Origin of the sequence: Paractinoplanes tereljensis, from assembly GCF_016862435.1 — a bacterium.
In the GTDB taxonomy this organism is placed as follows: domain Bacteria; phylum Actinomycetota; class Actinomycetes; order Mycobacteriales; family Micromonosporaceae; genus Actinoplanes; species Actinoplanes tereljensis.
This window is the reverse complement of the sequence record NZ_BOMY01000033.1, coordinates 395,173-451,104: the sequence shown is the minus strand read 5'-3', so window position 1 is coordinate 451,104 and position 55,932 is coordinate 395,173. Positions and strand designations below refer to the sequence as shown.

At 70.6% G+C, this 55,932-nt stretch carries 52 protein-coding genes, 2 pseudogenes and 1 riboswitch (2 of these 55 cut by a window edge); of the genes and pseudogenes, 23 read left to right on the top strand and 31 right to left on the bottom strand.

Annotation, left to right across the window (positions count from 1 at the left end; all coding sequences use genetic code 11):
* The 4 genes in view from Ate02nite_RS24865 to Ate02nite_RS24850 are tightly spaced (each overlapping or abutting the next) and all read right to left on the bottom strand, a layout consistent with a single transcriptional unit that may run on beyond the window.
* Window positions 1-323 carry the start of an ABC transporter permease gene (locus tag Ate02nite_RS24865; RefSeq protein WP_239147658.1) on the bottom strand. It extends 448 nt beyond the left edge of the window, so the window shows 323 of its 771 coding nt (coding positions 1-323); it begins with the start codon at window positions 321-323; the stop codon falls past the left edge of the window.
* A complete protein-coding gene (locus Ate02nite_RS24860; RefSeq protein WP_239147657.1) occupies window positions 320-1,135 on the bottom strand; it encodes an ABC transporter ATP-binding protein in 816 nt (271 codons plus the stop codon). The genes Ate02nite_RS24865 and Ate02nite_RS24860 overlap by 4 nt, the downstream gene beginning before the upstream one ends.
* Window positions 1,125-1,577, bottom strand: coding sequence for a Clp protease N-terminal domain-containing protein (locus tag Ate02nite_RS24855; RefSeq protein WP_203809531.1), 453 nt, complete (start codon window positions 1,575-1,577; stop codon window positions 1,125-1,127). Before Ate02nite_RS24855 ends, Ate02nite_RS24860 begins: the two co-directional genes overlap by 11 nt.
* Window positions 1,574-1,801 carry a helix-turn-helix domain-containing protein gene (locus tag Ate02nite_RS24850; RefSeq protein WP_203809529.1) on the bottom strand — a complete coding sequence of 76 codons (228 nt, stop codon included), beginning with the start codon at window positions 1,799-1,801 and terminating at the stop codon, window positions 1,574-1,576. Before Ate02nite_RS24850 ends, Ate02nite_RS24855 begins: the two co-directional genes overlap by 4 nt.
* 65 nt (window positions 1,802-1,866) lie before the next feature.
* Between Ate02nite_RS24850 and Ate02nite_RS24845 the strand changes: the two genes are divergently transcribed.
* Window positions 1,867-2,592 (top strand): VOC family protein, encoded by a 726-nt coding sequence (locus Ate02nite_RS24845; RefSeq protein WP_203809527.1) that lies wholly within the window; start codon window positions 1,867-1,869, stop codon window positions 2,590-2,592.
* On the opposite strand, the gene Ate02nite_RS24840 is transcribed toward Ate02nite_RS24845, so the two are convergent.
* On the bottom strand, window positions 2,561-3,217 hold the full coding sequence (locus tag Ate02nite_RS24840; protein WP_203809525.1) for a class I SAM-dependent methyltransferase: 657 nt from the start codon (window positions 3,215-3,217) through the stop codon (window positions 2,561-2,563). The two genes, Ate02nite_RS24845 and Ate02nite_RS24840, sit on opposite strands and share 32 nt — an antisense overlap.
* A gap of 123 nt (window positions 3,218-3,340) precedes the next feature.
* On the opposite strand from Ate02nite_RS24840, the gene Ate02nite_RS24835 reads away from it, so the two are divergent.
* Window positions 3,341-4,051, top strand: a complete 711-nt coding sequence (locus tag Ate02nite_RS24835; RefSeq protein WP_203809523.1) for a hypothetical protein — start codon at window positions 3,341-3,343, stop codon at window positions 4,049-4,051.
* On the opposite strand, the gene Ate02nite_RS24830 is transcribed toward Ate02nite_RS24835, so the two are convergent.
* From Ate02nite_RS24830 to Ate02nite_RS24820, 3 genes are all read right to left on the bottom strand, one after another.
* Window positions 4,028-4,498, bottom strand: coding sequence for a hypothetical protein (locus Ate02nite_RS24830; RefSeq protein ID WP_203809521.1), 471 nt, complete (start codon window positions 4,496-4,498; stop codon window positions 4,028-4,030). The two genes, Ate02nite_RS24835 and Ate02nite_RS24830, sit on opposite strands and share 24 nt — an antisense overlap.
* 21 nt (window positions 4,499-4,519) lie before the next feature.
* Entirely contained in the window at window positions 4,520-5,320 is an 801-nt protein-coding gene (locus Ate02nite_RS24825; RefSeq protein ID WP_203809519.1) for a lysophospholipid acyltransferase family protein, read from the bottom strand.
* Between the two features lie 117 nt (window positions 5,321-5,437).
* Complete coding sequence (locus Ate02nite_RS24820) at window positions 5,438-5,893, bottom strand: helix-turn-helix domain-containing protein (protein ID WP_203809517.1); 456 nt, start codon at window positions 5,891-5,893, stop codon at window positions 5,438-5,440.
* A gap of 41 nt (window positions 5,894-5,934) precedes the next feature.
* On the opposite strand from Ate02nite_RS24820, the gene Ate02nite_RS24815 reads away from it, so the two are divergent.
* Complete coding sequence (locus Ate02nite_RS24815; protein WP_203809515.1) at window positions 5,935-7,365, top strand: MFS transporter; 1,431 nt, start codon at window positions 5,935-5,937, stop codon at window positions 7,363-7,365.
* Here the strand turns inward: Ate02nite_RS24815 and Ate02nite_RS24810 are convergent.
* The 5 genes from Ate02nite_RS24810 to Ate02nite_RS24790 all read right to left on the bottom strand — a co-directional run bounded on the left by Ate02nite_RS24810 (window position 7,322) and on the right by Ate02nite_RS24790 (window position 13,245).
* Complete coding sequence (locus Ate02nite_RS24810; RefSeq protein WP_203809513.1) at window positions 7,322-8,425, bottom strand: FAD-dependent oxidoreductase; 1,104 nt, start codon at window positions 8,423-8,425, stop codon at window positions 7,322-7,324. The two genes, Ate02nite_RS24815 and Ate02nite_RS24810, sit on opposite strands and share 44 nt — an antisense overlap.
* Window positions 8,422-9,057: a hypothetical protein gene (locus Ate02nite_RS24805; RefSeq protein ID WP_203809511.1), complete on the bottom strand. Its 636-nt coding sequence runs from the start codon at window positions 9,055-9,057 to the stop codon at window positions 8,422-8,424. Before Ate02nite_RS24805 ends, Ate02nite_RS24810 begins: the two co-directional genes overlap by 4 nt.
* Window positions 9,058-9,146: 89 nt before the next feature.
* Window positions 9,147-9,995, bottom strand: a complete 849-nt coding sequence (locus tag Ate02nite_RS24800; protein WP_203809509.1) for a phosphotransferase — start codon at window positions 9,993-9,995, stop codon at window positions 9,147-9,149.
* Window positions 9,996-10,135: 140 nt separating this feature from the next.
* Window positions 10,136-10,672 (bottom strand): LuxR family transcriptional regulator, encoded by a 537-nt coding sequence (locus tag Ate02nite_RS24795; protein ID WP_203809507.1) that lies wholly within the window; start codon window positions 10,670-10,672, stop codon window positions 10,136-10,138.
* A complete protein-coding gene (locus Ate02nite_RS24790) occupies window positions 10,669-13,245 on the bottom strand; it encodes a LuxR C-terminal-related transcriptional regulator (protein ID WP_203809505.1) in 2,577 nt (858 codons plus the stop codon). The genes Ate02nite_RS24795 and Ate02nite_RS24790 overlap by 4 nt, the downstream gene beginning before the upstream one ends.
* Before the next feature lie 202 nt (window positions 13,246-13,447).
* Here Ate02nite_RS24790 and Ate02nite_RS24785 point away from each other — a divergent pair, with 202 nt between their 5' ends.
* From Ate02nite_RS24785 to Ate02nite_RS24765, 5 genes are all read left to right on the top strand, one after another.
* Complete coding sequence (locus Ate02nite_RS24785; RefSeq protein WP_239147656.1) at window positions 13,448-14,920, top strand: dynamin family protein; 1,473 nt, start codon at window positions 13,448-13,450, stop codon at window positions 14,918-14,920.
* On the top strand, window positions 14,917-16,716 hold the full coding sequence (locus Ate02nite_RS24780; RefSeq protein ID WP_203809501.1) for a dynamin family protein: 1,800 nt from the start codon (window positions 14,917-14,919) through the stop codon (window positions 16,714-16,716). Before Ate02nite_RS24785 ends, Ate02nite_RS24780 begins: the two co-directional genes overlap by 4 nt.
* Window positions 16,713-17,222: a hypothetical protein gene (locus tag Ate02nite_RS24775; protein ID WP_203809499.1), complete on the top strand. Its 510-nt coding sequence runs from the start codon at window positions 16,713-16,715 to the stop codon at window positions 17,220-17,222. Before Ate02nite_RS24780 ends, Ate02nite_RS24775 begins: the two co-directional genes overlap by 4 nt.
* Window positions 17,223-17,299: 77 nt before the next feature.
* On the top strand, window positions 17,300-18,682 hold the full coding sequence (locus Ate02nite_RS24770; protein WP_203809497.1) for an MFS transporter: 1,383 nt from the start codon (window positions 17,300-17,302) through the stop codon (window positions 18,680-18,682).
* Entirely contained in the window at window positions 18,682-19,038 is a 357-nt protein-coding gene (locus tag Ate02nite_RS24765; RefSeq protein ID WP_203809495.1) for a GntR family transcriptional regulator, read from the top strand. Before Ate02nite_RS24770 ends, Ate02nite_RS24765 begins: the two co-directional genes overlap by 1 nt.
* On the opposite strand, the gene Ate02nite_RS24760 is transcribed toward Ate02nite_RS24765, so the two are convergent.
* Window positions 19,016-19,483, bottom strand: a complete 468-nt coding sequence (locus Ate02nite_RS24760; RefSeq protein ID WP_203809493.1) for a group II truncated hemoglobin — start codon at window positions 19,481-19,483, stop codon at window positions 19,016-19,018. The two genes, Ate02nite_RS24765 and Ate02nite_RS24760, sit on opposite strands and share 23 nt — an antisense overlap.
* A gap of 54 nt (window positions 19,484-19,537) precedes the next feature.
* On the opposite strand from Ate02nite_RS24760, the gene Ate02nite_RS24755 reads away from it, so the two are divergent.
* The gene (locus Ate02nite_RS24755) at window positions 19,538-19,864 is read left to right on the top strand and encodes a winged helix-turn-helix transcriptional regulator (protein ID WP_203809491.1); all 327 of its coding nucleotides are present in this window, start codon (window positions 19,538-19,540) and stop codon (window positions 19,862-19,864) included.
* A gap of 45 nt (window positions 19,865-19,909) precedes the next feature.
* On the opposite strand, the gene Ate02nite_RS49845 is transcribed toward Ate02nite_RS24755, so the two are convergent.
* Both Ate02nite_RS49845 and Ate02nite_RS24745 read right to left on the bottom strand, forming a co-directional pair.
* The gene (locus Ate02nite_RS49845; protein ID WP_354262531.1) at window positions 19,910-20,086 is read right to left on the bottom strand and encodes a hypothetical protein; all 177 of its coding nucleotides are present in this window, start codon (window positions 20,084-20,086) and stop codon (window positions 19,910-19,912) included.
* A gap of 431 nt (window positions 20,087-20,517) precedes the next feature.
* Entirely contained in the window at window positions 20,518-20,964 is a 447-nt protein-coding gene (locus Ate02nite_RS24745) for a MarR family winged helix-turn-helix transcriptional regulator (RefSeq protein WP_203809487.1), read from the bottom strand.
* Between the two features lie 180 nt (window positions 20,965-21,144).
* Between Ate02nite_RS24745 and Ate02nite_RS24740 the strand changes: the two genes are divergently transcribed.
* Both Ate02nite_RS24740 and istA read left to right on the top strand, forming a co-directional pair.
* Window positions 21,145-21,969, top strand: a complete 825-nt coding sequence (locus tag Ate02nite_RS24740) for a class I SAM-dependent methyltransferase (RefSeq protein ID WP_203809485.1) — start codon at window positions 21,145-21,147, stop codon at window positions 21,967-21,969.
* 292 nt (window positions 21,970-22,261) lie between these two features.
* Window positions 22,262-25,405, top strand: coding sequence for an IS21 family transposase (gene istA, locus Ate02nite_RS24735; protein ID WP_203809484.1), 3,144 nt, complete (start codon window positions 22,262-22,264; stop codon window positions 25,403-25,405).
* A gap of 120 nt (window positions 25,406-25,525) precedes the next feature.
* On the opposite strand, the gene Ate02nite_RS24730 is transcribed toward istA, so the two are convergent.
* A complete protein-coding gene (locus Ate02nite_RS24730) occupies window positions 25,526-26,557 on the bottom strand; it encodes a DUF4365 domain-containing protein (RefSeq protein WP_203809483.1) in 1,032 nt (343 codons plus the stop codon).
* A 342-nt stretch (window positions 26,558-26,899) separates the two neighbouring features.
* Here Ate02nite_RS24730 and Ate02nite_RS24725 point away from each other — a divergent pair, with 342 nt between their 5' ends.
* A complete protein-coding gene (locus Ate02nite_RS24725; protein WP_203809482.1) occupies window positions 26,900-27,400 on the top strand; it encodes a hypothetical protein in 501 nt (166 codons plus the stop codon).
* Between the two features lie 43 nt (window positions 27,401-27,443).
* Complete coding sequence (gene fxsT, locus Ate02nite_RS24720) at window positions 27,444-30,464, top strand: FxSxx-COOH system tetratricopeptide repeat protein (RefSeq protein WP_203809481.1); 3,021 nt, start codon at window positions 27,444-27,446, stop codon at window positions 30,462-30,464.
* Between the two features lie 225 nt (window positions 30,465-30,689).
* On the opposite strand, the gene Ate02nite_RS24715 is transcribed toward fxsT, so the two are convergent.
* On the bottom strand, window positions 30,690-32,315 hold the full coding sequence (locus Ate02nite_RS24715; RefSeq protein WP_203809479.1) for an acyltransferase family protein: 1,626 nt from the start codon (window positions 32,313-32,315) through the stop codon (window positions 30,690-30,692).
* 147 nt (window positions 32,316-32,462) lie between these two features.
* On the opposite strand from Ate02nite_RS24715, the gene Ate02nite_RS24710 reads away from it, so the two are divergent.
* Entirely contained in the window at window positions 32,463-32,939 is a 477-nt protein-coding gene (locus Ate02nite_RS24710) for an NUDIX hydrolase (RefSeq protein ID WP_203809477.1), read from the top strand.
* A gap of 79 nt (window positions 32,940-33,018) precedes the next feature.
* On the opposite strand, the gene Ate02nite_RS24705 is transcribed toward Ate02nite_RS24710, so the two are convergent.
* The 6 genes from Ate02nite_RS24705 to Ate02nite_RS24680 are packed head-to-tail and all read right to left on the bottom strand — an operon-like array spanning window position 33,019 to window position 38,287.
* Window positions 33,019-33,528 (bottom strand): NUDIX hydrolase, encoded by a 510-nt coding sequence (locus tag Ate02nite_RS24705; RefSeq protein ID WP_203809475.1) that lies wholly within the window; start codon window positions 33,526-33,528, stop codon window positions 33,019-33,021.
* Window positions 33,528-34,019, bottom strand: a complete 492-nt coding sequence (locus tag Ate02nite_RS24700) for a GNAT family N-acetyltransferase (protein WP_203809473.1) — start codon at window positions 34,017-34,019, stop codon at window positions 33,528-33,530. The genes Ate02nite_RS24705 and Ate02nite_RS24700 overlap by 1 nt, the downstream gene beginning before the upstream one ends.
* Window positions 34,013-34,927 (bottom strand): DUF3626 domain-containing protein, encoded by a 915-nt coding sequence (locus tag Ate02nite_RS24695; RefSeq protein WP_203809471.1) that lies wholly within the window; start codon window positions 34,925-34,927, stop codon window positions 34,013-34,015. The genes Ate02nite_RS24700 and Ate02nite_RS24695 overlap by 7 nt, the downstream gene beginning before the upstream one ends.
* Entirely contained in the window at window positions 34,924-35,760 is an 837-nt protein-coding gene (locus tag Ate02nite_RS24690) for an undecaprenyl-diphosphate phosphatase (RefSeq protein ID WP_203809469.1), read from the bottom strand. The genes Ate02nite_RS24695 and Ate02nite_RS24690 overlap by 4 nt, the downstream gene beginning before the upstream one ends.
* Window positions 35,761-35,814: 54 nt before the next feature.
* Window positions 35,815-36,756 carry a tyrosine-type recombinase/integrase gene (locus tag Ate02nite_RS24685; protein WP_203809467.1) on the bottom strand — a complete coding sequence of 314 codons (942 nt, stop codon included), beginning with the start codon at window positions 36,754-36,756 and terminating at the stop codon, window positions 35,815-35,817.
* 4 nt (window positions 36,757-36,760) lie between these two features.
* On the bottom strand, window positions 36,761-38,287 hold the full coding sequence (locus tag Ate02nite_RS24680) for an ABC-F family ATP-binding cassette domain-containing protein (protein WP_275422960.1): 1,527 nt from the start codon (window positions 38,285-38,287) through the stop codon (window positions 36,761-36,763).
* Between the two features lie 525 nt (window positions 38,288-38,812).
* On the opposite strand from Ate02nite_RS24680, the gene Ate02nite_RS24675 reads away from it, so the two are divergent.
* The 3 genes from Ate02nite_RS24675 (at window position 38,813) to Ate02nite_RS24665 (ending at window position 43,871) form a co-directional block, all read left to right on the top strand.
* Window positions 38,813-40,678 carry an IucA/IucC family protein gene (locus Ate02nite_RS24675; RefSeq protein ID WP_239147654.1) on the top strand — a complete coding sequence of 622 codons (1,866 nt, stop codon included), beginning with the start codon at window positions 38,813-38,815 and terminating at the stop codon, window positions 40,676-40,678.
* Window positions 40,675-42,165, top strand: coding sequence for an IucA/IucC family protein (locus tag Ate02nite_RS24670; protein WP_203809463.1), 1,491 nt, complete (start codon window positions 40,675-40,677; stop codon window positions 42,163-42,165). The genes Ate02nite_RS24675 and Ate02nite_RS24670 overlap by 4 nt, the downstream gene beginning before the upstream one ends.
* Window positions 42,166-42,590: 425 nt before the next feature.
* Window positions 42,591-43,871, top strand: coding sequence for an alanine racemase (locus Ate02nite_RS24665; protein ID WP_203809461.1), 1,281 nt, complete (start codon window positions 42,591-42,593; stop codon window positions 43,869-43,871).
* Window positions 43,872-43,895: 24 nt separating this feature from the next.
* On the opposite strand, the gene Ate02nite_RS24660 is transcribed toward Ate02nite_RS24665, so the two are convergent.
* Entirely contained in the window at window positions 43,896-44,882 is a 987-nt protein-coding gene (locus Ate02nite_RS24660; protein WP_239147653.1) for an aldo/keto reductase, read from the bottom strand.
* 102 nt (window positions 44,883-44,984) lie between these two features.
* On the opposite strand from Ate02nite_RS24660, the gene Ate02nite_RS24655 reads away from it, so the two are divergent.
* The 3 genes and pseudogenes from Ate02nite_RS24655 to Ate02nite_RS50035 form a co-directional block, all read left to right on the top strand.
* A complete protein-coding gene (locus Ate02nite_RS24655) occupies window positions 44,985-45,845 on the top strand; it encodes a helix-turn-helix transcriptional regulator (RefSeq protein ID WP_203809459.1) in 861 nt (286 codons plus the stop codon).
* 131 nt (window positions 45,846-45,976) lie between these two features.
* Window positions 45,977-46,303, top strand: a pseudogene (locus Ate02nite_RS24650) (ArsR/SmtB family transcription factor); the annotation flags it as partial.
* Window positions 46,304-46,582: 279 nt separating this feature from the next.
* A pseudogene (locus tag Ate02nite_RS50035) lies at window positions 46,583-47,047 on the top strand (transcriptional regulator); the annotation flags it as partial.
* Here the strand turns inward: Ate02nite_RS50035 and Ate02nite_RS24645 are convergent.
* The 3 genes from Ate02nite_RS24645 to Ate02nite_RS24635 are packed head-to-tail and all read right to left on the bottom strand — an operon-like array spanning window position 46,977 to window position 48,755.
* Window positions 46,977-47,477, bottom strand: coding sequence for a peptide deformylase (locus Ate02nite_RS24645; protein ID WP_203809457.1), 501 nt, complete (start codon window positions 47,475-47,477; stop codon window positions 46,977-46,979). The pseudogene Ate02nite_RS50035 and the gene Ate02nite_RS24645 overlap by 71 nt on opposite strands.
* A 25-nt stretch (window positions 47,478-47,502) precedes the next feature.
* On the bottom strand, window positions 47,503-47,997 hold the full coding sequence (locus Ate02nite_RS24640) for a SigE family RNA polymerase sigma factor (RefSeq protein ID WP_239147652.1): 495 nt from the start codon (window positions 47,995-47,997) through the stop codon (window positions 47,503-47,505).
* Complete coding sequence (locus tag Ate02nite_RS24635; RefSeq protein ID WP_203809455.1) at window positions 47,997-48,755, bottom strand: hypothetical protein; 759 nt, start codon at window positions 48,753-48,755, stop codon at window positions 47,997-47,999. The genes Ate02nite_RS24640 and Ate02nite_RS24635 overlap by 1 nt, the downstream gene beginning before the upstream one ends.
* Window positions 48,756-48,789: 34 nt before the next feature.
* On the opposite strand from Ate02nite_RS24635, the gene Ate02nite_RS24630 reads away from it, so the two are divergent.
* Entirely contained in the window at window positions 48,790-48,951 is a 162-nt protein-coding gene (locus Ate02nite_RS24630; RefSeq protein WP_203809454.1) for a hypothetical protein, read from the top strand.
* Here the strand turns inward: Ate02nite_RS24630 and Ate02nite_RS24625 are convergent.
* Window positions 48,924-50,249 (bottom strand): chorismate-binding protein, encoded by a 1,326-nt coding sequence (locus Ate02nite_RS24625; protein WP_203809452.1) that lies wholly within the window; start codon window positions 50,247-50,249, stop codon window positions 48,924-48,926. The two genes, Ate02nite_RS24630 and Ate02nite_RS24625, sit on opposite strands and share 28 nt — an antisense overlap.
* A gap of 124 nt (window positions 50,250-50,373) precedes the next feature.
* Between Ate02nite_RS24625 and Ate02nite_RS24620 the strand changes: the two genes are divergently transcribed.
* Window positions 50,374-50,574 carry a DUF5999 family protein gene (locus tag Ate02nite_RS24620; RefSeq protein ID WP_203809450.1) on the top strand — a complete coding sequence of 67 codons (201 nt, stop codon included), beginning with the start codon at window positions 50,374-50,376 and terminating at the stop codon, window positions 50,572-50,574.
* 162 nt (window positions 50,575-50,736) lie between these two features.
* Here Ate02nite_RS24620 and Ate02nite_RS24615 read toward each other — a convergent pair whose 3' ends face one another.
* On the bottom strand, window positions 50,737-52,332 hold the full coding sequence (locus Ate02nite_RS24615) for a methyl-accepting chemotaxis protein (RefSeq protein WP_239147651.1): 1,596 nt from the start codon (window positions 52,330-52,332) through the stop codon (window positions 50,737-50,739).
* A gap of 88 nt (window positions 52,333-52,420) precedes the next feature.
* Window positions 52,421-55,225, bottom strand: a complete 2,805-nt coding sequence (gene gcvP, locus Ate02nite_RS24610) for an aminomethyl-transferring glycine dehydrogenase (protein WP_203809448.1) — start codon at window positions 55,223-55,225, stop codon at window positions 52,421-52,423.
* 74 nt (window positions 55,226-55,299) lie between these two features.
* Window positions 55,300-55,390, bottom strand: a riboswitch (glycine riboswitch).
* 51 nt (window positions 55,391-55,441) lie between these two features.
* On the opposite strand from gcvP, the gene mgrA reads away from it, so the two are divergent.
* A protein-coding gene (gene mgrA / locus Ate02nite_RS24605) for an L-glyceraldehyde 3-phosphate reductase (protein ID WP_203809446.1) crosses the window boundary here: on the top strand, window positions 55,442-55,932 show its 5' end (the start). It continues 505 nt past the right edge of the window; 491 of the gene's 996 nt are visible here — the first part of the coding sequence; it begins with the start codon at window positions 55,442-55,444; its stop codon lies off the right edge, out of view.

Sequence of the window (55,932 nt, the reverse complement as noted above, 5' to 3'; positions counted from 1 at the left end):
CCGCCGGTGACCGAGATGAGTTTGCCGGTGAGGTAGCTGAGCATGCCGTTCGGGATGGCGCGGGCGCGGAGCAGGGTGCCGTCGTCGCGGTCGGCGACCAGGTGCTGGCTCATGCTGACCATGGCCATGGCGGTGTTCATGCCGAGGATGCTGGGCAGCAACGCGGGGCCGAAGGGGCGGTCGCGCAGGAACCACAGGGCGATGAGCATGAGGGCCGGCCAGAGCAGGTGGTTGAACAGGTCGCCGCCGTTGGTGACGGACTGGCGCAGTTCGATGTGGCCGCGGCTGCGGCCGGCGCGCAGGGCCAGCCGGGCGGTGCTCATCGGGTGAGGGCCAGGTAGGTGTCCTCGAGCGAGGCGTGGTGGATGTCGACGTCGTGCAGGTGGTCGCCGTGGTCGCGGTAGAGGTCGTGGATGAGCCGGGCGGGGTGGTCGGTGGGTTGGGTGTGCCGGGTGCCGTGCAGGGTCCAGCGGACTTCGTCGTGGCCGGTGAGTTCGGTGGGGGTGCCGTCGGCGAGGAGCCGGCCGTGGTCGAGGACGAGAAGGCGGGTGGCGAGTTTCTGGGCTTCGTCGAGGTCGTGGGTGGTGAGTAGGACGGTGGTGTCGGCCAGGCCGCGGATGAGGTGGTGGAAGTCGTGGCGGGCGGCGGGGTCGAGGCCGGCGGTGGGTTCGTCGAGGAACAGGACGCGGGGGTGGCCGATGATGCCGAGGGCGAGGTCGAGTCGTCGTCGTTGACCGCCGGAGAGCGTACGGATGGGCTGGTTGGTTTGGTTGTCGAGGCCGACGGCCGTGAGGAGGTCGTCGGGGTTCCAGCCGGTGGTGTAGTGGGCGCGGATCTGGGTGAGGAGTTCGCGGGGGCGCCATTTGCCGTGGTCGCGCCAGGTTTGCCGGACGACGCCGAGGTGCGCTCGCCAGTGTTCGTCGGCGTGGGCGGGGTCGGTGCCCAGGACGGTGACGTGGCCGGCGGTGCGGGTGCGGAAGCCTTCGAGGATTTCGATGGTGGTGGTTTTGCCGGCGCCGTTGGGGCCGAGCAGGGCGAGGATGTCGCCGCGGTGGGCGGTGAAGGTGATGTCGTGCAGGGCGTCGGTGTGGCCGTAACGCATGTGCAGGCCGGTGACCTGGATGTCAGTGGTCATCGGTGGTTTCCCGGCGGGCGGCGTCGGTGAGGGCGGTGCGGTCGATGCCGGCGTGGTCGAGGGCTCGGGGGACGGTGCCGAGTGGGGCTTGCAGGATGCCCAGGAGCAGGTGGGCGGGGGTGGTGTCGCGTTTGCGGTGGGCGGTGGCCAGGCCGCGTTCGAGGGCGGATCTGGCGGTGGCGCCGAGTTGTGGGCTGCCGGATGGCGGTGGGGTGGCGGGTGGGAGGGCGCCGTCGAGGCGTACGCCTGCGGTGTTGAGGCTGTTCTTGAATTCTTGATCTAGAGCGGTGCGGAGGGTCGGGTGGTCGAGGCCGGCGGCGGTGAGGGTGGGTGAGCCGGTGCGGGCGATGGCCAGGAGCAGGTGGTGGGCTTCGATGGTGGTGGTGCCGTCGGCGCGGGCTTCGTCGGCGGCCTGGGTGATGATCTGGTCGAGGGTGGTCATCCGGTGCGCCTCCTGAGGGCGACGCCGGCGGCGATGAGCCGCTTGGCGTGTTTTTTGTAGACGGCCTGGCGGGTGATGCCGAGGGCTTCGGCGACCTGGGGCCAGCTCCAGCCGGTGCGCATGGCTTCTTCGACGGCGGCGTCTTCGAGCCGGTCGGCGAGGTGGCGTAGGGCGCCGACGGCGGCGAGGCGGTCGGCGACCTCTCCGGTGGCGGGTATCTCCATGTAAGCAACCGTAGTTGCTTATCTTCGTTTTAGTCAACCGGAGTTGCTTAGGTTAGGGTCGTGGGATGCGCGTGCGGTGGGTTACCGGGTTCCTTGACTCTCCCGGCCGGGAAGTGGAAGCGTTCTGGTCAGCGGTAACGGGAACGACGTTGTCCGAGCGGCGCGGCGGCGGCACGTTCGCGACACTGCTGCCGGTCGAGGGAGACGCTTTCCTGCGGGTGCAGGTGATCGGGTCGCCCTACCCGGGATCGCATGTGGATCTGCATGTGGCCGACGTGCCGGTGGCAGCCGGCGAGGCCGAGGGGCTCGGGGCATCGGTCGTGTTCAGTGAGCCCGGTCTGGTGGTGCTGCGCTCCCCCGCCGGGGTGCCGTTCTGCCTGGTGCAGTGGGACGGGGAGACACGCCGCCCGGGGTCGCAGCGGTGGCCGGGCGGGCAGAGCAGCATCGTGGACCAGCTGTCCCTGGACGTTCCGGCGGGCGAATACGACGCCGAGTACGAGTTCTGGGCGGCGCTGACCGGCTGGGAGCGCCGCAAGTCGGATCTGCCGGAGTTCGCGTTCCTGCAGGGCGACCCGGGGCTGCCGCTGCGGTTGCTGCTGCAGCGGATCGGGGCGGGGCCGGTGGGCGTACACCTGGATTTCGCCTGTGACGGGGTTGATGCCGAGGTGACGCGGCATGTGGAGCTCGGCGCGACGGTGGTGCGGCGGGTCCCCGGGGACTGGACGACGTTGCGGGACCCGGCCGGGCGGGAGTATTGCGTTACGGCGCGGGCTCCCCGTGGGCGTGGATGACGGCGCCGTGGGTGGTGATCCCGGCGCTCAGGTGCCAGCCGGGTAGGGCTTCGAGTTCGGTGGGCTGCCAGTAACGCTTGATGACCTGGTAGGCGCGGCCGTCGTTGAGGGTGCGCTGCTGCCGGTCGTCGGCGATGCGGGCGGGCCGGTAGCTGTCCAGCAGGAACACCCGGCCGCCGGGGCGCAGGGCGGTGGCCACCTGCTGCCAGAACCGGTCGAGGTGCTCCTCGGGGATGTGCGACAGCCAGTAGCTGAAGAACACCACGTCGAACGCGGCGGCCGGTGGGGTCCAGGTGAAGATGTCGGCCTGCACGTAGCTGACCTTGCCGGTGTGGGCGGTGCGGGCGCGGTTGAGGTCGAGGGTCTCGGTGTGCGCGTCGACCGCGGTGATCCGGGTGGCGTGCGCGGTCAGGCGTTCGGTCCACCAGCCGGTGCCGGCGGCGAACTCGAGCACGTCACCGGCCGGGCCGAAACTCTCCAGGGCCCGCTCGGCCTCGGCGATGTCGGCGAACCAGTGCTGCCGGGCCTGCTCGTCGAGGGCGTAGCGGCCCTGGCGCTGCCACCACTGGTCGTACTCCCCGGCGCGGTGCCGGTAGTACTCACGCTGTTCGGTCAACTGGTCCATGTCGATGACGCTATCGGCGGGGGCAATAACATTTCTCTGGCAAGATCGCGGGGCGTATCGCGAAAGTGTCGGTGCCCCCTGCTAAAACTGTTGGCACAAGCGTTCGATTGATCGGAGAGTGGCGTGGCCCGGGGTTTGAGCACCGAAGAGCTGACGGCAATCCGCGACCAGGTCGCCGCCGGGCGTAAACCGCGCGTGCAGTTCACCGAGTCGGCGGGGCAGATCGCCGGCCAGATCGGGCAGGTCGTGTCGCTGGGCGACGCGGACGAGTCCGACGAGTTCCTGGTGGTGAAGTTCGGCCGCGACGAGTTGCCCTTCTCCCCCGCCGACCTGCAGGTCGCACCGCGCGGCGCGACCGCCCGTAAAGCCGTGCCCCCGCCGCCGGTGGTGCCCGCGCCCGCGGGGCCGCCGGAGCCGGAATTTCTGCTCGACAAACCCGTGGCGGCGCCGGTCGCCGAGCCGGTCAGGAGCGAGGATGGTCCGGTGACGACCCCGGCACCCCGCAAAGCGGCCCCGCCGCGCCCGGCCAAGACCAAACCGGCGCCCGGGCTGACGGTCACCCTGGCCTACGGCGAGGGCGAGTGGACGGTGGCCGCCACCCAGGGCAGCAAGGCCCTGGCCAAGCCTTATGTGATCCGGCCGGCCGAGGCACTGCGGATGGTGTCGCTGATCGACGTGCCCGGCGTGCAGGAAGCGGTCGAGCAGATCCTGGCCGGCGAACGGGCCGAGGCCGAGAAGGAGGCCCAGCGGTTACGGGCCGAGCTCGCCGAGGTCGAGGCGCGCCTGGCCGAGCTGGGCGAAGCGGGCGGGTCAGGTGTCGAGGTCGGCCGGTAACGGCAGGCCCAGCACACTGACGAAACGGGCGGTCTTCACCTCGACGAACACCTCGGCGTCGTCGAGGGCGCCCACGTCCTGCTCGTCACCGTCGTCGAGGTCGTCGTCCTCCGGGTCGACGTCCTGGGCGAGGAACGTGACGATCTGCTCCTCCTTCGCCAGGGCGTCGCCACCCGGGTTCAGCGCCGCCCACCAGGCGGCGATGCCGGCCGCCTCACGGAACACGTCGGTCGGGGCCGAGGCGGCCTCGTCCTCGAAGTACGTGCGCGGGGTCACCCCGAGATAGGCGACGCCGGCACCGCTGGGCGCCGGGTCGTAGGTGACGACGGTGAAGTCGCTGTCGTGGATGTCGAGCAGCATCCACGGCCGGTCGTCGGTGGGCCGGCTGTCCGGTTCGGCGTCATGCCACTGGTCGCCGTCATAGAGGTACGTTCCGAAGAACCCCATACCCCCGATGATCGCATCCCGTCAGGCGGAGTCACCGGGAAGTGCCGGGAGCGCCCGGCCCGGCCTGGGCCGCGTCCGGGTGAGGTCGGTGGCGCGGGTCTCGTCGACGAAGTGCGGCATCTCCATCTCGCCGGTCCGCAGCTCGGCCAGGGTGTCGTCGATGCCCTCCATGATCAGGCGGGTGGCTTTCATCGCCCGCGCGCCCGGGGTGCCGGTCACCGACGACAGGTCGACCGGGACCGTGCCGAACCGCACGTGCACGACCGGGCGGCGGCGCACCGCCCGCAGGATCGACCGCACCAGATCCTTCGGCGTGTCATACGGCAGCACCGCGTGCGCGCCCCACTGCGCCACCGGCAGCACCGGGGCGCCGGAGGCGGCGGCCATCCGGGCCACCCCGGTCTTGCCGCGTTCCGGCCACATCCACGGGTCCAGGCCGATCCGGCCCTCCGGGTAGACCAGCACCATCGCCCCGCCGGCCAGCGCGTCGGCCGCACTGGGCAGGGCGTCGGCGACCCGGCTGGTGCCCCGGTCGACCCGGATGTGCCCGGCCGCGGTCATCGCCGCCCCCGCGATCGGGGCGTCGAAGATGCCGCCGGTCGCCAGGATCCGCGGCGCGATCCCGATCTTGTGGCAGGCGGCGGTCATCACGATCGGGTCGAACGGGCTGACGTGGTTCGCGGCCAGGATCACCGCCCGCCCGCGCAGCTGCGCGGGCACGTCCCCGGACACCCGCAACCGGCACAACGGCCACACGACGATCCGCGACAGCGCCAGCATGAACCGCCACATCGGCGGAACCCGCGAGGTAGAGCTCTCCATAAGGCCGCCAATGATCGCACGCCGGCAAGGCCGCCCGCCGATCGGCCGCACGTCCATTTCCACCTGTTCTTCCTGATCAGCGGTGCGGTGCTGGTCGGTGGCGCCTCCGCGGCCGGTCTACCGGCCTGTCTGCGGGTGCACGGCCACCAGCAGCAGGGCGTCCAGCAGCCGGAACCAGTCGGCCTCGCTGAGCTCCCGCCCGGTCACCGCGGCCAGCCGGGCCAGCCCGCCGAGAACCGGCCCGGCCACCGCGGCCGGATCGGCACCGGCCGCCTCGGCGATCACCCGGACGTCCCGGCGGAACCGCGCGCCCCGGCTGAGCCGGACCAGGGTGGCCGGCAACGCGACCGCGGTGTCTTGGTCCTGGCTCTCGGCGGCGAACCCGATCACCAGGCGGGTCTGCAGCGCGTCGGCGATCCGGGTCAGCGCGTCCACGGTCGGATTGCCGCGGCCGTTCTCCAGATTCGCCACGTACGGCACCGACAGGCCGGCGTCCGTCGCGACCGCGGCGACGGTGCGTCCCTGTGCCGCCCGCAACGTGCGCAGCTGCTGGCCGAGTTCCTGTCTCTGCATCTTGACAGAATAGTCATGCAGAAACCTATTCTGTGGAAATCATGTTCGAGGCGCTGCGGGTCCGTGACTTCCGGCTGCTGTGGCTGGCCCGGATCGTCAGCGACCTGGGCACCTGGCTGCTGATGATCGCGGTGCCCGCACACGTCTTCACGCTCACCGGGTCGGTCACCGCCACTGGCCTGACCCTGGCCGTGCAGTTCGCTCCGGCGGCCCTGCTCGGACCCTTCGCCGGGGTGCTGGTCGATCGCTGGAACCGGCGCTGGACCTTGATCGGCGCCGACCTTGGCCGCGCCGCCGTGGTTACCGTCCTGTTGCTGGTGCGGGAGCCGGGCGACCTCTGGCTGCTCTACGCCGTGCTGGTCGCCGAGAGCATCGGCACCGTCGTCTTCCGGCCGGCCGCCCAGGCCCACACGCCGGCCCTGGTCGGCACCGCGTCCACGCTGAGCAGCGCCAACGCCCTGAACGCCCTGGCCGACGGCACCGTGCGCGTCGTCGGCGGCCCACTCGGCGGCGTGCTGCTGATCTGGATCGGCTTCGACCTGCTCATCGGCCTCGACGCCGCCAGTTACCTGCTCTCGGCCCTCGGCATCCTGCTGACCGCAGCCAGGCGCGAGGATCAGCGCGCCGGGATCACGCAGGTGCAGCGCGGCGAGGGCGGCCCGGGAGCGAGCCGAGCCGACCGGTCTCCAGCAGACAGCCGGGCGGAACCAGGCGGCGGGACGGAACCAAGCGGCCCCGAACACGCCAGCTCGTCGCAGCCCATCGGCCGGACAGAGTCCGGCGGCCAGGACCAGACCGGCCGGGCGCGCCCCGAAGGCCGCCGCCGATTCCAGGCCGACCTGCGCGAAGGCCTGGCCTTCCTCGGCGCACAGGCCATCGCCCGGAACCTCCTGCTGATCAACACGTTCTTCCTGGCCATCAACGCGTGCCTTTCGGCACTGCTGATCTCCTACGGGATGACCGTCCTCGGCGGCAGCGCACCGACCGGCCTGGTCATGGCCGCCCTGGGCATCGGTTTCCTGCTCGGAGCCCCGTTCCTGCGGATACTCGTCGACCGATCGCCGCCCGCCTACCTGCTGGGAGGCTCCCTCGCCATCACCGGCATCGGTTACGCGGCCCTGTTCACCTCGACCGGCCTGGTGACGGCACTGCCGGCCGCGACGATCATCGGCGCCGCCGGATCGATCACCCTCGGCGCCGTCCAGACCAGCCTGCAACGCGTCACCCCCGCCGGCATTCTCGGCCGCACCAGCTCAGCCGTGTTCACCGCCGAAGCCGTCGCGACCATCGCCGGCGCGCTCGCAGGCCCAGCCCTGACCCAGGCCGTCTCACTCACCGCGATCGCCGTCGCCGCCGGGATCGCCGCCATCCTCATCGGACTACTGGCCACCACCCTGCTCCCGCACACCCCACTACCGACCGCCGAACTCACCGGCACCGCGCCAGCTCCGGCACCGCAACGCCAGAGCTGATCTCCAACGCCACAAGCCGCCCCACGCTGGGCGCAAGACAAACCCCCGAATGCAAAACCGCCACATACAGGTACGGCCTGAGCCGCCCGACAACCGGCCCGCCCGCAGGCATGGGCCGAACACCGACCCGCCACCCCTGCAGCTCGAGCCCGTCTCCGAACGCGTCCCGAAGCTGCCGAACAGCCCGCCCGGCCGTGTCCCGCAGATCGCCCCAGGCCAAGCCGTGCCCGAGCGAAGCCGCCATCAGCAACTCCCGCTCCCGAACCTCCCGAACCTCAAACCCCGGCCCCGACACAATCCCGCGCACCAGCCCAGCCCGCCGAGCCCGAACCCGAACCAACAACGCCGGCGAGACACCGCCGATCCGCGCCAGGGCTTCCCCGGCCCGCCCCGCCGGCGAGTCGCCATCAATCCGCGCCGAGGTGTCCATGGACAGGGCCCGCCGAGCCAGCGCCGCGGTACCGGCCCCGGCCGCCAGGACCACGGTGGACGCCGGATGAAACCCCACCGTCGACGCGACACCCTCCGCGCTCACCTCGACCACGGTCGCCCCGGAAACCACCCGAGCCCCGGCATCGCGGGCCGCGCGAAGAAAGGCCCGGGCCGCAAGCACCGGATCCACCCCGCCATCACCCGGGGTGTGAACCGCCCTTTCCGGAAATATCCGAAGCTCCGGCTCGAGCAACGCCACCGCCCCCGAACCAACAAGCCGCCCACCCACCTCCGGCAGTGCGGCCTCGTCCGGCCCGGCAAGCCGGTCGGCCTCCTCCGGTGGGACCGGCCAGCGCAGCGAACCGCACCAGCGCACCGATACCCCGGGAACCTCCCGCTCCGCCCGCCGCCAATCCGGTAGGACCAGGCCGGCCAGGTCGGCTGCGCCGCCCGGCCAATCGCCGGTCTCGTCGCCGCCGATCCAGGCGAACGACGACGCCGTCACCCCGGCGTCGCGGCCGATTACCGTGACCGGAACGCCGGCCCGGGCCAGGTGGTAGGCGATCGATGCGCCGACGATGCCGGTGCCGACCACCACCACCGGATGACCGGCGCCAGCTCGCCTCACTCCACCCACCACCAGCCGTCGCCCACCTCTCGCTTCGGATATCCGAGGTCGCCCGAGGCGGTCGGGATGGACGCCGGCCCGGTGGGCGGCTCGGCGAAATACCCGAGCCCGGTTCCCGATTCGGCTCGCCAGTCCTGCCACAGCTGCACGAACAGCACGGTCGGGCTGGCGTATGCGAATCCGGACGGGCACAGCGAGCGCATCTCAGACGGCAGGGTCAGTTCGCCGTCCAAGCGGCCCGCCCGGTAACCCTCGGCCAGTTCGGCGAACGCGACCCGGTGCAGCTGATACCGATAGTCAACGGAGTAGACCTGGGAATCCTGCCGCGAGACGACGACCCCGGCGGCAACGGCCAGGCACAAGCTCACCACCGCGACTCCCCACGAACGACGCAGGCAGGCGATCAGGATCGCCGCCACCGAGACGAGCACCGCGAACAACACCGCCAGCAACGAGATCCACCAGCCGACCAGCGAACCGACGAGCAGTGGCGTCCCGGCGAGCCACCAGGCGGGAATCAGCAACAGCCAACCGACACCACTCAGGACGGCCTGCAGCAAGCCGCGCCCGCTGAACGCCGCCGCCACGGACCGCTCGGCCGGTTGATCGACCGACTCCCATTTGAAGTCCATGGCGAGGATCTTGCACGCGCGGTCGCAACCCCCGAAAGGCCGTACCCGAAACCTCCACACGATCTCCCTGCCGCGGTCAAAAAGCGCAGTCAGAAGGTGGCGATGCCGTCTTCCGCGACCGTCAGCCACCGATCCACGGTCGCCGCGTCGTGGTGGCGGATGGACCAGTCCACCTGCCGCAGGCTCATGTGCGCCCAATACGCCTGCCGGCGGCGAGAAGGCAGCAGCGCCAGACGCTCGTCGACCGGCCCGGCCAGCTGCGGCGCCGTCGCGGCCAGATAGAACCGCAGGGTCACCAGGTCGAAGTGCCGGTCCCCGCGAACCGCCCCGTCCCAGTCGACCACCCCGCTGAGCCGCCCGCCGGAGACCAGCACGTTGCCGTGGTGGAAGTCCATGTGGACCAGATCGTCGCCGATCATGTGTGTCCCGAACGACGACCCGACCGAACGGACCCACGACAGCAGCCGCGCCGTGCGGGGACTGTGCGCTTCGAGCGGGCCGTGCAGGCAGAAACCCGGCCCGTCACCGGTCAGGTAGAGCTCGGCCGGTGACGGGGCCGGCTCACCCGCGAGCACCCCGGCGAGGCGGTCGTTGACCTGCAGCAGCTGCTGCACGAGGGCGGCGTCGAACGCCTCCGGCGGAGTGCCGGGCAGCCGCTGCTGCACCACCACCCGCATCCCGTCGACCCGGGCGGTCAGCTCGTGCCGGGCGGTCGGCACCCCGGCGGCGCGGGCCCGGTCGGCGAGCAGCCCGGACTGGGTGCGGGCCGCGGTGAGCACCGACCGGCGGCCGTCGGGCCAGCGCACGTAGGCCGCGCCGATCTCGCCGCCGGGGCACGGTCCTTCCAGGACCAGCCGGACCCCGGTGATGTCGAAGATCCGGTCGAGGACCCGCGGCGCGTCGAGGCGCGCGGAGGTCGGCCACGCCTGGGTGGTCACGGGCGCTGCCCGGCAAAGGTCACGACGGCCCCCGACTCGTGACGGCGAACAGGTTGCTCCGGACAGACCGTAACCCGCCGGGCCGCACGGCAGTGTCGGCTAAAAGACCCTAGTCGATGCCGATCGGCCCGACATCCCCATTAATTCGGGCCGCGCTGGCGCAGATAGGCCAGCACCGCCTCGCGGGTGGTCCGCACCCCGAACAACGCCCGCGCCTCGGCGATCCGCCGGTTCGCGGTGCGCAGCGACAGGAACTCCGCCGCCGCGGCGGCCGCGATCGTGTCACCGGCGGCGAGCCGGTCGAGCAGCGCGCGCTGCTCCGGTACCAGGTCGGCGACCGCCTTGCCGCCGTCGTTCGGTTCCGCGGCCGCACCCTGCCGCACCGGACCCAACCGGGACAGATCGTCCACGAGCGCCCTCCCCAGCATCGACTCCGCGTCACAGATCGCGACCACGCCCGCCCCGCGGGCCGCCGCAAGCACCGCCAGCTGCAAGGTCTCCGCGTCGGTGATGCGCCCGTGCAACACCAGGCGGTTACCGGTCACATCCCAGGCCGGGTCGGGCAGGGCGAAGCCGTCGCGGGCGACCCAGCCGTCGCGGATCAGGCGGCGGAGGACGGTGTCGGCGTCGCCGGGGCTGGCGACGACGTGGCGAGGGGCGTCGGGCTGTCTGGTCACCGGCGATCCTTGTGTATCTCAGGGGTGGCGAAGGCGAGGGCGGCGGCTTCCGTTCGGGTGCGGGCGCCGAGCTTTCGCATACCGGCGCGGATGTGGGTGTCAACCGTCTCGGCCGAGATGCCGAGCTGCCCGGCGATGCGCCGGGTCGGTTCCCCCGCGGCGACCAGGCGCAACACGTCGGTTTCCCGGCGGGTGAGCTGGTTTCCGGAGCGGGGACTGCGGGTGTCGCGGTGAATATGGTGCCGGCGCAGACCACGCCGGGCACGCCCGGCGAGCACGGTCAGTCCGGCGTTGTCGGCGAGCCGCTCGGCGTCGAGCAGCGCGGCGACGGCCCGGTCCGGGTCGGCTTCGGTCAGACCGGCCGCAAGCAGGCACCGGACCTGTTCCCTGACGGCGACGGGCCGCCACCCGTCGGCGGCTGCCGTGAATCCGGTACCGGTCGCCCACGCGGTCAGAGTGCGCCGCGCGGGAGTCGGTAAACCCGGCGGAATGGGCGGAGTGCCCATAGCGCCCAAATCAAATGCGGCCCACCGGGCCGTGATGGCATGCAGCCCGGCGAGCAGCCCACGGCTGTCACCAGGCGTTTCCCGGGCCGCACGGTCCGGTTGCCCGTCGAGCCACGCGGTCTCGCGTGTCACCCATCCGACAGCCGGATGCGCGGGCGCCTCATCCAGCCGCGCCCGCGCCGCCCCGAGCAGCCCGGTGTCGGCCTCGATCAGCGCGGCCGCCGCGGCCGCATACCCCCGGGCCTCGTCCGGAATGGCCCGATCGGTCAGGTTGGCGCTACGCCGGAAAACCTCGTCGGGGTCGGCCTGAGCGGTCCGGTTTCCGCTTTCTTCAGGTACGCGGTCGGTCCGTTCCCCATAGAGATGACCCGAACCTGCCTTTGCGCCGGCCTGAGCGGTCGGCACGCTCCCCACGCCGCTACCGGCGGCGTGCGTGGTCACCGGCTCGGCCTGAGCGGGCGCTGGGGAGGCGCTGCCGTGCAGGGCGACGGCCCAGTCGGCGGCGGCCTCGAAGCGGGTCTGCCAGCCGTAGGCCAGGTCGGCGGCGCAGTCCTGGGCCGCACTCAGGGCCGCGGTGGCCGCGTCGAGCAGCTGGCCGTCGGCGACCAGGTGCTCGACCAGCAGCCAGGCGCTGAAGCGGGTGATCAGCGGGTCGCCGCCGGGGGTGGCCGCCGCGTACAGGGCGGCGTCCCAGCCGGGGGTGCGGTTGGTGGCGTGCACGGCGGCCACCGCCGCGGCGACGCCCTGCGGCGGGTTGGGGTAGCGGGCGCTGACCTTGCCGGCCAGGTCGGCGGCGGCCACCGGGTCGGTGGCCAGCTCGGCCAGCAGCAACACCCGGTCGCGGGCGGCCAGGACCGATGCCGGGGACGCGTCGGGCACCGCGGCCACCGCGGCACGGGCCGCGGCCGGGGCGCCGGCCTGCAGCAGCGCCTCACCGCGCAGCACGTCGGCCTCGACACCGAGCGGCCCGCCGGTGGTCAGGACCTTCGCGGCCGCGGCGGCCCGCCCGGCGGTCAGCGCGGCGTCGGCGGCGGCCACGCGAACCCGCGGGTTGATCGGGGTGTCCAGGTCGCAGGCGAACAGCAGCAGCGCCGCCCGGTCACCGCCGGTGGTCTGGTCGGCGGCGGCCAGGGCTCTGCGGTGAGCGCCGGCCAGGTCACCGGCGGCGGCCAGGTGCCGGGCCGCCTCGGCCGGTGGGGTCAGCTCGGCCAGCCGGGTGTGCAGCTCGACGCGACCGGCCGCATCCAGCAGGCCGGCCGCGGTCTCGGCCACGTAGGTCGACACCGGGGTCAACTCGCCGCCGGGACCGGCGCCGATCAGGCCGGCCGCGTGCAGGTCGGCGGCACCCGGGCCGAGCAGGGCGGCGGGGGCGGGCCGGCCGAGCAGCCCGAGGGCGGCCAGGGCGGTGCGGGCCGGGCGGGGCAGGTCGGCCAGGGCGGTCGCGATGGCGTACGCCACCTGGTCGATGCCGGACCCGCCGGGAGCGCGGCCCGCCGCGGCCTGCCGGGCCAGCGCGGTGATCGCGAGAGGGTTGCCGCCGGCCCGCGCCGCGACCGCCAACAGGGTTTCCTCGGGCAGGCCGGAGGCGGTGCGGCGGGCCAGGTCGAGGGCGGCCGCAGGGTCCAGGGGTGGCACGGTCAGCCAGGCGGTGGCGGCCGTGTGGAGCGCTTCGACGGCCGGCTCGGGCAGCCGGTGCGGGGTGCGCAGGGCGACCAGGACCCGGCAGTGGGCGGCCAGCAGCGGCAGCGCGGCCAGGGTGGCGGCGTCCGCGTACTGGATGTCGTCGAGCACCAGCAGACCGCCACGCACCCGGGAACGGACGGCCTCGGCGAGCAGGTGCACGTCGTCGGCCGGCAGCCGGGCCCGCACCGCCCGGGACAGCGCCAGGGCGGGGGTGGTGCGCAGCATGGCCAGGCCACCGCCGGTGTGGGCGGGCCCGGCGACCTCGGCGGTCAGCCGGCGCAGGGCGGTGGTGCGGCCGCTGCCGGGTGGGCCGGTGAGCACGATCAGGGCGGGACGGTGCAGCAGGGCAGCGGCGGAGGCAAGCGGGTCAAGATCTTCCGCCACCTGGGCCCCTCCCCTTCACGTCGGTCGGCTGTGGCACGAACACGGGATCCCGTGCCGCACGGTCATCCGTAGGCTGTGCCGTGGCGGGCACCCGGCCCGCCCGCTGCAGCGGAAGGGTCGAGGTGACGACCGTGGTCTTGCCATTGTCGCCGACAGTGTGCACGGCTGACGAGTCGACGTGAGCGGCCCCCTCAGTTCAAGCGTGGCGACTCTCTGTGACGAGATAGCCGCGCGGACCGGCATAGAGGCCGGTAACCAGCTCAGACAGATCCGCGACCGGCTCGGCGAGCCGTTACGCGTTGCTATTGCCGGTCGATTGAAAGCCGGAAAGTCGACACTCGTCAACGCCCTGATCGGGCGGCGGGTGGCCCCCACGGCCGTGGGTGAATGTACGAGAGTGGTCACTCGCTTCCGGTACGGACCGGCCGACCGGGTCGACGTGGTGTGCCGCGACGGGCAGCGCCGCAGCCTCCCGCTGGACGACGACGGCATGATCCCGCAGCGCCTCGGCGTGCCCTCGTCCCGGGTGGCGTACGTGGACGTGACCTTGACCAGTGCGAAGCTGCGCGACCTGACCGTGGTCGACACGCCCGGCCTGGCCTCGACCGACGCGGTGGTCTCGGCGCGGGCCGAGGAAGCCGTCGGGGTGTCCACCGCCCCGTTCGACGCGGACATCGACGCCGCGTCGGCCGGCGAGGTCGCCGCGGCCGAGGCGGTCGTCTACGTGTTCACCCAGGCCGTGCGGGCCGACGACGTGCGCGCCCTGGAGGCATTCCGGGACTCCTCGGCCCGGCTGGCGTCCAGCCCGATCAACGCGCTCGGCGTGTTCGGCAAGGTCGACACCCTGGCCGGCGGTCCCGGTGACCCGTGGCCGATCGCCGGCCCCCTGGCCGAGCAGCAGGCCGCGCTTCTCGCCCGTACCGTCTCGGATGTTGTTCCGGTCGTTGCCCTTCTGGCCGAGACGGCCGAGGCCGGCCGGCTCACCGACGCCGACGGCGCCGCCCTGCGCGAGTTGGCGAAACTGCCGATGGAGCAGCTGCGGGTCCTGCTCGCCTCGGTGGATCTGTTCCGGTCGCGGCCGGCGCCGATCGACGCGGCCCGCCGGGAACGACTGCTGACGCTGCTGGATCTGTACGGCATCGGGTTCGCCCTGGCGCAGTACGCGGCCGACCCGCACCTGAGCACCGGCGAACTGTGCCGCCGGCTGGTCGCCGCGTCCGGTTTCCCCCGGCTGCGGCAGACCCTGGAGGAGTCGTTCCGGTGGCGGGCCGACGCGATCAAGGCCGGCTGGGCCCTGGCCCGGCTCGAACGCCTGGCCGGGCACACCCGCGACGTCAAGGACCGGGAGATCCTCCGCGACGCCGTCGAACGGCTGCTGCGTGACCCCGCCTACCACCGGCTGCGGCTGATCGACGCCGCCCAGCGGGTCGCCACCGGCGCGGTCCGGCTGCCCGCCGACTGGGAGGCCGAACTGACCCGCCTCGCCACCTCCGAGGACCCCCGCTGGATCCTGCGGCTGCCGGACGCCGGCGCCGACGAGGTGGCCGCCGCCGCCCGGCAGGCCGCCAACCGCTGGCGGGTGTACGCGGTGGCCGGCGCCGGCCCGGCCCAGTCCCGGGTCGCGCAGGTCGCCCACCGTGGCTTCCACCTGCTCGCCCAGCAGGCGGCCCGATGACCGGCGACCTGACCAAAACCCTCGACACCGCGGTCCGCGACACCCTCGCCTACGTGCGCGCGGCCGACCCGGACGCCGGGGCCGACCTGGCCGAACTGCGCCGCCGGGAACTGATCCGCCCGTCGCTGGTGGTCGTCGGCGAAACCAAACGCGGCAAGAGCTCCCTGATCAACGCCCTGCTCGGGGTGCCCGGCCTGTCCCCGGTCGACGCGGCCGTGGCCACCGCCACCTACCTGCAGTTCGTGCCCGGCCCGTACGCGGTGCGGGCCTGGCTGCCCGGCTCACCCGACCCGATTCCGGTCGACGACCTGCGCGCCTGGGCCACCGGCGAGCAGAAAGCCCGCCGGATCGAGGTCACCCACCCGGCGCCGCTGCTGCAATACCTGTCCCTGCTCGACACCCCGGGGGTCGGCGGGCTCGACCCGGCGCACGCTACCGTCGCCCTGGCCGCCGTCGACAAGGCCACCGCGTTGCTGTTCGTCGCCGACGCGTCCGCCCCGCTGTCCGAACCCGAACTGACCTTCCTGGTCGCCGCCAGCGAACGGGTCGACGCGGTCGTCTTCGCCCTCACCAAGATCGACGCCTATCCGGGGTGGCGGCGCATCGCCGAGGACAACCAGGCCCTGCTGCGCGCGCACGCCCCGCGCTTCGCCGAGGCCCCCTGGTTCCCGGTGTCGTCGTCGCTGGCCGAACTCGCCCGGCAGTCCCCGCCCGGCGAACAGGCCGCCCTGGTCGACGCGTCGAAGATCGCCGAACTGCAGCACGCCCTGGTCGACCTGGCCGGCCGCGGCCACCAGCTGCAACTGGCCAACGTGCTGCGCGCCGCCCGCGGCGAACTGGCCCGCCTGGTCGACGCCGCCCGCGCGAAGGTGCAGGCGGCCGAGGCCGACCCGGCCCGCAGCGCCGCCGTCCGCGCCGAACGCTCCGCCCTGGCCGCCCGCAAGCGCACCGAGTCCCGGCAGTGGACGCTGCTGCTGAGCACCGAGACCCAGCGGGCCAGGGTGGAGACCGTCGGCCGGCTGCGCACCCACATCGCCACCCTGCAGCAGGACTTCTCCACCCGGATCGACACCGGCCGCGGCGAGACCCTGTCGAAGCTGCCGGACGCGGTCGACGCCGACCTGCAGGCCCTGGCCGCCGTCATGTCCCAGCGCCTCGAAGAAACCTTCCAGCAGGTCGCCGAGAAGGTCCTGGCCGAGGTGTTCGACGCCAACGAGCGGGCCGGGATGCTGGGCCGGCTCAACGCCACCCTGCGGCACGCTCTCGCCGCCTCCCCGCCCCGCGACGGGTCCGGGGAGAACATGCTGATCGCGCTGTCGGCCGGTGGGATCGCGTTCATGGCCGGCCGCGGTGCCATCCTCGGCGCGTCCGCCCTGGCCGTCGGTGGTGTGCTGGTCCCGGTGGCCGGGATCGGGCTGGGGCTGGCCGCCGGCGGGTACGTGCTGTGGCGCCGCCGGGTGCAGACCGACCGGCAACAGGCCCGGATCTGGCTGCGCGACGTCCTCGGCGAGGCCCGCGCGGCCCTGGCCGACGAGATCGCCAACCGGTTCACCGATCTGCAATACGCACTGAGCGTCGCGGTTGACGACGCGGTCGAACGGCGGCTGCGCGACCTGGACGCGCACATCGCCGAGATCGACGCGGCGGCGGCCGAGGACGCCGCCGGCCGGGCCAAACGCCGGCAGGCGGCCCAGCAGGAGCTCGATGGCGTACGGGCGAAACTGCGCCACACCGATGACGTGCTGATCCGGGCGCGGGCACTGACGCCCGTCCCGCAAGACGAGGAGAACCGATGACGGATCACCACGACTTCGCCGACCACTTCGGCGACGACCACCACGACGACCCGCTGCCGTTCGACGACGACCACCAGCTCCCCGACGACCACGTGACCTGGGAAGACCACCACGTGGAGATCCCGGAGCACGAGGATCTGCCGTTCGACGACCACGTCGCGCACGTGGTCGACGACCACGTCGTCGTGGAAGAGGCTCCGGTAGCCGACATTCCGGACCTGCCCGAGGTGGAGCTCAGCGACAGCGTGTTCCCGCCGGCCGTCGACGTCGGCGAACTGCCCGAACCGGTCGACGGGTTCCCCTGGATCGACACCGGCAGCCTCGGCCTCGCCGACATCCAGGCCGCCCTGCACGAGGCCGACACGACCGACCCGGTCCAGCCCGCCGAACTCGCCGAGTACGCCGGCACCGACCTGCCGCCCGGCGCCGACCCGTGGGCCACCCTGGCCGAATCCGACGATCCCGCCACCGCCGCCCTCGCCAAGTGGTGGTCGCAGCAGAACTGAGTACGCGGCCTCTCCCACCGCCCGGTCGCGGGATGGCAATATGACCCGCGCCACCAACGACGACCGGGAGCACATTGATGGCCGCGACCACCGGCACCCCCACCGACAGACCCGCGGCCGGCCGCCGGGAACGCACCGGCTGGTACTTCTACGACTGGGCCAACTCGGCGTTCTCCACCACCGTGCTGACCGTCTTCCTCGGACCGTTCCTGACCAGCGTCACCAAGGTCGCCGCCGGGTGTGAACTGGGCGCCGACGACTGCACCGGGCGGGTCCACCCGTTCGGGATCTCGGTGGCGGCGGGCTCTTTCTACCCGTACGTCGTCAGCCTCTCGGTGTTCTTGACGGTCTTTGTTCTTCCGGTGATGGGGGCGATCGCCGACCGTGCGCCCCGCAAGAAGCTGTTGCTGGCCGTCACCGCGTTCATCGCGTCCGCCGCGACCATCTGCTTCGCGTTCGTCACCGGCGGCAACTACCTGCTCGGCGGCCTGCTGTTCCTGATCGCGAACATCTCCGGTGGGGCGTCGATCGTCGTCTACAACTCGTTCCTGCCGCAGCTGGCCGGCCCGGACGAACGCGACAAGGTGTCCAGCCGCGGCTGGGCCCTCGGGTACCTCGGCGGCGGTCTGCTGCTGGCGTTCAACCTGGTCGCGGTCACCATCCTGTCGATCGACGGCAACGATCAGCGCACCCTCGACATCGCCCGCTGGTGCATCGTGTCGGCCGGCGTGTGGTGGGCGTTGTTCACCCTGATCCCCCTGGCCTGGCTGCGTGAACACCCGGGCGCCGAGTCCACCGGGGTCCGCGGCAACGTGCTGATCGACGGGTTCAAGGAGTTGGGCGGCACGATCCGCAACATCCGAGCGTACCCGCTGACCTTGTTCTTCCTGCTCTCGTATTTGATCTACAACGACGGCATCCAGACCGTCATCGCCCTGGCCAGCCAGTACGGCACCGAGGAACTCGACCTCGAACAGTCCACCCTGATCATCACGATCCTGCTGGTGCAGTTCCTCGCGTTCGGCGGCGCCCTGCTGCTGGGGGCGATGGCCGCGAAGGTCGGCGCCCGCAAGACCGTGCTGTTCAGCCTGGCCCTGTGGCTCGGCGTGGTGGTCGCCGCCTACTGGCTGCCGGCCGGCGAACCCCTGCCGTTCATGCTGCTCGGTGTCGCGATCGGCCTGGTCCTGGGCGGCAGCCAGGCCCTGTCGCGCAGCCTGTATTCGCAGCTCATCCCGGAGGGGCGCGAGGGCGAGTACTACGGCTTCTACGAGATCAGCGACAAGGGCACCAGCTGGCTCGGCCCGCTGCTGTTCGGCCTGGTCTTCCAGCTGACCAACAGCTACCGCTTCGGCATCATCTCCCTTGTCGTGTTCTTCCTGGTCGGTGGGGCGCTGCTCGCGATGGTGCCGATCCGCCGCGCCATCGTCGCCGCCGGCAACACACCCCCCAAACTGCTCTGATGGACATCACGATCGACCCGTACTCGCCGACGCCGCCGTACGACCAGGTACGGCGGCGGATCGCCACGCTGGCGGCGGACGGGGTATTGGCGGCCGGCACGAAACTCCCGCCCGTGCGCATCCTGGCCGCCGACCTCGGTCTGGCGGCCAACACGGTGGCCCGCGCCTACCGGGAGCTGGAGGCGGCCGGGCTGGTGGAGACCCGCGGCCGGGCCGGCACGGTGATCACCGCCCGGGCCACCGGCACGTCGGTGCAGGCCCAGGCGGCCGCGGTCGCCTACGCCGAGCGGACCCGGGCGCTGGGCATTCCGCCGGAGACCGCCCTCGCCCTGGTCAAGGCTGCGCTGGCGGGTTGAACGGGGGTGCGACGCCCCAGCCCCAGTGCGGCACCGGGGCGTCACGGACCACGTCGGCGCCCGGCTGCGAGTTGAGCCGGGCCAGGCGGGTGCCCCACTCGATGTAGCCGAGGAACGCCGCCCGGAACTCCGGATCCTCCGGCAGGCCGGCCTCGTCGGCGGCGTCCTGGATCAGGTTGACCCAGCGGCGCCGCTGCGGCTCGGTGATCGCCATCCCGACATGCTTGGCCACCATGTGCGGGTAACCGCCGTGCTGTGCGGTGTAGGCGGCCGGCCCGCCGAACACCTCGGCCAGCCACACCGCCACCCCGCGGGCGTGCTCCGGCGACATGTGCGCGAACAGCGGGCCGAGCAGGTCGTCGGTGACCACCCGGGCGTAGAAGGCGTCGGTGAGCCGCTCGAACGCCTCGGTGCCGCCGGCCCACTCGTACAGCGTCGGTGTCATGTGGATCAGCTGACCAGCCGGGCCGGTGGGCCGCAAGTACGCACATAATGGTGCGTGCCCAAGCGATACAGCTGCCCGGTCGAGCTGACCGTCGACGTGGTCGGCGGCCGGTGGCGCACCGTGATCCTGGCCCGGCTCAAGGAGGGCGTGCACCGCTACGGCGAACTGCGCCGCCTCACTCCCGGCATCAGCGAGAAAATGCTCACCCAGCGCTTACGCGAACTGGAGGCCGACGGCCTGGTGATACGCCGCGACCACGGCACGGTCCCCCCGCACGTCGACTACGACCTGACCGACGAGGGCCGCACCCTGATCCCGGTCCTGCAGGCCCTCTACGACTGGGGAGTGGCCCGAGCCGCCCGCACCGGCGAGCCCTTGTAGCGCCGCAGTCAGGTTTCCGCCTGTGCGGTGACGGCGGTTTGAGGCTCAGTCCTCGGCGTAGTGCGGTGTCATGTCGTACTCATCGACGTCCAGGACCGCTCCGGTGGCCTGGAGGAAACTCAGAACCTCACGGTCGAGATGCCAGCCGAACAGGTTCGGGGTCGCACCGGCGGCATCGCTGCGATCGTGCTGCTCGGCTTCCTGGTCGTTGAAGTAGCGCACGACTTCCAGGACGGCGCCGGATTCGTCGTCCTCGGTGTGCAGGCGGCCGGCCAGTGCGGCGATCGCCGCGGTGTGCGGCGCGAGCCGTTCGATGAAAGGATAGAAGCTGCCGCGATCTGCTGGTGCCCGTTTCGGCAGGGCCTGGAGTCGCCGGCTGCCGCATGATCGCTGGCGACGGGCGGGACTGGTTCTGAGCGCAAGAAACGGTCCCAGTTGGGCTCGAGTTAGGTGTCCGCCGTCTGCGCACGGATTTCTGTGGGCGTGAGTTTGGGACCCACCCTGGTTGTGGGAGCTTGGTGTGGCGTTGTCGCTGACGGCGGATGCACTCGGGCCGGGTAGAGGGGCACGGCGAGGTGGTGGCGAGGGCTTCGAGCAGGGTCGAAACGGTGTCACCTGGGATGCCTTTGCGCCCGACGGTTTCGTCAGGGTGATCAGGATCGTGGCGGGACGGGGAGCTGTGCGGTGATCTTGTTGAGGATGGTGTTGAAGGCCACCCGTTCCGTGGCGTCGAGCGGGGCCAGGATCGCTTCGCCGACTGCTGCCATCGCTTCGTCGAGACCGTCGGCGAGTGTCAGGCCTGCCGGGGTCGCGTAGACCCGTTTGCTGCGCGCGTTGCCGGCTTCAACGCGGCGTTCGATGAGGCCTCGGCGTTCGAGGCCCAGTAGAAGGCTGGACACGCTCGCTTCCGTCGTTCGGGTCAGCGCCACGATATCGCGCTGGATCACCCCGGGATTGTCGACCAGGTATCGCAGGACGACTGACTGTTGGAAGGTCAGCTCACGCTCCCGCAGCCAGTCCTCACCGGCCTTGGCCTGCGCCCAGCCAATCCAGCGGAGCTGATCGAGTGCCTGCTCAGCTTTCCCCTGCGCCACTTCCATACTCAGAACTCTAACCTTCCCTCCGTTATCGCCCCATGGGCAAACGTTGCCGGTGACCATAACAGGGCCGATTGCCGGTCTTGACACTTAGATAGCTAAGGCTTAGGCTTCTAAGTGTTGTGGCAGAGGCGCCTACATGACCCTCGAAGGGATGGGAAATCCATGATGCAGGAGAATCCGATGCTGACGATGATCCGCGAGGTCTGCGCGCTTGGGCGAGCGGAGTTCGCCCGTCCGCACACGCCCGATGGCGACGACGCGGCCCAGCGCGAGCTGGTCCGGGGCATGACTGCGGACGACCCGGACGGGCAGCCCAGCGATATCAAGCTGTCCCTTGATCTGCTGGCACCCCGGGCCCCCTACTTCGATCAGGGTGTTCTCGATGCCATCGCCACCGGACACCGCCAGATCGTCAATGTCGGAGCCGGGTACGACGATCGCGCCCTGCGCTTCCGGCACCCCGAGGTGACGTACTTCGAGCTTGACCTGCCGCACATCATCAACGACAAGCAGCGGCGGCTGGCCGCGATGGGCGCCGACACGAGCAAGCTCTCGCTCATCCCCGCCGACCTGCACACCGACAACGCCGCGGACCTGCTGGCCGGCGCGCACCACGACGCCAGTCGGCCGTCGCTGTTTCTCGGCGAGCACCTGCTGCTGTTTCTCGACCCCGATGACGTCGCCCGGCTGCTCGACGCACTGTCCCGCCGCGCCGCCCCGGGCAGCACGCTGGCGATCACCGCCGAAGTCCACCCCGCCGGGCTGGACTCCCCGCACGTCGTCGACACCGTCGATGAGGTCATGTTCGGTGGTGCCGGCCCGCTGCGCACCATCAAGTCCCGCGACGCATGGCTCACCCTGCTGCAAGGCACCGGCTGGAAAGTCGACAACACCGATGAGGTGACTGCCGTCAACCACTTCGAGCTCCCGGTGGACGGACAACCAATGCTCATCCAGACTCAGTTCCTCACCGCGACGGCCCAACCCCGCCACACTGCCGGCTGACCCGCCGGCGCTTCGGCGGGTCGGCGCGGAAGCCGCCGGCCCGCTCGGCGATGCCGGGTGAGCGCGATACCCGCCTCCCAGGACGCAGACCGCTGCGAACGTCATGGCGCCATCCGTCCGTCGCCACCGTCGCCCGGTAAAGCCGGGCTTCCCGTCGCCCTTGAGATGGGGGTTGGCCTGCGTTTTGGTCGCGATTTCGGGTCCCACCTCGATCGGGTGGATTCGATGTTCACGAGTTTCGGACCCACCCGGGCAGGTGGGAGCATCGGCAGGTCTGGACGGGAGCGCGCCGATGCCGCTGATGTCGAAGGTCGACCTGTTCGCGGCGATCCGCCGCGACGCCCGCGCGGGAATGTCGGTGCGGGCGATGGCCGGCAAATACGCCGTCAGCCGGCGCACGATCCGCGCCGCTCTGGAGTCGGCGTGGCCGGCGCCGCGCAAGGCAATGCCGCCGCGGGCGTCGAAGCTGGATGATTACAAGACGATCATCGACGACATCTTGCGCACGGATCTGGACGCGCCGCGCAAGCAACGGCATACGGTGACCAGGATCTATGACCGGCTGATCGCCGAGCACGACATGCAGGGCGTCTCCTATTCGGTGGTGCGCCGCTACGTCGCCGACCGCAAACCGAAGATCCGCGTTGAGGCCGGCCGCGGACCGGTCAACGTGTTCTTCCCCCAGACCCACCGGCCGGCCGAGGAAGCGGAAGTCGACTTCGGCGAAGTCACCATCAACCTGCGCGGCGAGCCGGTGACCTGCATGCTGTTCGCCCTGCGGCTGTCCTTCTCCGGCAAGGCCGTGCACCGAATTTTCGCGTCCGGCGGGACCGAGGCGTTCCTGGAAGGCCACGTCCACGCCTTCACCGTGCTCGGCGGCGTCCCGACCGGGAAGATCCGCTACGACAACCTGCGGGCCGCGGTCGCGCAGGTCCTCGGCTTCTCCCGGCAGCGCGTCGAAACGACCCGCTGGACCGCTTTCCGATCGCATTTCTCGGTCGACGCGTTCTACTGCCAGCCCGGTCTGCAGGGCGCCCACGAGAAGGGCGGAGTCGAGGGGCAGATCGGCTGGTTCCGCCGCCGCAAAGCGTCGTTGCAGGCGGTGCTCGACTGGCTGGAGCTCTATCCCGGGCAGACCTGGCAGCAACGATGGGACGCCACCGGCGCCAGCCGCGACGGCCAGCGGGATTGGCGGCTCCAAGTGTCAGCCGACCTTGCAGCAGCCGGGCTCCTGGACCGGCACCCGGGCTACGTCCGCAAGATCCTCGGCACGGGCCTGATCCAGCTGATCGGCGGCGACTACCTGCGGCCGTCGCTGGGCTGGCTCATGGCCACCTCGTCGCCGTTGCGGATCGCGAACGAAATGGCCAAGGTCCGTGACCCACAGGGCATCGCCGACCTGCGAGCCGCTCGTCTGCTCAACACGGTCGGCGACGCGACCATGATCCCCGCCATCGAGAAAATCGCGCTGATCATGGCGGCCAAGGGCGGCGCGGTTCGCGACGTCACGATCGGCGACTGCCTCGAGTCGATGAGGATCAGCAGAGAGGTGTTGCCCGGACAAACCCGGTCCAGCCCGGTCTTCTATCAACTGCTGCACGCAACCGGGCATTTTCCCGCCGACGCCCCGCCCACCGTCCGCATGTTCAGTCCGGTGTTCGCCGGCCAGGTCCCTGTCGAGCAGCTGGTCGACCGCTATCAGGTGACCTGCCGGCCGGTGCGGGACCTGCTGGTCGACTACCTGCGTGAGCGGCAACCCGCGATCGACTACGGCACCCTCACGTCACTGGCCACCACGTTGGTGCTGTGGTTCTGGAAGGACCTGGAACGCCATCAGCCGGGCATCGACTCCCTGCGGCTGAGCCCCGAGACAGCCGCCGCCTGGAAACAACGGATCCGCACCCGGATCGTCCGGTCCCGCGGCGCGGACGGCGAGATCATCGAAACCACGGTCGAGCGCGGCACCGCCGCCGATGCCCTGACCACGGTGCGCAGCTTCTATCTCGATCTCGCCCAGTGGGCTCTTGACGACCCGGCCCGCTGGGGGCCGTGGGCCGTCCCGTGTCCGATCCGGGCCTCCGATATCCAGCACAAGAAGATGAACTCGCGTCGCAAGGCCCGCATGGACCAGCGCACCCGCGACCAGTTGCCGGTCCTGCCAGTCCTCGTCGAGGCCGTCGACCGCGAGCGCAAGGCCGCTGCGGCCCGCCTGGCCGCAGCCCGGACGGCCCAACCCGGGGCGACCTTCACCGTCGACGGCGTCACGTTGCGGCTCGCCGTTCTTCACCGCCACTCGCCGCGCGTCTGGGCCGAAGAACCGGTCACCGGACACCGCCACGACCTGATCCGGGAGGAAGACAACGCGTTCTGGGCCTGGGCCGCAGTCGAGGTGCTACGCACCACCGGGATCCGGGTTGAGGAACTCACCGAACTCTCCCACCACAGCCTGGTCCATTACCAGACGCCGGCCAGCGGCGAGCTGATCCCGCTGCTGCAGATCCCGCCGTCCAAAACCGACGAAGAACGGCTGCTGGTCATCTTGCCGGAGCTGGCCGACATGCTCTCCGCGATCGTCTGTCGAATCCGCAACCCGGACGGCAGCGTCCCGCTCGTGGTCGCCTACGACCACCACGAAAAGGTCTGGAACCCGCCGATCCCGCTGCTGTTCCAACGCGCCATCGCCCTGGAGACCCGGCCGATCCCGATCGCCGGGATCCGCATCCTCATCAGCGACGCCCTCTCCCGCACCGGACTTACCAGTTCCACCGGCCAGCCTCTGCAGTGGCGACCCCACGACTTCCGGAGAATCTTCACCACCGACGCCATCATGAACGGGATGCCGCCCCATATCGCTCAACTTCTATTGGGGCACAAGGACATAAACACCACCATGGGCTATAAAGCCGTCTATCCCGAGGAAGCAATCAACGGGCATCGGGCCTTCATCGCCCGCCGCCGCAGCCTGCGCCCCAGCGAAGAATACCGCCACCCCACCGACGCGGAATGGGACGAGTTTCTCGGCCATTTCGAACGCCGCCGGCTCGCCCTCGGCGACTGCGGCCGAGCCTATGGCACCAGCTGTATTCACGAGCACAGCTGCGTTCGTTGCCCACTCCTTCGCGTTGATCCCGGCCAGCGGCAACGCCTGATCGACATCCGCGACAACCTCACCGCCCGCATCGCCGAAGCCCAACATGAAGGCTGGCTCGGCGAAGCCGAAGGACTCCGCATCAGCCTCGCCGCCGCCAAGGAGAAGCTCGCCCAGACCGACATCACCCGCCAACGACACACCACGGCCATCGAACTCGGCATGCCGAGCTTCCCCGGCATCACAGCACGCACCATCACCGCGCAAGCAACTCCACCGACCGCGAGCGCAGAAGACTGCGACGGCGGGGCTGTCGACCGACCTCCGTCCATCACTCACGATGAGTAACTGGTCGACGTGGGCTGGCGCTCGGATCGCGGCTGAAGAGCGCACCTGATCTTGGTGAATACGCATCGGAAGGCCGGGTCTTTCCTGAATATGGGTCGCCCCGCGGCCCGGGGTATCCCTTCACGCAATCTCAGCCTCGGACACACAATCGCAGACATCACACAAACCGCTCGATTCGTCGAGAAGCAGCCCATGAACGATGTTTCCGAACTGAATGGCCATGGCGCCGTCGAGAGCAGTGCCACTCTTTTCCTGAGCCTGCCGGATGCAGGCCATTCCGATCGCACGAAAATGCCGGAGCGCCTGGGGGGTGGAGCCCTCCGGAAGAACGTCTGGCATTGGTATCTCGAGGCAGTCCGCCAGATCTGTTTCAAGGCGCTCTTGGAAGGCGGAACTCACTGCGGCCGGAGAACCTGGACTTTTCTCCAGGATGCCCAGATCAAGCATTGCGTTGACAGCAAGGTAGATGCTAGTTAATTTGTACGGCTCGACTTCGATGATTTGTCGGCTAAGATCTGCTAGTTCATTATTGCGTTCGATGTGCGATACTAAACTTTCGAGAACCCGAACGTGCGTGGCATAATTGTCGAGCCGGGCATGCCAGCTCAATCGGTGCGCGACGGCGACGTCAAATCGATTGTTCGCTGCGATGGGGAACGGGAGTTCGGCTCTCGCCTGAGCGTCGACACTCCAGACGCCGTGCCGCGCCAACTCGACCTGGAACTCCATACTCGGTATCTCCGTGAACCATCCCATCTGGTTGTCGATGTCCCATAGCACCACAACTACGAGATCGACGCCGCGGATCCACCGCCCGAGGTGACCGGGCTTGATCCTTACATTGCGTGACCCGCGCCCGTTACGGAAGCTTTGACCCGTCCTCTGCACACCTTTTACCTGGACCCAGATTCGACTGGCATCCATTATGTCGCCCAGGCAGGTCTGCACCAAAAGGTCCTCGCCATAGTCATGCTTTATCTCATCGACTGCGGCACCAGCTTCTTCCCAAATTCGTCGAACGGCCGTGACCGCCCGATCTCCATTCTTATGTTGGATCTTTCTGGTTGGCATATAATTCAATCCTTGGCGCGTCAAATAAATATCTTTGCATGAATGGGATTCCGGGGTATAAACGGGCCACTTTCGAAACATCGGTCATCATCATAAAACCGGCTTTGGCTTCCAAGTCGCCGGGTTGGCCTCATCGCAGTGACTGTGTCTCCAATATCGTCCCGGAAGACCCTAACCAGCCTCCCTTAACGCCCCGTATCAACCGATCGGACGACACTCAAGGTTCATAATGACCTTGTCGCTTGGGCGACAGTACAAGCTCGGATGCAAGTGCGGTCTCAACAACATCGCTCCTCGCATTCGGTGGCTCTCTGTGCTGACGCCAGCCCAGCCGTCAACTGGTTGCTGAGCTCGCGGATGCCTGATACCGCTCCTGCGCACTCGACACCGTACGCGGGTGCAGTGTCGTTCACAAAGCACGATGTGACCGAGATGCCGCTTCCGGGTGCACCCACTGACCTTATCTACTGTCGATTTCTGCTGTCCCATCTCACCGAGCCGGCGTATGTGGTCGCTCTGTGGATTACACAGTTGCACGAGCGGGGACTACTGTTACTGGACGAGGTCGAGTACGTACGCACCCGGCACCCGGTTCTGGACCGATATCAGGAGGTCGTCGTCGCCTATCTGGCTCACTACGGCAATCGGCTCGAGGTCGGGTCCACGCTGGACGCCGTCGATGCCGGCTCGTCGGCAATTCGCCTTTCGAGCACGGTGCGTGAGGTTCGGCCAAGTACCGATCAGGTCGCCACGATGTTCACTAACAATCTGGCCGTCTGGCGGAACGACGAATTCCTGACCGGCCGATTCACTGCGCAGGGCTTGGCCGACCTCGAGTCGGACCTGCGCGGGCTGATCGGTTCCTCGCAACGGCTCGACGCGGTGTGGGGCATTCGCCAGATCGTCTTCCGGCGGAACCACTAGCGAGCGGCCCCCGATCATGGCTGAGGAGCGACGTCAGACGGACTTGCTCATCAGTTTCATCCGCCAGGATCAGGCGTGGGCGGGCTGGGTCGGGACCGTGCTCACCCGGGCCGGGATGACGGTCGCCCGGCAGTGGTGGGACTTCAGCCCGGATCAGGACTACGACGACCTGGCCGGACAATCGGTGCGGGAGGCGAGCACGATCGTCGTGCTACTGTCGCCGGCCTTCGCGAACTCGCTGTACGCCAGCCGGGAATGGCTGGTCGCGCTCCGGCAGCGGACGTCCGATGGGTCGCCAGTGATCGCCGTCGTGGTCGAACCGGCGCCGGTGCCCGAGGTTCTGCGGTTCGACCGCATCATCGACCTCGCCGCGGCCGAGCAGGATGAGGAACTGGCGCGGACGCTGATCGTCGACGGTATCGTGCCCCTGTCCATGCGGGATAGCCGTCCTCCGGGGGCCGCGCCCCCGCCGCGTTTCCCCGGCCGGCCCGCACCGATCCAGAACCTGCCGCCGCGCAACCCGAACTTCACCGGCCGTGTCGCCGAGATCGACCGCCTGCATGCCGCGATCTCCGCACGCCTGGGACCGGCCGTGGTGACACCCGCGCAGACGGTTCACGGGCTCGGCGGCATCGGAAAGACCCAGCTGCTGATCGAGTACGCGTATCGCTTCGCCGTCGAGTACGACATCATCTGGTGGATCCCGGCCGAGCAGAACGAGTCGATCTCGACCGCGATCACCGGCCTCGCCAGTCAGATGGCGATCACCCAGCACAACTTCGTCGACGACACGGTGACCGCCGTGTGGAACGCGCTCACTCAGCGCGGCCGCTGGCTTCTGATCTTCGACAACGCCGATTCGCCGGAACAGATCGAGAAGTACTGGCCGCCGCAGTCCGGCCACGTCCTGATCTCCTCGCGCAATCCGAGTTGGCGTCGGGTCGCCGCTCCGGTCGAGCTACCGGTCATGCGGGAGTCCGAGGCGGTCGCCTTTCTCGGCAAGAGGCTGCGCGGCGATCAGGGCCCGGACGGGAGCGCCGCGGCTGAGGACGATAGGCGTGCGGTCGCGTGGCGGCTCGGATACCTCCCGCTGGTCCTCGAGCAGGCTGCCGCGTACATGGAAGACACCGGCCTGGAACCGGCCGACTACCTGGAACTGCTGGCCGAGGTCGGCGAGCGGGAGATGCTGGACCGTGGGCGACCGGCGTTTCACCAGGACAACATGAACCGGACGCTGGATCTGAGCACGGAGGAGATCCGGAAGTCCCCCGAGGCCGCCGCGCTGCTGACGCTCTGCTCGTTCCTCTACCCGGATGACCTGCCCCGGGACCTGCTGGCCCGGCACATTGGCAAGATGCCCCGCGAGCTGCGCCGAGATCTGAGCGTGCGCCTGCGATTCGACGACGCCGTCGGGGTGCTTTCCCGCTACTCGATCGTCTCGGCGGCGAACCGCGGCATGCGTATCCACCGGCTCGTGCAGTCGTACGCGCGAGAGCGGCTCAGCAACGAGGAACAGGTGACGTGGATCAACGCCATCGCGGCGTGGATCATCACCATCGCACCCACCGACGACCTACGGATCGACAGCCGGAACCAGGCGGATCGCCTCGTGCCCCACGTACGCGGCCTGGTCGACCATCTCAAGCTTCTGCTCGACACCGACGCCGCGAGCGGAATCGAGGTGCCCATCTTCGTCCGCCTCTTCGATCTAGCCGGGGTGTACCTCCACCGCGTCGGGCGTCTGGCCGACGCGGACGGTGCTCTGCGTCGCGCCCTGACCCTGATCGAATACCTTCCGCCAGGGCCGGACCGGGCACTGCAGGAGGCACGGCTGCGGAGCAAGCTCGGCGGCGTTCTCCACGATCAGGCATCGCCCGGTGCCGTCGAGCAGCTCCTGGACGCCCTGCGCGAGGCCGAGTCGAGCGGGGTCGCGCCTGCCAAGACTGCCACGATTCGCAGCCGCTACGGCCGCTACCTGCAGGAGACGGGCAAACTCCGGCCCGCCGAGGAGGAACTTGAGCGAGCCCTGGCCGACGCTAGTGGGGGCTACCCGTCCGACTCGCCGGTGATTGCGGCCATCTGCAGCAACCTCGGCCGCACGCTGCAGGACCTCGGCCGGATGCCGGACGCGCAGGTCCAATACGAGAAGGCCCTCGCCATCACCGGCCGGAGGTTCGGTGAGAACGACGTCCGGGTTCCGCCGCGCCGCAACGACCTGGCCGGCGTCCTGCAGTACCGGGGATTCTTCGAGGACGCGGTGCGGCAACTCGAATCCGCTCTGGACGCCACGTGCACGGCGTATGGCGCGCGCCGGATCCCCCAGGCACTGCCGATCTTCGTGAACCTCGGGGCGGTCCGGCACGATCTGGGCGACCACGCGGGCGCGCACGACGCCTTCGAAGAGGCCCTGACGGTCGTGGAGGCGCTCGGCCTGGCCGACCACGCCTCGTCCGCCGTCCTCTACACGAACATCGGGGCTCTGCTGCTCGCCGAGGGCCGAGGCGAGGCGAGCGAGCAGTGGCACCGGCGTGCGCTAGGTGTGATCCGCGAGCCCGGGCCCCGGACCGGCACCTGGATCCTCGTGATCCAGAACAACCTAGGACCGGCGCTGTACATGTCGAACCGAGCGGAGGAGGCCCTCGACACACTCGGAGAAGCACTGCGGACCTGTGAGCGGACGTTCGGCCCCGACCATCCTCGCACGGCCGCCGTCCGGAGCGCCTTCGGCAACACGTTGCTCCGGCTGGGGCAGCCGCGAGCGGCCGCGTCGGAGCAGAGGACCGCCATCGACGACACCGAACCGAAGTACGGAAGTGACCATCATCGTATGGCCGTCTACCGCAACAATCTGGGCCTGGCGATCCACGCTCTCGGCCGGCACGACGAGGCCCGCCGGGAGTTCGCAGAGGCCGAGCGGATCGCGTTCGCCAAGTTCGGTCCCGACCACCCGGGCGTACGACTCATCACTGGCAACATCGTCCTGCTCGACGCGGGCGAACCGCCGGTCGCGGAGCTCCACGTCACCCTGCGCATCCACCAGCGGCTGCGCGCGGTCGACGGCTGATCCTAGGCTCTGCGAGTGCAGACCGCGTCGCCACGCGAGTGGAGACCTTCTCGGAGAAGAACCGGGTGACGCTGGCGGACGTGAGCGAGTCGAGCTGGGTGTCCAGGGACGACCGAACGGTGGAGGCCCCGGGCGTAGCCGATCCGGACGTGCCCGACCGGCACTGCGCCGCCCCGGCCGCTGTCGGCCCGCCCCGGTCGTGCCGGGCGGCGACCAGCGCGCTGGTCATCGCCGGCCGGGGTGGGGCGGTTGCGGCCGGTCGCCGGTTCGGGGGTGGCCGTTCACGGTCGGCTGGGCCGGCAGTTGTTCGGTGATCTCCTCGTATCGCCGGACGCCGGAGCCCCGGCGGATCTGCTCCCACGGGGTCGATGGCCGGCCGGTGCGTTGCGGGCGGCCGCCGGTCGCACCACGCGCCGGGATACCCGTGCCGTTAACCGGCCCTGTGCCGTTAACCGACCCCGTGCGGCTTACCGGCCCCGTGCCGTTCCGCGCGGCCGAGCCGTTCACCGACCCCGCGCCGTTTACCGCGGCCGAGCCGTTTACCGCGGCCGAGCCGTTTACCGCGGCCGAGCCGCGCGCTGACGGGACCGATGGGACGACTCGTGCCGGGTTGGTGGCGCCGCTGGTGCGGGGGACGCGGTTGACGGTCAGGCCCGGGCCCCGGTGGCCGGCGGACATGTCGCGGTCCGCCCAACCTGTCGGAGAGCCGACGGCCGCGCCGACGAGTTCGGCGGTGTCGGCCATCGGGCCGGCCATGGCGGGAGCCGGAGACACCGGAGCAGCGGGTGCCGCGGCCGGAGCGTCGCGGCGGGGTTCCGCGGCCGACGAAGGCCAGGGCAGGAAGCGGGGCTTGCGGCGGGCGGCCAGGTCTTCGACCCAGCCGAACATCAGGACGGCGTTGGCCAGCAGGACCAGGGCGATGACCGCGTAGCCGACCTCGAAGAAGCGGCCGAGACGCCACACCTCGAAGACGTCGCCGATCGCGAAGCAGAACGCGATGGCGATGTTGTTCCACAGGTAGATGGTCACCGCGCGGGCGTTGATCAGCGACACCCACTTGGTAAGGCCGGGGCGGCGTTCCAGCCACGCCATGCTCGGGTTCCAGCGCAGCAGCGCGAGCACGAAACCGACGTTGTAGATGGCGTAGGCGACCGGGATGTACTTCAGGCCGCCGTCGTCGGGGTGGGTGTGCGACCAGTACAGGCCGCCGGCCACACAGGCTGCGGCGAGCGGGATGACGACCATGGCGGGGATGCGGCGCAGGGTGCCGTCACGGTGGGCGAACCCGATGATCCAGCAGGCGGCGAAGACGAGCAGGTCGGTGCCGACCTCCTCGATGGCGTCGGCCGGCCAGATCGGCCACACGGTCAGCGCGGCCATCAGGGCGATGGGCAGCAGAATCGTGGCGAGCCGGGCCTTCTTGTACAGCCACAGCAGCACCGGTGACAGCATCACCAGCCACAGGTAGGTCACCAGGTACCACAACACCTCCGCGGCCTGCAGGCCGAAGGTGCTCGACGGCGGGTCGGCGAACGGGATCAGCCAGGTGATCAGGTGCCACAGCGGCGGCTTGTTCTCCCAGCCGACCAGGAACATGGCCGGCACCACCACCGCGGCGAGCATCCACAGCGCGGGCAGCAGCCGCCGCACCCGCCCGTAGATCACCTTCAGCGGGTTGGGTTGCTTGGCGAGGGAGTTCGCCATCAGCGACCCGGCGAGGGCGAACATGACTCCCATCGACGGGAACGCGAGTTCCAGCACGACGAACGGGAACATGTGGAACACCGACACGCGCACGATTGCCAGGACTCGCAGCAGATCGAAGTAGCGATCTCGGGTGGGTTGTGCCACGACGCCCTCCCGGGCAACGAAGAGTCGGGGCGTCGGTCCAGCACGGCTCCCGGCGGCCGGGAAGAGCCGCGGCGTCACGCTATGACCGCATTTTTGGCATTCGCTGTGGCATACCTGTCAGCTGGCACAGCAGATAATCTTGCGGGCATGCCCGCCTCCCCCTACGTGACGGCCATGCGCGCCCACGTCGGTAACGACCTGCTCCTGCTGCCCGGCGCCGCCGCGGTGGTCCGTGACGACGAGGGCCGCGTCCTGCTGATGCGCCGCGGCGACGACGGCCGGTGGGGCCTGCCGGCCGGCATGATCGAGCCGGGCGAGCAGCCGTCCGACGCGGCGCTGCGGGAGGTCCTGGAAGAGACCGGCATCATCGCCGAGATCGAGCGGGTCGGCGGGGTCGGCATGCACGAGACCGTGTATCCCAACGGGGACCACTGCCAATACCTCACGGTCTGGTTCCAGTGCCGGGCGGTCGGCGGTGAGGCCCGCCCGGACGGCGACGAGTCGCTCGAGGTGGGCTGGTTCGCGCTGGACGCCCTGCCGCCGCTGGGTGAGCGCACCCTGTTACGCATCACCACCACCGAGGACCCGCTCGCCCCGGCCTGGTTTCCGCCGCCTTCGGTGTGAGTCATGGGGTCAACCCTGGCGGAGCGTGAGATCCAGGGCGATAGGGCTAGGCCTACTTTTCGGGTACCCCAGGCCGTACCTACAGAGCGTCTGGCCTGGTCAGAGCCGGATGCGGCGGCGCCAAGGCCGGCTGGAACCAGGCCGGGCCGCCGGCCGACGCGGTAGCCAGACGCAGCTGCCCCCACTCGTCCAGCGGCGGCAGCGCGGACAACGCGAACCAGCCCACCTCCAGGGATTCCTCCCCGTCGGCCCGCAACGACCCGCCGACCGCCCGGCACCGGAACCACACGTTGAAATACTCGCAGCGGTCCCCGTTCGGATACTGCACCGGGTGCGTGGCCACCCCGCCGACCGACGAGATCACCGCGACGATCCCGGTCTCCTCCAGGACCTCCCGCAGCGCCGCGTCCGACGGCTGCTCGCCCGGGTCGACCATCCCGGCCGGCAGCGACCACTGCCCGTTGTCCCCCCGCCGCATCAACAGCACCCGCCCGTCGCCGTCGAAGACGACAGCGGTGGCCCCCGGCAGCAGAATCACCCCATGCCCGACGTGGGCACGCAGGCGGTCAACGTACGGCGGAACACCCATCACAAACTCCAGATCCAGTCCGGCCCGTCCTCGCCGGGCGTGTCCAGATGTTCCGCCCGCCGCAGCCCCGCCCCGGCCGCCACCCGCGCCGACGCGACATTCGCCGGCCGCACCCGCGCGATCACCGGGTACGGCTCCGACCGAGCCACCCCGAGCACCGCCGCGACCGCCTCCCCGGCCAGACCCGACCCCCACGCCGCCGGTTCGAGGCGGTAGAACAGGTTCAGCACCGGCTCGTCGTGCAGCCGCACGACCTTCACCCCGCAGAACCCGATCACATGCTCCGACCCGCGCCGCCGCAGCACCCAGTACCCGAACCCGTACCGTTCCCAGTGCTCGATCCAGCCCTGGCACCGCTCGACCGCCTGCGTCCGGGTGGCGATCATGTCGCCCGGGTTGTGTTCGCAGGCCAGCCGGTCCTGATGGATCCGCAGGACCGCGGCGGCGTCGGCGAGCACCGGCCGGCGCAGTTCCAGCCGTGCCGTCAGCACGCCGGCCTGCCGAACAGGACCAGGATGTGCCACAAATATTTGATCAGCTGCAGCCGGGCCGGGTCACCGGCCGACTCCCGGGCGGCCCGACCGATCACCTCGGCGTCCAGCCACGCCACCCCGTACCGCTCGGCCACCGAAGCAGCCAGCGGCGGCACCTCCGGCCCGCGCACATCGGCCGGGAACGCGTCCGGGGCCAGACGGAAACCCGGCGACCAGGCAAGCTCCGGACCCAACGACGACAACAACGCCTCGTACGGCGTACCCCGGAAGGAAGGGTCGGCCACGACGGCCGCGACATCCCCGCTCAGGGTGATCCCACCATGGATCTGTGCCTCGACGTAGTCGTCCAGGGCCCGCCCCGCGGCCGGGCGCGCCGCACCCAGCGCGGCCACCCACGCGTCCGCGGACGGCGCCGCCAGGTTCAGGGCGCGCCCGGTCCGGGACACCTCGTCGAGCAGCGCCGCCCACACCGCACCGAACGTATCGGCCGTCCCCACCACCGCCGGTAACGACACACTGTCGCCGTGACTGAACGTGGCCCGCCCCGACACCTCCGGCCGTAACACCAGATGGCAGCTACCGAACCGCGGCGACGCACCGTCCGGATGGCCCGCCAGATTCAGCCCGCCGTAGACCGGCCGCCCGGCCGGACCCGCGTACACCCCGGGGAACATGCGTTCCTCCCAGGCCAGGCGGTCCCCGCCCAGGCCACCGTTGGAGATCCCGGTCTCGAACTGCGTCCGGTAGATCCCCTCGGCCGCCAGCCGCGCCGCCACCGTCGAACCGTCCGCGAGCAACCGGTCCGGATGGAAACTCACCGTGATCACCGCCCGGTCGAACAGGCCCGCCGGGCCCGGGGCCGGAAACCGCCCCCGGACGTACGCCAGGGCCTGCTGGGCGGTCACTTCGGCTCGATCGCGCCCGTCGCCAGCAGCACGATCAACAACGAACCCAGGACTACGCGGTACGCGATGAAAATGCTGTACGAGTGCTTCGAGATGAACTTCAGCAGCCACGACACCGCAAAGTAACCGACGACGAACGACACCAGCGTCGCGGTGATCGTGTTGACCCAGCCGACACCCGCCGAGATCTGCGGCGCCTCGTCGTGGACCTGCAGGATCGTCGCCCCGAACAGCGCCGGCACCGACAGGAAGAACGACAACTTCGTCACCGTGACCCGGTCGAAGTCCCGCAACAGACCCGCCGACATCGTCGCCCCCGACCGCGACACACCCGGGATCAGCGCCAGGCACTGCGCCGTCCCGATGATCAGCGTGTCCTTCCAGGTCGTGTCCCCCTCGTGCCGCACCTGGGTAGCCGCATGATCGGCGAACGCCATCACCCCCGACCACAGGATCAGCGCCCCGGCCACGAACCACAGGCTCCGCAGGGTCGTCTCGATCGTGTCCTGGAAGGTCAACCCGACGATGCCGATCGGGATCGTCCCGATGATCACCGCCCAGCCGAACCGGTAATCCTGATTGTCCCGCGCCGGCTTGCTGAACAGGCCCTTGAACCAGGCCGGAACGATCCGGGCGATGTCCTTCCACAGGAAGATCAGGGTCGCGAACACCGCACCCGACTGGATGATCGCCGTGAACGCGGTGATATCCGGCGAATCGATCTCATACCCGAGAAGCTTCTCCACGATGGTCAGGTGACCGGTGCTGGAGATCGGGAGGAACTCCGTAAATCCCTCCACCGCACCCAGCAGCACCGCCTCGACAATGTTCACACCCGACCGCCTTTGTCCCGAACCCCTGACCGCCGGAAAGCATAGGGGGACGCGTCATCCCTGAGCGCGGCGGGCACGCGCCGCCGCCAGGGTGTAGGCCGGATCACGATCAAGGTTGTGCCGGTCCCGGTCATAACGACGGGTCGTCCGCGGATCGGCGTGACCCATCGCATCCTGCACATCCTCCAGCGGCACCCCCTCCGACCGGGCCGCCGTCGCGAACGCGTGCCGCAACGAGTGCGGCGACAACCGATCCGCCGCGGGGATCCCCGCCTCCCGGGCGAGTCGCCGGATCAGCCGGAACACCGCATGCCGATCGATCCGCCCACCCGTCGACGTCAGGAACAACGGACCGTCATCACCACCACGCGACACCAAGTAATCGTCGAGGGCCACCGCCGCGTCCTCGGTGAGCACCCGCCGTCGCGGACGGCCACCCTTACCGACGAACCGCACCGTCCGATGCCCACGCTCGGAACCCACATCCGCCAGATCCAGGCCCACCAGCTCACCCACCCGCAAACCCAGGTCCGCCAGCAAGGTCACCACCGCCCGGTGCCGCGCGCCCGCTGCGCGGGCCACCGTCAGCAGCGCATCGACCTCCTCCGGCGACAGACCCACCGTCGCCGAATGATCCCGAGAAACGTACGGGCGGTCCGCCCCGGAAACCGGATTGAACTCCACCGCCCGCAACTTCACCAGGAAGTCATACCAACTCGACAAACCCGACAACTTACGGGCAACGGTGGCCGCCGCCAGCTTCCGCGCCTCCAACCCCCGCGCGTACGCGTTCACATCCAGGAACGACGCCCGCAACGGCTCCACCCCACGCTCCGCGCACCACGCCAGCCACCCGGCCACATCACGCCTGTACGCCGCCCGCGTGTGCTCCGACAACCGCCGATTCGCCAACCACGCCTCAGTGACCTGCTCAGCCGCACCCAACTCCGCGACCGCGCCGCCACCCTGCCTCGGCACCACCTGCATGCCGCCCATCGTCTCAGCTCTCGGACACCACACCCGCCGCGACATGCCAGCGCCGCCCGTATCCGACCGCCTCCGCGAAATACCGATCATGCGTCACCGTGATCACCGTCCCCCGGAACCGCCGCAACGCCTCCTCCACCACATCCAGAGCATCGAAATCGAGGAAATTCGTCGGCTCATCCAGCACCAGCACCCGCGCCGGACCATTCACCAGCACCGCCAGGACAAGACGCCGCAACTCCCCCGCCGACAAACTCCGGGTCCGCGCCACCCACTGATCCGGCCCGAACTGATGCCCCAGCAGCAGCCGCTCCGCATCATCCACATACACCGGAACCCGCTGCCGGAAGAACTCCATCACCGTCACATCCGACCGCAGCCCATCACTGGTCTGCGGCAACACCGCCACCTCACCGCCACCCACCTCGGCCAACGCCCGCATCAACGTCGTCTTACCCGCACCATTACGGCCGGTCACCAGAATCCGGTCACCGCGCCGCACATCCAGATCCACCCCGTCCAGCAGAACCCGGGCACCGAACGCCACCCGCAGCCCCCGAACCTTCACCACGACCTCGCCGGCCTCCGCCGCATCCACCGGAAACGTCAACGTCAACGGCGGCCGCGACGCCGGCTTCGCGATCCACCGCGTCGACTCCATCTGCCGCCGCAACCGCCGCTCCCGCACCTTCGCCTTACGCGCCACCAACCGCGACACCCGCCGCAGATGCGGAGCCGCCGCACCCAGGCCCTTCGCCTGCTCGACACCGCGCGCGAACTCCTTCGTCCGCTCGATGTCCGCCTCCCACCGGCGGCGATCCTTCTCCTGCGCCTCATAGTCCAGCAGCAACTTCTCCCAGCGCCGCTGCTTCTCCGCCCGATAGGAGGTGTAGCCGCCACCCGGATAGTCCTGCGGCTCGTCGTGAATCCCGTCCAGCTCCACGACCCGCGTCACGGTGGCGTCCAGGAACGCCCGATCGTGACTGACCACCAGCACCCCGCCCGGGAAATCCCGTAGCCAGTCCTGCAACCACGCCGCGCCCTCGGCGTCCAGATGGTTGGTCGGCTCGTCCAGCAGCAGCAGATCCGGTTCGGCCAGCAACGCCCGCGCCAGCAGCAGACGCGCCTGCTCGCCGCCGCTCACCTCGGTCAGCGTCAGCTCATCGGGCAACTCCGCGATGTCCAGCCGCTGCCGGACCTCCAGCAGCCGCGACTCCGCGGCCCACCCTTCCAGGGCCGTCCACCGTTCCTGGACCGCACCGAACTCGTCCAGCACGTCCTCGCCCGCCGCCAGCCGCGCCTCGAGCCCGCGCAGCGCCGCCGTGACCTCGGCGAGCTCACCCAGACCGCCGGACAGGAACGCACCGACCGTGCCTTCCGGATCGGGCATCTGCTGCGGCACGTAACCGACCCGCGTGCCGGGCCCGTGGGTGACGGAACCTCCCAGCGGCTTCAGCTCACCGGCCAGCAAACGCAGCAGGGTCGTCTTCCCCGCACCGTTCGGCCCGACCACACCGATCCGGTCGCCGTCTCCCAGCACCAGATCAAAACCCTCGAACAGCAGGTCACCGTCGTGGGAATAGGAAAGCGAAACAGCCTTGAGCAAGAAAATCTCCCAGAGCAGACACCGACAGGGGTACCCCCACAGCCGCTATCGCTATCACATGGAGAATGCCGCTCCCGGGCTCGACCAATGTTCCACCGACGACCTTGCCCGCCCGTGGCTGTCGGTGCAACCGAATTTCCGCCCCGCTGTGCGGTCACTCCTGCGGATGACTCTCTGATCTCCGGCCGGACCGGCCTGCCCGTGAAGGTGGCTGGCCCGTCCCCCGACGGGTTTACGGGCCCCGTCGGCCGGCCCTGCGCTGAACGGACCGGCTTTGACCTGCGGTTCGGCCTCGCCCGGTGGATGTCGTTGATTCCTTTTTGGTTTGAAGGGTGCGCCTGAGTTCTGGCGCACCACCTGTAGAGCGTCCTAGGATGCAGATTTGGTTACTGCGTTCTCGCTCACGTGCCGGGGACTGCCGGGCAATGCCTTCCGGGGCTCAGGCGCACAATGGGCGGCGTGCCGCGTCCCTCGTCCAGTTCACCGCCGATCCGGCACACAGCCGATCCCGCGCGGACCCGTGAAGACCTTGCCCATCTGCGGCCTGAGCTGCTCGAACGCTACGACGACGCGCTGCCCGGCGCCCGCGCCGCGGTGATGGGACGGCTGCTCGGGGCACTCGACCGGGAGGCCCTGCCCGGGCTCGTCCTGCGCGGTGGCGGCGAGGTGTCCTTCCCGGGGGTGACGGTCCGGTACTCGCTCGAGGCGGCCGCGGCGTTCGCGGTCGCCCAGACCGGCTTGGCCGTCACGGTTCGCGCCGGCAACGGACTGCGCGCGGGCGGGCCGATCGCCGACCCGGCCCCGAGCGGTGGGCGGCACGGCGAAAGGCCGGCCGAGAACGCGCGGGGCGGCGACGGCCCGGACGGCTCGGACGTCGAGGACGGTGGCGGCCGGCATTCCCGTCGCCGGCCCGTGCCCCGCACCCGGCGTGGGCGGGCTCCCCGCGACACGGCGGCGGCCACCGTTGACGGGCGTGGCTGGGACAGCGGGCAGCACCGGAACGGCTCCGAGCCCCCGCAGCCCGGCTGGGGCGACGAGGACGACTTCGGCTACCTCGAAGAGGCGGAGCCGCCCGGCGCGTTCGTCACCGACCCCGGAACGCTCATCCGCATCCTCTGGCCCGGCAGCGACCTCGCCGCCGAGATCGACAACAGCGTCGCCAACATGGCCCTCGCCCGGGCCGCCAACCCGGTACAGCGCCTGCCGCAGGCCGGCGACCCGGACGGCCTCGCCCGCGCGGAACAGTCCATCACCGACGGGCACCCGCTGCACCCGTGCGCCCGCACCCGCGGCGGGATGAGCGTCGCCGACGTTCTCGCCTACGCCCCGGAACACTCCCCCGTCATCCGCCTGCGCCGGCTACGGGTTCCCGCCGACCGCTGGTACGGCACCGCGGAACCGGTGCTCCTGGCCCACCCCTGGCAGGCCGAACGGATCCGCGACCGATACCCGTGGCTCACCGACGACGGTGAGACCGCGCCGGTGCGGCCCCTCATGTCGCTGCGCACCGTCGTCCCGGTCGGCGGCGGCCCGCACGCCAAGACCGCCGTCGACGTGCAGATGACCTCTGCTGTGCGGACCGTCTCCCCCGCCGCCGTGCACAACGGGCCGATCCTGTCGAAACTGCTGCGGCACGTCACCTCCGGCCTGCCGATCGACGTACTCGCCGAAACCGCCGCCGGCGCCGTCCTGGTCGACGGCGTCCCGCAGCGCCACCTCGCCTACCTGACCCGCGAGGCGCCACACCTCGCCGAGGGCGAATCCGTCGTCCCCATCGCCCTGTACGGGGCATCGCCGCTGCTGATGTCGACGGTGCCCGACCCGTACGCCTTCCTCACCCTGATGGGCAGCCTGCTGTTCGCGCCGCTGCTCAGCGTGCTCGACCGCGGCGTCGCGCTGGAAGCGCACGGCCAGAACACCCTCGTGGTGCTGCGCGACCACCGCCCCACCCGCATCCTGTACCGCGACCTCGGCGGAGTGCGGGTCAGCGCCCGCCGCCTCACCGCCGCCGGCCTGGACGCGCCGGCCCTGCACGGTGACCTGCCCAGCGACGACCCGCAGGTGCTGCGCACCAAGCTGTCCGCCGCCGCGTTCGGCACCATCGCCGCCGAACTGATCGCGGCGCTGACCCGCCACCACGGCGCCGACCCCGCCCGTCTGTGGGGCATCGTCGCCACGGCGATCCGCGAGACCGGCACCACCGACGCCCCGCACCTGCTGCGCGACCCGCTGCCGGCGAAGGCGACCACGGCCATGCGGCTGGCCGCGGACCCCCTCGACGACATCTGGGCCCTTCTGGACAACCCCATGGCGGCACACGTATGACGCGCAGTCTCTCCCCGGAACGCCTCGCCCACACCGAGGCTGCCCTGGCCGTGCACGCACCGTCTCTGCTGGACGGTTTCCTCGCCGCTCTCCCGGTGGCAGCCGACACGGTCGGGCGGCGGCTGCGCGGCGCGCTTGTCCGGGAGCGTATCCGAGACATGGGCCCCGGTCTAGAACATGCGTTCGATCGGGTCGAGTACCCGACCTCCGGCGCCGGCGACCCGGTCGACCTCCTCGACGGCATCGACGCCCCCGGCTTCGCGGCCGAGCTGCGCAACGCCGTGATCAACATGGCGATCGCGATGGCCCGCCCGGCCGCCCCCACCGGCGACGGCCCCGATTGGCACGCCATCGGACTGGAACGCCTGGCCGTCACCGGGCATAATCTGCATCCCTGCGGACGCACCAGACTCGGCTGGGACACCGGCGACGTCCTCGCCTACGACCTGGAGACGCCACTGACCTCGGTCGGGTTCGTGGCGGTCCGCGACGAGCTGCACCTCGGCGACGACGTGTGGCCGGCAGTGCAGGCGCCCGCCGGGTACACCGTTCAGCCGGTCCACCTCTGGCAGCGGGACATGGTCATCCCCGCCCGCTACGGAGACCTGCTGCACGACCGGTCACTGATCATCCTCGGAGACGAACTACCTGCGGTACCGACGGCGGCCCTGCGCACACTGCTGCTGCCGGACACCGGCGAATACCTGAAGGTGTCCCTCGACATCCAGGTCACCTCGACCCGCCGCAGCATCAGCGTGGCCAGCACCCGCAACGGTCCGGCCGTGTCCCAGTTGCTGCACCGGCTGGTCGCCGACGACCCGGACGGCAACCGGCTGCTGCTGATGGCCGAAACGGCCGGCGCGGCGGTACCGGTCGGCTCCGGACGGGACCTCTCGGCGATCCGTCGCGACGGCCTGGCCGGCCGCCTGGAGCCCGGCGAGCGGGCCATCCCCGGCGGGGCGCTGCCGTTCCTGCTGGACGAGCTGGTCACCGGCGATCCGGCCGACTGGCTGCGGGAGTACGCGCAACTGCTGCTCCCGCCGCTCATGCGGCTGGCCGCCGGCGGCGTCGGGCTCGAGGCGCACCTGCAGAACTGCCTGCCCACGTTCATCGACGGTCGCCCCCACCGGCTGGCACTGCGCGACTTCGCCGGCCTGCGCCTGCACCTGCCTCGCCTGCAGGCGGCCGGCCACGACATCAGCCTGTGGCCCGGCTCGGTCGTCGGCACCGACGACATCGACGTGATGCGCGCGAAGATCGGCTACACGCTGTTCCAGGCCCACCTGGGCGAGATCGTGCTGCACCTGGACCTCGACGAAACCCAGGCCTGGCGCATCATCCGCGAGGTCCTGGACACCTGCTGCTTCGGCGACGACCACGCGGCCTTCACCGCCCCGCGAGTCCCGCACAAGGCCCTGGTCCGCATGCGCCTTTCTGGCGACGGCGACCTCTACATCCCAGTCCGAAACCCGCTGCATGCCCACTGACCAGCCACCCACCCAACCGGCCCACACCCACCGCCCGGCCCGCAGCCGCGCGGCGCGCAGCCGCCGCGCGGCGCGCAGCCGCCGCGCGGCGCATAGCCACCGCCCGGCAAGCAACCGAACGGCACGCACTCGCCTCGCGGCGCACACCCACCCCGCGGCAAGCTTTCGCCACCGCTCACGCACCCGCCCGGCAGCGTGTGCTGGCCCTGCGGCGCGCACCCGCCCCGCGGCACACACCCACCTCCCCGCACGCACCCGCCCAGCGGCAGGCAGAGATCTCCCCACACACACTCGCGTCGCGGCATGCGCCAGTCCTCCGGTGCGCACCCGCCCCGCGGCGCACGCTCATCTCCCCACACACACCCGCGCCGCGGCATGCGCCGGCCCTGCGGCGCCCGCCTGTCTCGCGGCACGGAGTCGACAGCATGCACGCTGACCTGGTGCGGGCGCTGCCGAAACCGGTGTGCGCCTATATCTACGACACGGCGGCGTTGCGGGCGCGGGCGAGCGCGGTCCGGGCCTCGCTGCCCGCTTCCGCCTCCCTGCTGTACGCGGTCAAGGCCAACGGACATCCGGCCGTGGTGTCCAGGATGGCCGCCGCATGCGACGGCCTGGAGGTGGCCTCCGGCGGCGAGCTCGACCTTGCCCTGGCGGCCGGCGCCCGGCGCATCGTGTTCGGCGGCCCCGGCAAGACCGACGCCGAGCTCGCCGCGGCAATCCGCGCCGGTGTCCTCATCAACGCCGAGAGCCAGCACGAGCTGCACCGACTGGCCGCCCTCGGCGACAACCCCGCTGTCTGCCTACGGGTCAACCGGCCCGGCGGTGGCCTGCACGGCAGCCACGCCATGACGGGGACCCCGACCCCGTTCGGCATCGACGAGGCACAGCTGGCCGAAGCGATGCGCATCCCCGGCGTCCGGGTGATCGGTTTCCACCTGCATGCCGTGTCGAACAACATGGACGGCGCAGCACACGCCGCCTTCGTCACCGAGTCACTCGACTGGTCGCTCCGCACCGCCGCCGCCCACACCATCGACCTGAGCGTCGTCAACGTCGGCGGCGGCTTCGGCATCAACTACCTGCACCCAGGCAACACCGGCGCCGACGGCAACCGCAGCGGCAGAGGCAGCGACGGCGAGGCCAGCCACGGCGGCGGGGGCAGCAACGGCGAGGCCGACCACGGCGGAGGTAGCACCAACGGCGGAGGCGATCGCGGCGGAGAAGCCGACCGCAGTGGGGACCAGGTTGGCCTCGCCGACATGGATCTGGCGCCGCTGGCCGGCGTCACTGTCCCGGACGGTGTCGACCTGATTTTCGAGCCCGGCCGCTACCTCGCCGCTGACGCCGGCTGGTACGCCGCCGAGGTCCTCGACATCAAGACCACCCACGGGCGCACCTTCGCCGTTCTGCGCGGCGGCACCCACCACTTCCGGCTGCCCGCCGCCTGGGGTTACAGCCACCCCTTCACCGTCGTGCCGGTCGACGAGTGGCCGCACCCCTACCCGCGCCCGCAGGCCCGCGACACCACGGTCGACGCCGTCGGCGAGCTCTGCACCCCCCGCGACGTGCTGACCCGCGGCCAGCACGTCGACCTTCTGCGGGCCGGCGACATCCTGGTCTTCGGCCGCACCGGCGCTTACGGCTGGGACATCTCCCACCATGAGTTCCTGCGCCACGAACCGCCGCAGTTCGTGATCCTCGAGTGATTCTTCCGGGCCGAGGTCGCGCCGCTAGTTGCCGACGCCCAGGGCCGACATGAACGCCGACGGGTAGCGGTCGCCGCGGGCCGAGCCCCTCGGGATGGCCTTCTCGATCTCGGCGAGGTCCTCGGCGGTCAACTTCACGTCCAGCGACGGCAGCGCCTCGGTCAGCCGCTCCCGGGTGCGGGCACCGACAAGCGGAACGATCTCGTCGCTCTGCGCCGCCACCCACGCGATCGCCAGCTGCGCCACCGTGCAGCCCTTCGCCTCGGAGACCCGCCGCAACGCCTCCACCAGAGCCAGGTTGTGCTCGCCGTCCGCGCCGGAGAACCGAGGGCTGTTGCCGCGGTGGTCACCGGCCCGGCCGGGTGCCCAGGTGCCGGACAACAGGCCACGGCTCAGGATCCCGTATGCGGTCAGGCCGATGCCCAACTCCCGCAACGTCGGCAGCACGTCGTCCTCCACAGCCCGGGACAACAACGAGTACTCGATCTGCAGGTCGGCCACCGGATGCACGGCGTGGGCCCGGCGGATCGTCTCCGAGCCGACCTCGGACAGGCCGACATATCGCACGTAACCCGCGTCGATCATCTCCTTGATCGCCCCGACCGTGTCCTCGATCGGCACCTCCGGGTCGAGCCGGGCCGGCCGGTAGATGTCGATGTGGTCGACGCCCAGCCGGGTCAGTGAATACGACAGGAAGTTCCGCACCGAGGACGGGCGGCTGTCCTGCCCGGCGAAGCGCATGCCCGGCCCCACCTGCTGCCCGAACTTGACGCTCAGCAGGTAACTGTCGCGGGGCCGGCCGCGCAGCGCCTCGCCCAGCAACAGCTCGTTGTGGCCCATGCCGTAGAAGTCGCCGGTGTCGATCAGGGTGACGCCCGCGTCCAGCGCGGCGTGCACGGTGGCGATGCTCTCGCCACGGTCGGCCGGCCCGTAGGTGCCGGACATGCTCATCGCGCCCAGCCCGACCGCGGAAACCGTCGGTCCGCTCTTGCCCAGAGTTCGTGTTTGCATGGATCCACCCTGCGCTCGTTCCGAGGGCGGCGGGAGCGGAGCGGTCATCATGGGAGCGGCGCTCCCTGGCTGCGGACGACGCAACCGGGGCAGCATGGAGGCATGCAGCGTGAGCAGCTCGCCGACTTCCTCCGCCGACGCCGTGAGGCGATCCGACCGGCCGAGGTCGGCATCGCCGACGGCCCCCGACGCCGCACCACCGGCCTGCGCCGGGAAGAGGTGGCCATGCTCGCCGGCATGTCCGTCGACTACGTCGTGCGCCTGGAGCAGGGCCGCAGCAGCCAGCCGTCCACCCAACTGCTCTACTCGCTGGCCCGGGCCCTGCGTTTCTCCGACGACGAACGCAACCACCTGTTCCACCTGGCCGGGCACCAGCCACCGCCCGCCGACGGGGTGGCTCGGCTGGCCCGCGCCGGTCTGGTCCGCATGCTCGACCTGCTCGGCGACACTCCGGCCATGGTCATCACCGACCTCGGCGAGGTCCTGGCGCAGAACAGGTCCTCCATCCTCCTGGCCGGCGACCATCACCGGTTCACCGGCGACCAGCGCTACCTGGCATACCGCTGGTTCACCGAGCCCGCCGGCCGTTCAGTGCACCGGCCGCAGGACCGGGAGCACCACTCCCGGCAGATGGTGGCCGACCTGCGCGCGGTCGCCGGCCGGCGGCCCGACGACCCGGAGGTCACCGGGCTGATCGACCGGATGCAGGCCGCGAGCCCGGAGTTCCGGCAGCTCTGGGCCGAGCACGAGGTGGGTGTGCGGCGGGCCGACCGCAAAACCCTGGTGCACCCGACGGTCGGCCCGATTCTGATGGACTGCGAAACCCTGGTCACCCCCGACCTGCGCCAGCAACTGCTGGTGCTCACCCCGGCCGACGACGACGCCCGCGAGAAGTTGGCGCTCGTGCACGTGCTCGGCGTCGAGGAGTTCCGCACGGCCCAGCAGCTTGAAGTTTGGTCCTGAGGGGGTGTCGTTGATTCCTTTCTAGTTCTTGCGGCGAGTAAGCGGTAACGGGTCACATCGCGTAGAGCGTCCTAGGATGAATGGTGGACGCTTCGGTAGGCGCCGAAGTGTTCCCGCGACATGATCGGTGCATGGACGACGCAACCGGCCTCGCCGCCTGGGCGGGGTTGCTGGCCGACCGCACCCGGGCCTCTTTCTGCCTGGCGCTGCTCGACGGACGGGCCTGGACCGTCGGGGAGCTGGCCCGGCACGCCGGGGTGGCCGTCTCCACCGCCAGCGAGCACGCCAACCGGCTGGTCACCGGCGGGCTGCTCACCCAGCGCAGGCAGGGCCGGCACCGCTACCTGCAGCTGACCGACCCGTCAGTGGCCGCGCTGATCGAGGCGATGGCCGCGACCCAGGCGAGCGCAAGCTGGACGAGCGGAAGCCAGACAAACCCAGCCCAGCCGAGTGCCGGTCGGCCGAGCGGGGGCGAGCCGAGCACCGGCTGGCCGAGTGCCAGCCGGATGAGCACGGGCGAGCCGGACATGGGCCAGGCAAGCGCGACAATGCCGACCACGAGCCGGACGGGCGTTGGCATGGGCCAGGCGGGCGAAAACCGGGCGGGCCAGACGAGCACGGGCCCGGCGGGCGCCAGCCGGACGGGCGCCAGCCCGACGGGCGAGAGCGGGGCCGGCGAGACGGGCACGGGCCCGATGAGCGCCAGCCGGACGAACGCCAACCAGACGGGCACGGGGGCGCCGGGGGCGACGCTTGCGGGGGTGCACAAGCGTCGGAATCTGGCGTTCGCTCGTACCTGCTATGACCATCTGGCCGGCTACCTGGGGGTGGCTATCGCTGACGCGATGGGTGGGAACGGGTTTGTCAGCCGTACCCGTGGGATTGCTCTTACCTCGCGTGGGGTCGCCTGGCTGGAGTCCATCGGGGTTGTTCTGGACGTGCCGGGGCGGCGGCCCGTGTTGCGGGAGTGCCTCGACTGGACCGAGCGGCGGTCGCACCTCGCCGGGACTGCCGGCGCGGCTCTCTGCCGGCATGCCTTCGACGCGGGGTGGATCGTGCGGATCGGCAGTGGGCGGGCCGTGCGGGTCACGCCGGTGGGCGCGGCGGCGCTGGAGGATCAGCTTGGGCTGGTCATCGGCTCTGCGGGGCGGGACGGACCCGGCGCAGCTCGCGCAGTGCCTGACGGCGTACGTCGCCGGTGAGGGTGTCGATGTAGAGCGTGCCGGCCAGGTGGTCGGTCTCGTGCTGCAGAGCCCGCGCCAGGAAGCCGGTGCCCTCGATGATCAGCGGCTCGCCGTGCTGGTCGAAGCCGCGGGCGATGACCGACAGGGCGCGTTTCGTGGGGAAGCCCAGGCCGGGCAGGGAGAGGCAGGCCTCGTCGTCGTCCTGTTCGCCGTCGAAGTCGGACAGGACCGGGTTGATCATGTGGCCTACCTGGCCGGCCACGTTGTAGGAGAAGGCGCGCAGGCTGACGCCGATCTGCGGGGCGGCGACGCCGGCCCGGCCGGGCACGCGCACGGTGTCCTCCAGGTCGGCGACCAGGGCACGCAGCTCGGCGTCGAACGCGGTTACCGGGTCGGCCTCGGTGCGCAGCACCGGGTCGCCGAAGATGCGGATCGGCCGGACTGTCATGCCGTCAAGGCTAAACGGTCGTTACTCAACCGGCGAACAGGGCCAGCTGCTCGGCGGCCAGCAACTCCCGCAGCTTGGTCAGCGAGCGCCGGGTCTGGCTCTTCACGATGCTGACCGGCAGCTCCAGGACGTCGGCGACCTGCTCGACGCTGTAGTCCTCGAAGTAGCGCAGGATGACGATCGCGCGGTCGCGGGCCGGCAGCCGGGCGAGCGCGTCGAGCATGGTCAGGCGCAGCTCGTGGCTCTCCCGGTAGGCGGGCTCGTGCAGCACGCCGGGTGTCGACTCCGTCGACGACCGGCGACGGCGGTGGTCGAGCCAGACGCGGAGCAGGATCTTCTGGGCGTACGCGACGAGGTTGTCCGCCTGCACCGCCCGCCGCCAGCTCAGGAACAGCTTGGTCAGCGCGGTCTGGGTCAGATCCTGGGCCAGGTGCCAGTCGTGGCACAGCATGAACGCGGTGTTGCGCAGCCGTTCGGCGTGGGCGTTGGCGAACTCGGCGAACTCGTCGTCGTCGGTCATCAGCCGAGCACCGGGACCTTGGGGAAGCGGTTCGCGCCCTCGGTCACCAGTTTCTCGGCCATGGTGACGCCCCAGCGGGGGTCGGCGGCGAGCCGGATCGCCTGGTCGTGGGTCAGCGCGGGCGCGGACCGGCAGGCCGGGAGGCCGACCTCGACCAGGGTGCCGTCGGGCCACTGCGCGTCGACGGTGGTCGCCTGCTCGCAATCGCGCGGATTGTCGCTGATCGTCACGAACGCTCCGCCGGGTAGGTCGTCACCGAGTGGGGCGTTCTGGCCGACCGCGACCCGGATCATCGCCGGGCCCTGGCCGCCGTCGAGGGACAACTGCACATGCAGATCATCGTCCGCCGAGACGCCGTAGTGACTCGTCCGTCCGGGTGGCAAAAGCTGAAGCATTAATACCAGCATCGCCCCTGAAGTCGCTTTCGTCCGGGTTCCGTCGGCACGCAGCGTGCCACTGTGGACCGTCAACGTACGCGCCTGCAGAGCGGCCAGCGGGGCGGCGGTGGGGCCGGGTGGCACGTTCTGGGGAGGTAGCGCGGCGGACGGCGGACGGACCGCTACCGGGCCGTCACGCAGGACGACGGCACCCACGCCGACCAGGGCAATCATCGCCGCGGCCGACCCCAGCAAGCCGAGGCGGCGCTGTCGTCGCAGGCGGCGGCCGTCCCGGATCGCGGCACCGACCACGTCGCCGATCGGTGGTGGGAGCTCAGCATGCAGGCCGGCCCGCAGCAGCGCCCGCAGATCCTCCGTCAAAGAGACCCCCTCCATCAGTACTGACGGGGTGAACGTGGGCTCAGGTGACACCGGCCGGCAGAAAATTGTCGTACCCCGGTGGCAGGGTGACTTCCTCCCCCGCCGCATCATGCCGTCCCGGCTGACCCTGACCGACGTTGAGCGGCGCGGGCAGTTCGCCTACCTGACTCACGCGGTGGCGCCCCCGGCACCGTGACCCGCCAGGGCCGCCCGGATCGGGGCGGCCTTGGCGGCGGCCTCCTCGACCTCGGCGGCCGGGTCGCTGTCCCAGGTGATGCCGCCGCCGGCCCACGCGTGCAGGCGGGTGCCGTCGGCCGCGACCGTGCGGATGGTCAGGGCCAGGTCCAGGTGGTCGGGGCCGATCCAGCCGATGGCGCCCATGCTCACGCCGCGGCCCATCGGTTCCAGGGCGGCTATCTCGGTCAGGGCCGCGAGTTTGGGGGCGCCGGTCACCGAGCCGCCGGGGCAGACCGCGCGCAGCAGGGCGGCCAGGTCGAGCTCCGGCGGCAGCAAAGGGGCGGAGATCACCGACTCCGCCTGCCACAGGTCGACCCACTGGCGGACCGCGAACAGCTCGTCGACCGTCACTGGGCCCGCGCCAGGTATACGGGTGAGGTCGTTGCGTTCCAGGTCGACGATCATGACGTGCTCGGCTCGTTCCTTGGCCGAGGCGAGCAGCTCCGCGCGGCCGCGTGCGGTGGCCGGGCGGGTGCCCTTGATCGGGCGGGTGATCACCCGGCCGTCCCGGACCTCGACCAGGGTCTCCGGGGACGCCGTCGCGATCGCCCAGCCCTCGCCGGTCAGCACGCCGCCGTAGCGGGCGCCGGGCAGCGCCGCGACCCGGCGCAGGGCCGGCCCCGGGTCACCCCGGTACGGCGCGCTGGCGTGGCCCACCACATTGACCTGGTAGACGTCGCCCCGGCCGATCGCCTCCCGGACCGCGTCCACGGCGGCGGCGTGCTCTTTCGGGGTCCAACTGGGCGCCCACTCCCCCAACCACCACTCCCGCGACGCTCGGCGTTCAGATCCAGATTGCGCCGGGAGCGCACCATCGGGCCATGGACCCGCAACCGCTGCCCCGGCTTCCGCCAGCGACTCAACGCCTGGCAATAAACCCGGCGACTGCGTGAACCCGGGTTCGTGGACGTAGACGACGGCGTAGACGTCCGGGATCGCCGGGACCGGGGACGCGGGGCCGATCGGGCCGCCGGCCATTACGGAACCGGCGGCGGCAGACACGTACAGTGCCGCCCCGCAGACCGTGCCAGCGCCGGTTGGGTGAACCTGGGTGGCCGTTCGGCCAGTGTTTCGCACGCGCAGTCCGTTGCCGGCGAGGAAGTCGGCGACAAGCTTCGCAGGGTCACCACCGTCACAGCAGAACCATTCGAACCGTGTTGACGCACGGTGACGGCCCTGGCAGGACGCCGGAGCACCCGGTAACGGACCCGGAGGAGGTGTCGGGAAGTGGTCGGTAGGCACTGTTTCGTGGACCATTCGAACCGAGGATTCTTTCAATGGGACGCCGTCACCCGCTCAATCCAGCGTCGTTCGGATTGAGGTAACGTCCGTCACCGTCGTTGTGAATCGTCACACACAGCCCCCTGACCGGAGACCCCCGATGTGCCAGCACCAAACCCCCTGTCCCAGCGCCGAAGCCATCGATCGGGAAGCGGCCCGCATCCTCGCCGCCTTCCCCGAGCAAGGCTGGAGCCTCCTCTGCAACGGCGTCATCGTCTTCGAGGACACCGGTGAGATCCTGCCCGACGGCACGATGATCGCACCGCACCGCGGCCCAGCCGTCCACGCCCTCGCCGCCTGACCGGGAAAACCCCCGGCCCGAGCACTCCGCGGCTACTGAGAGTAGCCGCGCGACACCCTCGCTCAGCGCCGAGCGCTTACTCTCCGCGACTCCCCGACCCCGCGAGCAACGACGACCCGCGCCGGGCGAAACAGAAACGCTGCCAAAAACAGCAAAAACCGGTCAGATCCGGTACGTCGCGACCGTCGCCTGCAACTCGGAGGCGGTGCGAGCCAACTCCGCGGCGGTCTGCTGAGTCTCGGTGGCCCCGTCGGTCACCTGCCGGGCCGCCTCGGCGACCCCGGCGATCGTCTCGGCGATGCTTGACGTTCCCTCGGCCGCGTGACCCACGCTGCGGGAGATCTCGGCGGTGGTGGCGGTCTGCTCCTCCACCGCGGCGGCGATCGTGGTGGTGTAGTCGCTGATCGTCGTGATCACGGTGCCGATCTGCTGGATCGCCTCGACCGCGTTGCCACTCTCGGCCTGGATCGCGGACACCTGAGCGGTGATCTCCTGGGTGGCCCGGGCGGTCTCCTGGGCCAGGTCCTTCACCTCGCTGGCCACCACCGCGAAGCCCTTGCCCGCCTCGCCGGCCCGGGCGGCCTCGATGGTGGCGTTCAACGCCAGCAGGTTGGTCTGTTCGGCAATCGACGTGATCATGGCGACGACCGTGCCGATCTGGGCCGAGGCGTTACCCAGCCGGGCGACGCTCGCGTTGGTGTTCTCGGCGGTCCGGGCGGCCTCGTTGGCCACGCTGGCGGCCTCGTTCGCGTTGTTGGCGATCTCCCGGATCGACTCGCCCATCTCGTCCGCCCCGGCTGACACCGACTGCACGTTGTGCGACACCCGGTCGGCGGCCTCGGACACCGTGCCGACCTGCACCGACGTCTCCTCGGCCGACGCCGACAGCTCCAGCGACACTGCGGACAGCTCCTCGGAGGCGGACGCCAGCATGGTGGAGCTGCTCTGGATCCGGCCGACCATGCCGGCCACCGCCTCGGCCGTGTCGTTGAGCGCCACCGACATCCGGCCCACCTCGTCCTTGCCGTCCACCGGCACCCGGGCGGTCAGGTCACCGCGGCCGATCCGCTCGAGGGCCTCGACGCAGCGGGACAGGGGTTTGACGATGAGCCGGGCGGCGCCCACGGCGAGGCCGACCGCGAGGATGGTGCTGCCGATGACCAGCACCAGCACCCAGCGCTTGGTGGACTGGTAGCGGTCCTCGGCGGTGGCCATCTGCTCGGCCCCGGCCTCGACGGTCAGGCCGGCGAGGGTGGTCAGGTTGGCGCGGACCGCCTTCATCACCGTGGCTAGGTCACCGCTGCGGATCTTGGCAACCGCGGCGGTGTCACCCGAGGAGGCGAGCGGCAGCACCTTGTCGTCGATCAGGGTGTCGTACGCCGTCCAGGCAGTCTGGAAACCGTCGAGAGAGGTCTGCGCGTCGGCGCCGATCGAGTAGGACTCGTACTCGGTGGCGTAGCCGACGGCCTGGGTGGCGGCCTCGTCGATGGCCGTCTTCGCGGTCGCCCGGGCAGCGTCAGAGGTGGCCAGCAGGTAGTCGTCGAGACCGAGCCAGTTCCGGTTGACCGCGGCCCGCAGGTTGCCGATGGTGTTCAGCTCCTGGTTGTGCCCGTAGACCGCCTTCACCTGGTCGTTGGTGGCAGCGAGGCTGGACAGGGCGTAGCCGCCGTCGATCATGCCGAAAGCGGCTACCACGCCGACCGCCGCCATGATCTTCGTGCCGACCCGGCGGTCGGTCAGCAGGCGCAGGTTCGCCACTGTCAGTACCCCCGCTAGCTCCGTCAAATTGTCCGACTCCTACACAATGCTGCCGGTTCGACGGAGGTTCGCGGGGGTAAATCAAGCATCAGTCCTCGAACGCCTCCGGGGCGGGGCAGGAACAGACCAGGTTGCGGTCGCCGTAGGCGCCGTCGATGCGGCGCACCGGCGGCCAGTACTTGGCGGTCCGGTCGACGCCCTTCGGGAAACCGGCGACCGAGCGCGGGTACGCGTGGTCCCACTCGTCGGCGGTGACCGCCGTGGCGGTGTGCGGGGCGTTGACCAGGGGGTTGTCCCCGGCCGGCCAGACCCCGGCCGCGACCTGGTCGATCTCTTCCTTGATCGCGATCATCGCGGCGCAGAACCGGTCGAGCTCGGCCAGGTCCTCGCTCTCGGTGGGCTCGACCATGAGCGTGCCGGCCACCGGGAACGACATGGTGGGCGCGTGGAAGCCGTAGTCGATGAGCCGCTTGGCGACGTCGTCGACGGTCACGCCGGTGGCCTTGGTGATCGGCCGCAGGTCGAGGATGCATTCGTGCGCGACGAGGCCGTTGCTGCCCGCGTACAGCACCGGGTAGTGGTCGCGCAGCCGCGAGGCCACGTAGTTGGCGGTGAGCACCGCGGCGCCGGTGGCGGCGGCCAGGCCGTCCGGGCCCATCATCCGCACGTACGCCCAGGAGATCGGCAGGATGCCGGCCGAGCCGTGCGCGGCGGCCGAGACGGCGTGGTGGTCGCCCGGCTCGAGGGGGTTGCCGGGCAGGAAGTCGGCGAGGTGCGCGCGGACCGCGACCGGTCCGACACCGGGACCGCCGCCGCCGTGCGGGATGCAGAACGTCTTGTGCAGGTTCAGGTGCGACACGTCGGCGCCGAACTTGCCCGGCTTGGCGTACCCGACCAGGGCATTGAGGTTGGCCCCGTCGACGTAGACCTGGCCGCCCGCCTCATGGACGCGAGCACAAAGGTCGGCGATCGAGGTCTCGTAGACGCCGTGGGTGGACGGGTAGGTCACCATGATCGCGGCCAGCGAGTCACTGAAACGAGAGATCTTGGCGTCCAAGTCCGACATGTCGACGTTGCCCAGCGCGTCACACGCCACCACAACCACCCGCATGCCGGCCATCACGGCGCTGGCCGCGTTGGTGCCGTGCGCGCTCGACGGGATCAGGCACACGTCGCGATGCAGATCACCGCGGGAGCGGTGATAACCCCGGATGGCCAGCAGGCCGGCCAACTCACCCTGAGATCCGGCATTGGGCTGTACGGACACCGCGTCGTACCCGGTGATCTCGGCCAGCCACGCTTCCAGCTGCGCCACCAGGTGCTCGTAGCCCTGGGTCTGCGACGCCGGGGCGTACGGGTGGATGTTGGCGAACTCCGGCCAGGTCACCGCTTCCATCTCGGTGGTGGCGTTGAGCTTCATCGTGCACGACCCGAGCGGGATCATGCCGCGGTCCAGCGCGTAGTCCTTGTCGGCGAGTTTGCGCAGGTAGCGCAGCATGCTGGTCTCGGAGTGGTGGGTGCGGAACACCGGGTGGGTGAGGAAGTCGGTGGTCCGGCCCAGCGGCTTGGCGCCGCACTCCGCGGCGGCCGAGAGGGGTACGCCGAACGCCGCGAGCACCGTGCCGACGTGCGCGTCGGTGGTGGTCTCGTCGGTCGACACCGACACCCGGTCGTCGTCGATCAGGCGCAGGTCGACACCGTTGCGGGCGGCCTCGGCGGCGATCGCGGCGGCCCGGCCCGGCACGATCGCGGTGACGGTGTCGAAGAACGCGTCACTGGTCAGCGAGACACCGGCCGCGGTGAGGCTGCCGGCGATGGTCAGGGCGTGGTTATGGGTGCGCTTGGCGATCCGGCGCAGCCCGTCCGGGCCGTGGTAGACCGCGTACATGCTGGCCATCACCGCGAGCAGGACCTGGGCGGTGCAGATGTTGCTTGTCGCCTTCTCCCGGCGGATGTGCTGCTCGCGGGTCTGCAGGGCGAGCCGGTACGCGGGCGCCCCGTCGGCGTCCTTGGAGACGCCGACCAGCCGGCCCGGCAGCGACCGCTCGAGCCCGGCGCGTACGGCCAGATAGCCGGCGTGCGGCCCGCCGAAGCCGAGCGGCACCCCGAAACGCTGGGTGGTGCCGGCCGCGATGTCCGCGCCGATCTCGCCCGGCGCCCGCAGCAGGGTCAGCGCGAGCAGGTCGGCGGCCACCGTGACCAGGGCGCCGGCCTCGTGCGCGGCGGTGATCAGCGCGGCGTGGTCACGGACCGCACCGGACGCGCCCGGGTACTGCAGGTGCAGACCGAAGTACTCGTCCGGCAGCGGCTCACCGGCGTCCAGGTCGACGAGCGCGAGCGTGATGCCCAGCGGCTCGGCCCGGGTGCGCAGCACGGCGAGCGTCTGCGGGAAGGTGTCGCTGTCCACGGCGTACACCCCGGATTTGGATTTTGATGCTCGGCGCGCCAGCGTCATCGCCTCGGCGACCGCCGTGCCCTCGTCCAGCATCGAGGCGTTCGCGGTGGTCAGACCGGTCAGGTCGGTGACCATGGTCTGGAAGTTGAGCAGCGCCTCCAGGCGGCCCTGGCTGATCTCCGGCTGGTACGGCGTGTAGGCCGTGTACCAGGACGGGTTCTCCAGGACGTTGCGCTTGATCACCGCCGGGGTGTGCGTGCCGTAGTAGCCGAGCCCGATCATCGGGGTGGCGACGGTGTTGCGCGACGCGATCTCGCGCAGCTCGGCGATCGCCTCCTCCTCGGAGGCGGCGGCCGGCAGGTCGAGGGCGTCGGTCCAGCGGATCACCTCGGGGATCGCCGCGTCCATCAGGGCGTCGAGCGACGAGAACCCGATGGACTTGAGCATGTGGGTCTGCTCGTCCGGATCGGGCCCGATATGCCGGGATGCGAACGTCATGGCGGCTCCTTGGGGCGAGGTCGACAAGCGGCCTCCCCCTCTGTCATACCCCCAGATGGGTACTTCAGAGTCGCGCAGCCCACACGGTCCGTTTGCCTGAGAGGTTCCGGGGAGGATTTGCCCCTTCGGCGCCGTCCCGGAGACGAACTCTCCCGCATGGCTGGCACCCAAACTACCAGTGGATCTGTTGCAACCGGGTAACCATAGGGTGGGGTTGTGACCTACACCCCCAAGCAGGACCGCTACGACTCGATGACCTACCGGCGAGCCGGGCGCAGCGGACTGAAACTGCCTGCCATCTCGCTCGGCCTCTGGCACAACTTCGGCGACACCCGCCCGCTCGACCGGCAGCGCGACATCGTGCGCCGCGCCTTCGATCTGGGCGTGACCCACTTCGACCTGGCCAACAACTACGGGCCGCCGCCCGGCAGCGCCGAGTCGAACTTCGGCCGCCTGCTCGCGACCGACCTCAAGCCCTACCGGGACGAGATCGTGGTGTCGACCAAGGCCGGTTACCACATGTGGGAAGGCCCGTACGGCGAGTGGGGTTCGAAGAAATACCTGGTCAGCAGCCTGGACCAGTCGCTGCAGCGGCTCGGGCTCGACTACGTCGACGTGTTCTACCACCACCGGCCCGACCCGGACACCCCGCTCGAGGAGACCATGGCGGCGCTGGACGCGGTGGTCCGGGCCGGCAAGGCGCTGTA

What these genes read in the sequence shown, in the direction of transcription:
- Ate02nite_RS24625 (WP_203809452.1), bottom strand. Translation starts at nt 50,249, where the DNA reads ATGGTCCACGAAACAGTGCCTACCGACCACTTCCCGACACCTCCTCCG.
- Ate02nite_RS24820 (WP_203809517.1), bottom strand. Translation starts at nt 5,893, where the DNA reads ATGCAGAGACAGGAACTCGGCCAGCAGCTGCGCACGTTGCGGGCGGCA.
- Ate02nite_RS24620 (WP_203809450.1), top strand. Translation starts at nt 50,374, where the DNA reads ATGTGCCAGCACCAAACCCCCTGTCCCAGCGCCGAAGCCATCGATCGG.
- Ate02nite_RS24765 (WP_203809495.1), top strand. Translation starts at nt 18,682, where the DNA reads ATGGACATCACGATCGACCCGTACTCGCCGACGCCGCCGTACGACCAG.
- gcvP (WP_203809448.1), bottom strand. Translation starts at nt 55,225, where the DNA reads ATGACGTTCGCATCCCGGCATATCGGGCCCGATCCGGACGAGCAGACC.
- Ate02nite_RS24665 (WP_203809461.1), top strand. Translation starts at nt 42,591, where the DNA reads ATGCACGCTGACCTGGTGCGGGCGCTGCCGAAACCGGTGTGCGCCTAT.
- Ate02nite_RS24805 (WP_203809511.1), bottom strand. Translation starts at nt 9,057, where the DNA reads ATGGACTTCAAATGGGAGTCGGTCGATCAACCGGCCGAGCGGTCCGTG.
- Ate02nite_RS24770 (WP_203809497.1), top strand. Translation starts at nt 17,300, where the DNA reads ATGGCCGCGACCACCGGCACCCCCACCGACAGACCCGCGGCCGGCCGC.
- Ate02nite_RS24640 (WP_239147652.1), bottom strand. Translation starts at nt 47,997, where the DNA reads ATGACCGACGACGACGAGTTCGCCGAGTTCGCCAACGCCCACGCCGAA.
- Ate02nite_RS24655 (WP_203809459.1), top strand. Translation starts at nt 44,985, where the DNA reads ATGCAGCGTGAGCAGCTCGCCGACTTCCTCCGCCGACGCCGTGAGGCG.
- Ate02nite_RS24705 (WP_203809475.1), bottom strand. Translation starts at nt 33,528, where the DNA reads ATGGGTGTTCCGCCGTACGTTGACCGCCTGCGTGCCCACGTCGGGCAT.
- Ate02nite_RS24660 (WP_239147653.1), bottom strand. Translation starts at nt 44,882, where the DNA reads ATGCAAACACGAACTCTGGGCAAGAGCGGACCGACGGTTTCCGCGGTC.
- Ate02nite_RS24710 (WP_203809477.1), top strand. Translation starts at nt 32,463, where the DNA reads ATGCCCGCCTCCCCCTACGTGACGGCCATGCGCGCCCACGTCGGTAAC.
- Ate02nite_RS24775 (WP_203809499.1), top strand. Translation starts at nt 16,713, where the DNA reads ATGACGGATCACCACGACTTCGCCGACCACTTCGGCGACGACCACCAC.
- Ate02nite_RS24850 (WP_203809529.1), bottom strand. Translation starts at nt 1,801, where the DNA reads ATGGAGATACCCGCCACCGGAGAGGTCGCCGACCGCCTCGCCGCCGTC.
- Ate02nite_RS24670 (WP_203809463.1), top strand. Translation starts at nt 40,675, where the DNA reads ATGACGCGCAGTCTCTCCCCGGAACGCCTCGCCCACACCGAGGCTGCC.
- Ate02nite_RS24860 (WP_239147657.1), bottom strand. Translation starts at nt 1,135, where the DNA reads ATGACCACTGACATCCAGGTCACCGGCCTGCACATGCGTTACGGCCAC.
- Ate02nite_RS24740 (WP_203809485.1), top strand. Translation starts at nt 21,145, where the DNA reads ATGCTGACGATGATCCGCGAGGTCTGCGCGCTTGGGCGAGCGGAGTTC.
- Ate02nite_RS24780 (WP_203809501.1), top strand. Translation starts at nt 14,917, where the DNA reads ATGACCGGCGACCTGACCAAAACCCTCGACACCGCGGTCCGCGACACC.
- Ate02nite_RS24830 (WP_203809521.1), bottom strand. Translation starts at nt 4,498, where the DNA reads ATGGGGTTCTTCGGAACGTACCTCTATGACGGCGACCAGTGGCATGAC.
- Ate02nite_RS24645 (WP_203809457.1), bottom strand. Translation starts at nt 47,477, where the DNA reads ATGACAGTCCGGCCGATCCGCATCTTCGGCGACCCGGTGCTGCGCACC.
- Ate02nite_RS24685 (WP_203809467.1), bottom strand. Translation starts at nt 36,756, where the DNA reads ATGGGCGGCATGCAGGTGGTGCCGAGGCAGGGTGGCGGCGCGGTCGCG.
- istA (WP_203809484.1), top strand. Translation starts at nt 22,262, where the DNA reads ATGCCGCTGATGTCGAAGGTCGACCTGTTCGCGGCGATCCGCCGCGAC.
- Ate02nite_RS24745 (WP_203809487.1), bottom strand. Translation starts at nt 20,964, where the DNA reads ATGGAAGTGGCGCAGGGGAAAGCTGAGCAGGCACTCGATCAGCTCCGC.
- Ate02nite_RS24825 (WP_203809519.1), bottom strand. Translation starts at nt 5,320, where the DNA reads ATGGAGAGCTCTACCTCGCGGGTTCCGCCGATGTGGCGGTTCATGCTG.
- Ate02nite_RS24845 (WP_203809527.1), top strand. Translation starts at nt 1,867, where the DNA reads ATGCGCGTGCGGTGGGTTACCGGGTTCCTTGACTCTCCCGGCCGGGAA.
- Ate02nite_RS24855 (WP_203809531.1), bottom strand. Translation starts at nt 1,577, where the DNA reads ATGACCACCCTCGACCAGATCATCACCCAGGCCGCCGACGAAGCCCGC.
- Ate02nite_RS24815 (WP_203809515.1), top strand. Translation starts at nt 5,935, where the DNA reads ATGTTCGAGGCGCTGCGGGTCCGTGACTTCCGGCTGCTGTGGCTGGCC.
- Ate02nite_RS24760 (WP_203809493.1), bottom strand. Translation starts at nt 19,483, where the DNA reads ATGACACCGACGCTGTACGAGTGGGCCGGCGGCACCGAGGCGTTCGAG.
- Ate02nite_RS24840 (WP_203809525.1), bottom strand. Translation starts at nt 3,217, where the DNA reads ATGGACCAGTTGACCGAACAGCGTGAGTACTACCGGCACCGCGCCGGG.
- Ate02nite_RS24730 (WP_203809483.1), bottom strand. Translation starts at nt 26,557, where the DNA reads ATGTTTCGAAAGTGGCCCGTTTATACCCCGGAATCCCATTCATGCAAA.